Source organism: Pseudoxanthomonas beigongshangi, from assembly GCF_016820515.1.
Taxonomy (GTDB): domain Bacteria; phylum Pseudomonadota; class Gammaproteobacteria; order Xanthomonadales; family Xanthomonadaceae; genus Pseudoxanthomonas_A; species Pseudoxanthomonas_A beigongshangi.
In genome coordinates this window covers 170,897-227,979 of record NZ_JADHDV010000001.1, presented here as the reverse complement: position 1 = coordinate 227,979, position 57,083 = coordinate 170,897, and the positions used below count along the sequence as shown (strand labels likewise).

General features: G+C 67.0%; 49 protein-coding genes and 3 tRNA genes (2 of these 52 running past the window's edge). 15 read left to right on the top strand and 37 right to left on the bottom strand.

Annotated elements, in window-relative coordinates:
- The 3 genes in view from IQ458_RS01020 to IQ458_RS01010 are tightly spaced (at most 3 nt apart) and all read left to right on the top strand, a layout consistent with a single transcriptional unit that may run on beyond the window.
- On the top strand, positions 1-1,381 hold the 3' portion of the coding sequence (locus IQ458_RS01020) for a class I adenylate-forming enzyme family protein (protein ID WP_203321629.1). The gene continues 128 nt to the left of window position 1, outside the view; 1,381 of the gene's 1,509 nt are visible here — the last part of the coding sequence; the start codon falls outside the window, past its left edge; the stop codon is at positions 1,379-1,381.
- A complete protein-coding gene (gene nadE, locus IQ458_RS01015) occupies positions 1,378-2,358 on the top strand; it encodes an NAD(+) synthase (RefSeq protein WP_203321628.1) in 981 nt (326 codons plus the stop codon). The genes IQ458_RS01020 and nadE overlap by 4 nt, the downstream gene beginning before the upstream one ends.
- A gap of 3 nt (positions 2,359-2,361) precedes the next feature.
- A complete protein-coding gene (locus tag IQ458_RS01010) occupies positions 2,362-3,411 on the top strand; it encodes a GNAT family N-acetyltransferase (RefSeq protein ID WP_183642596.1) in 1,050 nt (349 codons plus the stop codon).
- A gap of 12 nt (positions 3,412-3,423) precedes the next feature.
- Here IQ458_RS01010 and IQ458_RS01005 read toward each other — a convergent pair whose 3' ends face one another.
- Complete coding sequence (locus IQ458_RS01005) at positions 3,424-4,446, bottom strand: polysaccharide deacetylase family protein (RefSeq protein WP_192197577.1); 1,023 nt, start codon at positions 4,444-4,446, stop codon at positions 3,424-3,426.
- On the opposite strand from IQ458_RS01005, the gene IQ458_RS01000 reads away from it, so the two are divergent.
- Entirely contained in the window at positions 4,445-5,359 is a 915-nt protein-coding gene (locus IQ458_RS01000) for a glycosyltransferase (RefSeq protein WP_183642601.1), read from the top strand. The two genes, IQ458_RS01005 and IQ458_RS01000, sit on opposite strands and share 2 nt — an antisense overlap.
- A gap of 31 nt (positions 5,360-5,390) precedes the next feature.
- Here the strand turns inward: IQ458_RS01000 and IQ458_RS00995 are convergent, their stop codons facing one another.
- Positions 5,391-6,788: a TIGR03013 family XrtA/PEP-CTERM system glycosyltransferase gene (locus IQ458_RS00995; protein WP_203321627.1), complete on the bottom strand. Its 1,398-nt coding sequence runs from the start codon at positions 6,786-6,788 to the stop codon at positions 5,391-5,393.
- Between the two features lie 429 nt (positions 6,789-7,217).
- Positions 7,218-8,774 (bottom strand): right-handed parallel beta-helix repeat-containing protein, encoded by a 1,557-nt coding sequence (locus IQ458_RS00990; RefSeq protein WP_203321626.1) that lies wholly within the window; start codon positions 8,772-8,774, stop codon positions 7,218-7,220.
- 257 nt (positions 8,775-9,031) lie between these two features.
- Here IQ458_RS00990 and IQ458_RS00985 point away from each other — a divergent pair.
- A tRNA-Arg gene (locus tag IQ458_RS00985) sits at positions 9,032-9,108 on the top strand.
- Between the two features lie 158 nt (positions 9,109-9,266).
- Here IQ458_RS00985 and IQ458_RS00980 read toward each other — a convergent pair.
- The 12 genes from IQ458_RS00980 to IQ458_RS00925 all read right to left on the bottom strand — a co-directional run bounded on the left by IQ458_RS00980 (position 9,267) and on the right by IQ458_RS00925 (position 23,146).
- A complete protein-coding gene (locus IQ458_RS00980; protein ID WP_203321625.1) occupies positions 9,267-9,848 on the bottom strand; it encodes a pilin in 582 nt (193 codons plus the stop codon).
- 147 nt (positions 9,849-9,995) lie between these two features.
- Entirely contained in the window at positions 9,996-11,687 is a 1,692-nt protein-coding gene (locus IQ458_RS00975; RefSeq protein WP_203321624.1) for a M56 family metallopeptidase, read from the bottom strand.
- A gap of 3 nt (positions 11,688-11,690) precedes the next feature.
- Entirely contained in the window at positions 11,691-12,077 is a 387-nt protein-coding gene (locus IQ458_RS00970; RefSeq protein ID WP_203321623.1) for a BlaI/MecI/CopY family transcriptional regulator, read from the bottom strand.
- Positions 12,078-12,427: 350 nt separating this feature from the next.
- Positions 12,428-12,520 (bottom strand) — tRNA-Ser (locus tag IQ458_RS00965).
- Positions 12,521-12,591: 71 nt separating this feature from the next.
- Positions 12,592-12,801 carry a carbon storage regulator CsrA gene (csrA, locus tag IQ458_RS00960; RefSeq protein WP_141453448.1) on the bottom strand — a complete coding sequence of 70 codons (210 nt, stop codon included), beginning with the start codon at positions 12,799-12,801 and terminating at the stop codon, positions 12,592-12,594.
- Positions 12,802-12,948: 147 nt separating this feature from the next.
- On the bottom strand, positions 12,949-15,597 hold the full coding sequence (gene alaS, locus IQ458_RS00955; protein WP_203321622.1) for an alanine--tRNA ligase: 2,649 nt from the start codon (positions 15,595-15,597) through the stop codon (positions 12,949-12,951).
- A 107-nt stretch (positions 15,598-15,704) separates the two neighbouring features.
- On the bottom strand, positions 15,705-16,199 hold the full coding sequence (recX, locus tag IQ458_RS00950) for a recombination regulator RecX (protein WP_203321621.1): 495 nt from the start codon (positions 16,197-16,199) through the stop codon (positions 15,705-15,707).
- A gap of 62 nt (positions 16,200-16,261) precedes the next feature.
- Positions 16,262-17,299 (bottom strand): recombinase RecA, encoded by a 1,038-nt coding sequence (recA, locus tag IQ458_RS00945; RefSeq protein WP_183642622.1) that lies wholly within the window; start codon positions 17,297-17,299, stop codon positions 16,262-16,264.
- A gap of 167 nt (positions 17,300-17,466) precedes the next feature.
- On the bottom strand, positions 17,467-18,114 hold the full coding sequence (gene lexA / locus IQ458_RS00940) for a transcriptional repressor LexA (protein ID WP_192197572.1): 648 nt from the start codon (positions 18,112-18,114) through the stop codon (positions 17,467-17,469).
- A 100-nt stretch (positions 18,115-18,214) separates the two neighbouring features.
- The gene (locus IQ458_RS00935) at positions 18,215-19,897 is read right to left on the bottom strand and encodes an ABC1 kinase family protein (RefSeq protein WP_183642625.1); all 1,683 of its coding nucleotides are present in this window, start codon (positions 19,895-19,897) and stop codon (positions 18,215-18,217) included.
- Positions 19,898-19,930: 33 nt separating this feature from the next.
- Complete coding sequence (locus IQ458_RS00930) at positions 19,931-20,434, bottom strand: CinA family protein (protein WP_181444093.1); 504 nt, start codon at positions 20,432-20,434, stop codon at positions 19,931-19,933.
- A gap of 126 nt (positions 20,435-20,560) precedes the next feature.
- Positions 20,561-23,146 carry a TonB-dependent receptor gene (locus IQ458_RS00925; RefSeq protein ID WP_192197571.1) on the bottom strand — a complete coding sequence of 862 codons (2,586 nt, stop codon included), beginning with the start codon at positions 23,144-23,146 and terminating at the stop codon, positions 20,561-20,563.
- A 505-nt stretch (positions 23,147-23,651) separates the two neighbouring features.
- On the opposite strand from IQ458_RS00925, the gene mutS reads away from it, so the two are divergent.
- The 3 genes from mutS to IQ458_RS00910 all read left to right on the top strand — a co-directional run bounded on the left by mutS (position 23,652) and on the right by IQ458_RS00910 (position 29,698).
- A complete protein-coding gene (mutS, locus tag IQ458_RS00920; RefSeq protein ID WP_203321620.1) occupies positions 23,652-26,282 on the top strand; it encodes a DNA mismatch repair protein MutS in 2,631 nt (876 codons plus the stop codon).
- A 429-nt stretch (positions 26,283-26,711) separates the two neighbouring features.
- A complete protein-coding gene (gene katG / locus IQ458_RS00915) occupies positions 26,712-28,916 on the top strand; it encodes a catalase/peroxidase HPI (RefSeq protein ID WP_203321619.1) in 2,205 nt (734 codons plus the stop codon).
- A gap of 170 nt (positions 28,917-29,086) precedes the next feature.
- The gene (locus tag IQ458_RS00910) at positions 29,087-29,698 is read left to right on the top strand and encodes a DUF937 domain-containing protein (RefSeq protein ID WP_141453462.1); all 612 of its coding nucleotides are present in this window, start codon (positions 29,087-29,089) and stop codon (positions 29,696-29,698) included.
- A 141-nt stretch (positions 29,699-29,839) separates the two neighbouring features.
- Here IQ458_RS00910 and IQ458_RS00905 read toward each other — a convergent pair whose 3' ends face one another.
- The 8 genes from IQ458_RS00905 to ffh form a co-directional block, all read right to left on the bottom strand.
- The gene (locus IQ458_RS00905) at positions 29,840-30,250 is read right to left on the bottom strand and encodes an RNA-binding S4 domain-containing protein (RefSeq protein WP_203321618.1); all 411 of its coding nucleotides are present in this window, start codon (positions 30,248-30,250) and stop codon (positions 29,840-29,842) included.
- Between the two features lie 4 nt (positions 30,251-30,254).
- On the bottom strand, positions 30,255-30,458 hold the full coding sequence (locus IQ458_RS00900) for a hypothetical protein (protein WP_203321617.1): 204 nt from the start codon (positions 30,456-30,458) through the stop codon (positions 30,255-30,257).
- A gap of 194 nt (positions 30,459-30,652) precedes the next feature.
- Positions 30,653-31,057, bottom strand: coding sequence for a 50S ribosomal protein L19 (gene rplS, locus IQ458_RS00895; RefSeq protein ID WP_141453468.1), 405 nt, complete (start codon positions 31,055-31,057; stop codon positions 30,653-30,655).
- A 146-nt stretch (positions 31,058-31,203) separates the two neighbouring features.
- Positions 31,204-31,962: a tRNA (guanosine(37)-N1)-methyltransferase TrmD gene (gene trmD, locus IQ458_RS00890; RefSeq protein WP_203321616.1), complete on the bottom strand. Its 759-nt coding sequence runs from the start codon at positions 31,960-31,962 to the stop codon at positions 31,204-31,206.
- Positions 31,963-32,032: 70 nt separating this feature from the next.
- Positions 32,033-32,560, bottom strand: coding sequence for a ribosome maturation factor RimM (gene rimM, locus IQ458_RS00885; RefSeq protein ID WP_192197566.1), 528 nt, complete (start codon positions 32,558-32,560; stop codon positions 32,033-32,035).
- Between the two features lie 37 nt (positions 32,561-32,597).
- A complete protein-coding gene (gene rpsP, locus IQ458_RS00880) occupies positions 32,598-32,849 on the bottom strand; it encodes a 30S ribosomal protein S16 (protein ID WP_183642906.1) in 252 nt (83 codons plus the stop codon).
- Between the two features lie 87 nt (positions 32,850-32,936).
- Positions 32,937-33,740: an aminotransferase class IV family protein gene (locus IQ458_RS00875; protein WP_203321615.1), complete on the bottom strand. Its 804-nt coding sequence runs from the start codon at positions 33,738-33,740 to the stop codon at positions 32,937-32,939.
- Between the two features lie 122 nt (positions 33,741-33,862).
- Positions 33,863-35,233 (bottom strand): signal recognition particle protein, encoded by a 1,371-nt coding sequence (gene ffh / locus IQ458_RS00870; RefSeq protein ID WP_203321614.1) that lies wholly within the window; start codon positions 35,231-35,233, stop codon positions 33,863-33,865.
- A 123-nt stretch (positions 35,234-35,356) separates the two neighbouring features.
- Between ffh and IQ458_RS00865 the strand changes: the two genes are divergently transcribed.
- Together IQ458_RS00865 and IQ458_RS00860 are read left to right on the top strand one after the other, a co-directional pair.
- Complete coding sequence (locus IQ458_RS00865) at positions 35,357-36,148, top strand: cytochrome C assembly family protein (RefSeq protein ID WP_203321613.1); 792 nt, start codon at positions 35,357-35,359, stop codon at positions 36,146-36,148.
- 200 nt (positions 36,149-36,348) lie between these two features.
- A complete protein-coding gene (locus IQ458_RS00860) occupies positions 36,349-37,593 on the top strand; it encodes a S41 family peptidase (RefSeq protein ID WP_203321612.1) in 1,245 nt (414 codons plus the stop codon).
- Here IQ458_RS00860 and radA read toward each other — a convergent pair.
- Positions 37,529-38,905, bottom strand: a complete 1,377-nt coding sequence (gene radA / locus IQ458_RS00855; RefSeq protein ID WP_192197561.1) for a DNA repair protein RadA — start codon at positions 38,903-38,905, stop codon at positions 37,529-37,531. The genes IQ458_RS00860 and radA overlap by 65 nt on opposite strands.
- A 315-nt stretch (positions 38,906-39,220) precedes the next feature.
- On the opposite strand from radA, the gene IQ458_RS00850 reads away from it, so the two are divergent.
- The gene (locus IQ458_RS00850; RefSeq protein ID WP_203321611.1) at positions 39,221-40,078 is read left to right on the top strand and encodes an AraC family transcriptional regulator; all 858 of its coding nucleotides are present in this window, start codon (positions 39,221-39,223) and stop codon (positions 40,076-40,078) included.
- Between the two features lie 48 nt (positions 40,079-40,126).
- On the opposite strand, the gene IQ458_RS00845 is transcribed toward IQ458_RS00850, so the two are convergent.
- Positions 40,127-42,031: a M61 family metallopeptidase gene (locus tag IQ458_RS00845; protein ID WP_484573272.1), complete on the bottom strand. Its 1,905-nt coding sequence runs from the start codon at positions 42,029-42,031 to the stop codon at positions 40,127-40,129.
- Positions 42,032-42,154: 123 nt separating this feature from the next.
- Between IQ458_RS00845 and IQ458_RS00840 the strand changes: the two genes are divergently transcribed.
- Positions 42,155-42,478 carry a hypothetical protein gene (locus IQ458_RS00840; protein WP_203321609.1) on the top strand — a complete coding sequence of 108 codons (324 nt, stop codon included), beginning with the start codon at positions 42,155-42,157 and terminating at the stop codon, positions 42,476-42,478.
- Between the two features lie 247 nt (positions 42,479-42,725).
- On the opposite strand, the gene IQ458_RS00835 is transcribed toward IQ458_RS00840, so the two are convergent.
- The 4 genes from IQ458_RS00835 to IQ458_RS00820 all read right to left on the bottom strand — a co-directional run bounded on the left by IQ458_RS00835 (position 42,726) and on the right by IQ458_RS00820 (position 45,142).
- The gene (locus tag IQ458_RS00835; RefSeq protein WP_141453489.1) at positions 42,726-42,950 is read right to left on the bottom strand and encodes an XAC0095 family protein; all 225 of its coding nucleotides are present in this window, start codon (positions 42,948-42,950) and stop codon (positions 42,726-42,728) included.
- A 393-nt stretch (positions 42,951-43,343) separates the two neighbouring features.
- A complete protein-coding gene (locus IQ458_RS00830; RefSeq protein WP_183642937.1) occupies positions 43,344-43,586 on the bottom strand; it encodes an XAC0095 family protein in 243 nt (80 codons plus the stop codon).
- Between the two features lie 219 nt (positions 43,587-43,805).
- Positions 43,806-43,881 (bottom strand) — tRNA-Thr (locus tag IQ458_RS00825).
- A gap of 256 nt (positions 43,882-44,137) precedes the next feature.
- Complete coding sequence (locus IQ458_RS00820; protein ID WP_203321608.1) at positions 44,138-45,142, bottom strand: glycoside hydrolase family 16 protein; 1,005 nt, start codon at positions 45,140-45,142, stop codon at positions 44,138-44,140.
- A gap of 796 nt (positions 45,143-45,938) precedes the next feature.
- Here IQ458_RS00820 and IQ458_RS00815 point away from each other — a divergent pair.
- Positions 45,939-46,304, top strand: coding sequence for a hypothetical protein (locus IQ458_RS00815; protein ID WP_235996555.1), 366 nt, complete (start codon positions 45,939-45,941; stop codon positions 46,302-46,304).
- 9 nt (positions 46,305-46,313) lie between these two features.
- Here the strand turns inward: IQ458_RS00815 and ispH are convergent, their stop codons facing one another.
- The 5 genes from ispH to murJ all read right to left on the bottom strand — a co-directional run bounded on the left by ispH (position 46,314) and on the right by murJ (position 53,613).
- On the bottom strand, positions 46,314-47,264 hold the full coding sequence (gene ispH / locus IQ458_RS00810) for a 4-hydroxy-3-methylbut-2-enyl diphosphate reductase (protein ID WP_203321607.1): 951 nt from the start codon (positions 47,262-47,264) through the stop codon (positions 46,314-46,316).
- 80 nt (positions 47,265-47,344) lie between these two features.
- Complete coding sequence (lspA, locus tag IQ458_RS00805) at positions 47,345-47,854, bottom strand: signal peptidase II (RefSeq protein ID WP_192197556.1); 510 nt, start codon at positions 47,852-47,854, stop codon at positions 47,345-47,347.
- A 290-nt stretch (positions 47,855-48,144) separates the two neighbouring features.
- Positions 48,145-50,976, bottom strand: a complete 2,832-nt coding sequence (gene ileS, locus IQ458_RS00800; protein ID WP_203321606.1) for an isoleucine--tRNA ligase — start codon at positions 50,974-50,976, stop codon at positions 48,145-48,147.
- On the bottom strand, positions 50,973-51,920 hold the full coding sequence (locus IQ458_RS00795) for a bifunctional riboflavin kinase/FAD synthetase (protein ID WP_203321605.1): 948 nt from the start codon (positions 51,918-51,920) through the stop codon (positions 50,973-50,975). Before IQ458_RS00795 ends, ileS begins: the two co-directional genes overlap by 4 nt.
- Positions 51,921-52,002: 82 nt before the next feature.
- Positions 52,003-53,613 carry a murein biosynthesis integral membrane protein MurJ gene (gene murJ / locus IQ458_RS00790; protein WP_203321604.1) on the bottom strand — a complete coding sequence of 537 codons (1,611 nt, stop codon included), beginning with the start codon at positions 53,611-53,613 and terminating at the stop codon, positions 52,003-52,005.
- 110 nt (positions 53,614-53,723) lie between these two features.
- Between murJ and rpsT the strand changes: the two genes are divergently transcribed.
- Entirely contained in the window at positions 53,724-53,993 is a 270-nt protein-coding gene (rpsT, locus tag IQ458_RS00785; protein WP_141453506.1) for a 30S ribosomal protein S20, read from the top strand.
- Positions 53,994-54,528: 535 nt separating this feature from the next.
- Here rpsT and obgE read toward each other — a convergent pair.
- The 3 genes from obgE to rplU all read right to left on the bottom strand — a co-directional run bounded on the left by obgE (position 54,529) and on the right by rplU (position 56,342).
- Complete coding sequence (obgE, locus tag IQ458_RS00780; protein ID WP_141453507.1) at positions 54,529-55,581, bottom strand: GTPase ObgE; 1,053 nt, start codon at positions 55,579-55,581, stop codon at positions 54,529-54,531.
- A 179-nt stretch (positions 55,582-55,760) separates the two neighbouring features.
- Complete coding sequence (gene rpmA, locus IQ458_RS00775; protein ID WP_183643025.1) at positions 55,761-56,021, bottom strand: 50S ribosomal protein L27; 261 nt, start codon at positions 56,019-56,021, stop codon at positions 55,761-55,763.
- Between the two features lie 12 nt (positions 56,022-56,033).
- Positions 56,034-56,342: a 50S ribosomal protein L21 gene (gene rplU, locus IQ458_RS00770; protein WP_141453509.1), complete on the bottom strand. Its 309-nt coding sequence runs from the start codon at positions 56,340-56,342 to the stop codon at positions 56,034-56,036.
- A gap of 380 nt (positions 56,343-56,722) precedes the next feature.
- On the opposite strand from rplU, the gene uvrA reads away from it, so the two are divergent.
- Positions 56,723-57,083 carry the start of an excinuclease ABC subunit UvrA gene (gene uvrA, locus IQ458_RS00765; protein WP_183643028.1) on the top strand. 2,564 nt of this gene lie beyond the right edge of the window, so 361 of the gene's 2,925 nt are visible here — the first part of the coding sequence; it begins with the start codon at positions 56,723-56,725; its stop codon lies beyond the right edge, outside the window.

Below are 57,083 nucleotides of genomic sequence, written 5' to 3'. Positions count from 1 at the left end.
CCTGCGCGAGACCGGCCTGCGCGACGGCGATCGGGTGGCGATCATCCTGCCCAACCGCATCGAGGCCGCGGTCGCCTGCTACGGCATCTGGCTGGCCGGCGGCATCGCGGTGCCGCTGAACGCGCAGGCGCGCCTGCGCGACTTCCTGCCCTGGCTGCAGCACTGCGGCGCACGCCACGTGGTGCATGAAGCCGCGCATCGCGATGTCGTCGAGGCGATCGCGCAGTTGCCCACGCCACCGGCCTGCACCGCGCTGGAAGACGGACAAGCGCTGGTGGACGGGAACGCTGGCGAACCGCCGCCCACCACATTGCTGCCGGAAGCCTCGGATCCGGCGCTGCTCCTGTATACCTCCGGCACCACCGGCGCGCCCAAGGGCGTGATGCTCACCCACGCCAACCTGTTGGCCAACGCACAGGCCATCGTGGATTACCTGCGCCTGGATGCTTCCGATCGCGTGCTCAGCGTGCTGCCGTTCTACTACGCCTATGGCGCATCGGTGCTGCATACCCATCTCATCAGCGGCGCCTGCGTGGTGCTCGGCCCCGGCCTGATGTTCCCGCACCTGGTGCTCGACGCCATCGAGCAGGCCGAAGCGACCGGCTTCTCCGGCGTGCCGTCCACTTTCGCCCTGCTGCTGGAGCCGCTGGCCGCGCGTGCGCGTCCGCTGTCCAGCCTGCGCTATCTCACCCAGGCCGGTGGCGCGATGTCGCCGGCGTTGACCCGCCGGGTACGCGAACTGCTGCCGACGCCGCGGTTGTACGTGATGTACGGGCAGACCGAGGCGACCTCGCGGATCAGCTGGCTGCCACCGGAACGGCTGGACGACAAGCTCGGTTCGGTCGGCATCCCGGTGACCGGCGTGCAATGGCGGATCCGCCGCGAGGACGGCGTCGCCGCGGCGCCCGGCGAGGATGGCGAAGTCTGCGTGCGCGGCCCGAACGTGATGGCCGGCTACTGGAACAATCCCGAGGCGACCGCGCAGGTGCTGCGCGACGGCTGGCTGCACACCGGTGACCTCGGCCACCTGGATGCGGACGGCTTCCTGTACCTGCAGGGCCGCCGCAGCGACATGATCAAGACCGGCGCCCACCGCGTGCACCCCACCGACGTGGAAGAGGTCATCGCCGAGTTGCCCGTCGTCCGCGAGGTCGCGGTGGTGGGCGTGGACGACGAAGTGATGGGGCAGGTCATCCGTGCCTTCGTCGTCGCCGCCGGCGAACTGCCGCCCCGCGCCGAGGACCGCATCAAGGCGCACTGCCGCGCGCGCCTGGCCCCGTACAAGATTCCCCGACAAGTCACCTTCGTCGACACCCTGCCCCGGACCGCCTCGGGCAAGGTGCGACGCTTCCAACTGATGGAGCAGACCGCAACGCCATGAGCAGCCTCGACCGCCACGTCCTCGACATCGACTACGAACAGGAAGCCGATCGCATCGCCGCGCGCCTGCGTGAAATCACCGCGCGGCAACTGCACCGGCGCGGCCTGGTGGTCGCCATTTCCGGCGGCATCGACAGCTCGGTCAGCGCCGCGCTGGCCGTGCGCGCGCTGGGCCCGGACCGCGTGTTCACCCTGATCCTGCCGGAACGCGACTCCTCCGACGACAGTGCGGTGCGCGCTCGCCTGCTGGCCGAACACCTCGGCGTGCGCACCGAGACCGTCGACATCGCGCCGGCACTGGAAGCCATAGGCTGCTACCGCGCGCGTGACCAGGCGGTGCGCAACACCCTGCCCGAGTACGGCGAGGGCTGGAAGTTCAAGATCGTCATCGACGGCGGCACCGAAGGTCGCATCAACCGCTTCCGCCTGATCGCCGAATCGCCGGATGGCCAACGCCATGAACGCGAACTGGCGCTGGCCGATTATCTGGCCATCGTCGCCGCGACCAATTTCAAGCAGCGCATTCGCAAGACGCTGGAATATTTCCACGCCGATCGCCTCAACTACGGCGTGGTCGGCACGCCCAACCGGGTCGAATACGACCAGGGCTTCTTCGTCAAGAACGGCGACGGCTCCGCCGACGTCAAGCCCATCGCCCACCTGTACAAATCGCAGGTGTACGGCATGGCGCGCCACCTGGGCCTGCCCGAGCGCGTTTGCGCGGCGATTCCCACCACCGACACCTACAGCCTCAGCCAGGGCCAGGACGAGTTCTACTTCGCCCTGCCCTACCAGCAGATGGATCTGGCGTTGTGGGCGCTCAACCACGCCCGTCCCGCCGGCGAACTGGCCACCGCGCTGGGCATCACCCCGGCGCAGGCCGAGGCGGTCTACGAGGACATCCGCAACAAGCGCCGCACCACCCGCTACCTGCACATGGCACCGGTGCTGGCCGGCGACGTGCCCGAGCTGGACTGATCCGTGAACCAATCCCCGCCCACGCCGCAGTACCTGGTCCATGCCGGCGATCCGCTGCGCGACCGCGACACCGTGCTGTCGATCTGGTGGGGCAATCTGGGCCGCACCGATCGGATCGCCGCCAAGTACGACTGGTTCTACCTGGGTTGCCCGCACGGTGCGCCGTTGCTGCAACTGCTGCAGGAAACCCGGACCGGCCAATGGGTGGGCACTGCCTGCGCCGGCCGCCGCCGGATGCGCCATCGTGGCCGCGATCTGGACGCCGGCGTGCTGGTCGATCTGGCGGTGCTGCCCGAGCACCGTTCGCTCGGCCCGGCGCTGATGCTGCAGCAGGGGCTGATCGACGCCGGCCGGGAGCAGGTGGACGTCCTGTACGGATTCCCCAATCCGAAGGCGGCGGCGGTGTTCAAGCGCATGGGCTACCAGCAGGCGACCCATCTGGTGCGCTATGCGCGGGTGATCCGTCACGCGCGCTACCTGCGCGCGCGGATGCCGGAATGGCTGGCACCCGCCGCGGGCTGGCTGCTCGATACGGGGGTGGCCTTGCGCGACGGCTGGCGCCGCTGGCATGGCCCGCGCCTGCGCACCGAATGGGGCAACCGCGCCGATCCGCGCATGGATGCCCTGTGGGCCGCCGCGTCGCAGGGCGATGGCGTGCTCGCGGTGCGCGACAGCGTGCACGCCAAGTGGCGCTTCGACGACTCGCCGCTGGCGACCACCCGCTACCTCTGGATCACTTCGCCCGGCAGCCACGCACTGAAGGCATGGTTCGCGGTGCAGGTGGAGGACGCCACCCTGCACGTGCGCGACTTCTGGTCCGACAACGGCGCGCACGGACTCACCGTGCACTACGTGCAGGCCCTGATCGCCGCCGCGCGCGCAGCGGGCCATGGCTCGGTATCGGTGGAGATCACCGGGCCGGAAGGCCAGTTGCAGGGTTGGCGCGAGGCTGGCTTCAGCGAACGCAGCCAACGCCCGGTGTTCGTGCGCTGGAACCTCGCCAACGCCACCGAACCGGTCTGGTTCCTGACCTCGGCGGATGAGGACGAATGAGGCGGCCTGGCTTCAGGCCAGCCGCTGCGCCGGTTTGCGGAACAGGTAGAGCGCCAGCCAGTCCGGCCGGAAACGTCCACGCGCATCGACCACCGCATCGGTCTCGAAGCCGGTGCGCCCCAGCAGCCAGCCAACCCCGCCGGCGGCCGGATTGAGCACCGGCACACTGGTGAAGATCAGCTCGTAGCCGGCATCGCGCGCGCGCTGCGCGATCGCATCGTCGAAGGAACCATGCGGGAAGGACATCGATTCGGCATTGGGCGCCGGCTGTCCCAGCTGCCGCGCCAGCGCCGCGCGCGCGCCGGACAGTTCCGCGTCGAGATCGGCCGCGTGCTTCATCGGCGCATGGGTCTTGCCGTGCAGGCCCAGCGCCATGCCGCCGGCGGCCAGCCGATGCAATTCCTCCACGGTCACCATGTGCCGGTGGCCATCGTCCAGCGCCGCCATGAACGGCGCCAGCACCGCCTCGCGGTGTTCGGCCGGCATCCGTTCGAGCCGCGCGATCGCCTCGCGCAGTTCGTCCAGCGATTCATCGCGCGGCCGCCACGGTTCGGACAGGTGTGGCTGCATCGCGTCGGCCAGGTCGGCCAGCTTCAACGCGCCGCGGCGCAGCGCGGCGATCAGGCGTTCCTGGAAGAACGGCTGGCGGGTACCGACCGCATCGGACACCACGAACATCAACGCCGGCAGGCCCGCCTTGCGCAATTCGGGCAACGCGTAGTCGGCATTGTCGGCCCAGCCGTCGTCGAAGGTGATCAGCAGCGCGCGTGGCGGCAGCGGCGCCCCCGTCCGGCGCGAGGCCAGCACCTGTTCCAGCGATACCACGTGGTAGTGCCTGCGGAAAAACGCCAGCGAATCGGCCAGCCAGCGCGTGGCCAGCGTGTAATCCGGATCGCAGGTCCGCCAGCGCGGATCATCCGGGCTCAGGGTACGATGGAACATCACCACGGTCAGGCTGTCCGCGTTGCGCACACGGTGGTACAGGCCCAACAGGCCACTGACGTATAGAAGCTTCTTGGAGAGATCCTTCAGCATGGCGCCAGCTATCGAGGTTTCAACGATTATACCCACCTACAACCGGCGGGACCTGGTGGTGCGCGCGATCGAAACGGTGCTCGCGCAGACCCGCGCCGTCGACGAAATCATCGTCGTCGACGATGGCTCCACCGATGGCACGGAACAACTCCTGCGCACGCGCTACGGCGATCGCGTGCGCTACGTATGGCAGGCCAACGCGGGCGTATCCGCCGCGCGCAACCATGGCATGCGCCTGGCCCGCGGCCGCTACTTCGCGTTGCTGGACAGCGACGACGAATGGCTGCCGGAAAAGACCGAACGGCAACTGGCCTGGCTGGAAGCGCACCCGGAGGCCGGCATGGTCCTGTGCGACGTCGAGCGGGTCGACAGCGAAGGTCGCCTGATCGACGTGTTTCGTCGCCGCGACGTCATCCGCGAAGACGGCCAGGTGCTGCGCTGGGTGATCCACAATCCCGCGCTCGCGCCGGCGTCGGCGATCCTGCGCCGCGAGGTGTTCGAGGACATCGGCGGTTTCGATGAAAGCCTGCGCACCGCCGAGGACATCGACTTCCACCTGCGCATCGCCCAGCGCTGGCCGATCGGCGTGGTCGAGCAGTCGCTGGTGCGCGCCATGCGCGGACACGATGGCCTCTCCGCCGAAGCCAGCACCTATGACGACTACGTGCGCGTGGTCGAACGTGCGGTGCGCGCCGCGCGCGGGCAGGTCGCCGATGCGGAACTGGACCGCGCCCTGGCCGGCACCTACGCGCGCAACGCGCGTGGAATGCTGATTCGCGGGCGCTGGCGCGACGGCTGGCGACTGGCGCGCGATGCCTGGCGACTGACGCCGGATCCGGCGGTCCGCCGCGAACTGCTGCGGCTGGCGCCGTTCGCCGCGCGTCGCGCGATCCGCAGCCTGCTTCCCGGTTGAGCCGCGGCGTTCCCGCATCCCGGCAACGCCGTCAGCGCGCGCCACGTCCGAACAGCACGACCTCGACCGTCTGCAGCAGGATCATCAGGTCGAACACCAGGCCGTGGTTCTTCACGTAGAACAGATCGAACTTCAGCTTCTCCTCGGCGTCGCGCACCGAGGCACCGTAGGGATAGCGCAGTTGCGCCCAGCCGGTCAGGCCCGGCTTCACGCTGTGGCGAACGCCGTAGTAGCGGATCTCGTCGTTGAGCATGTCGACGAAATGCGGGCGCTCCGGGCGCGGCCCGACGAAACTCATGTCGCCGCGGATCACCGCCACCAGTTGCGGCAGCTCGTCCAGGCGGGTCTTGCGGATGAACTTGCCGACCCGGGTACTGCGATCATCGTCCTTGCTCGCCCATATCGCCACGCCGTCCTTTTCCGCATCCACGCGCATGCTGCGGAACTTGGTCAGGGTGAAGTGGCGGCCACGCTCGCCCACCCGGGTCTGGCTGTAGAAAATCGGGCCACCCGATTCCACCCAGACCGCCAGCGCCACCAGCAGCATCAGCGGCCAGGCGATCAGCAGCAGCGCCAGCGCCGCCGCCAGATCGAAGAAGCGCTTGCTCAGCCGCCGCGGCGTCGAATAATCGAATCCGCCCGAGAACACCAGCCAGGAAGGATCCACCACGTTGAGCTGGACCATTCCGGCCTCGCGCTCGAAGAAGCTGGACAGGTCCACCACCGACACGCCGCGCTGCACGCACAGCAGCATCTCTTCCATCGGCAGGCCGCCGCGACGCTCGTCGGGCGCGATCACCAGTTCGTCGATCTGCATGCGCTCGACCAGTTCGGCCAGGCCCTCCTCGCCCGGGCGGACCAGCAGGTCCTCGCTCACCAGCACCGGCTGGCCGGGCACCGGCACGAAGCCGAGCACCAGGAACGAACGCCGATCGGACTTGCGGCGCATGCGTGAATTGATCAGGTCGGCGTTCTTGCCGGCGCCGAAAATCAGGATCCGCTGCTTGAGCACATCCGAACCGTAGATGCGCATCCAGGTCAGCCGCACCAGGCAGACGCCCAACAGACCGAGCGCCAGCGACATCGCCTGCACGCCGCGGCCGATGTAAGTGGCCGGAATCAGGTAATACAGCACCACCAGGCCAATGCCGCCGAATGCGAACGAGAGGGTCAGCCGCAGGATGAAATCCAGCCGGGTGTGGCGGACGTGCACCTGGTACAGGCCGAACGCCGCCATCGCGCCGGTGAGGAACAGCGCCACCAGCACCGCGCGGATCGGCGCCTGTTCGACGAAGACGACGTGGTACTCGGGCTCGTTGTGGAAACGGATCCAGGCGGCGGCCATCACCGCGGCCATCAGCACGATGGCCTCCGCGATCCACAGGATGCGGGCGGCGCGCGCCTTGCGGCTGGCCTGGCTGGACTTCATGACAACCTCCCGGCCACCGGCATCGGCAGCACCTTCGTCCGCAAGCCCCGCGGCGCGCGGCACCGGCCGCACGCATTCAAGCAATCCTGCATGTCTCCCCCTGTCCTGGCCCCCGAATCCCTGGTGTTCCTGCGGCCTGCCCGTACTAAGGTCATTCGCGGATACCCACGGTTTCACTTGCATTGGTAACACCGCTATCAACGCGACTTCAGCCGGCACCCGGCCACCTTCCGTCCGCTTCCCGAATCGGGAGTCCGCACCGGGAAACACCCTGCCCCGACGGCGGGATACCTGTCCGGACAGGCCCCTGGCGATCCGTCCGCGGGGATCTCCCCGCCCGCGACCACGAAAAAGGCCGGGTCGCCCCGGCCTTTCTTTTTCCGCAAGCGCCGGGAAGGCCGGAGCCTGCCCGGTTACCCGGCGCGTCCGTCAGGGCCTCACCACCGAACGGCGATAACGCGCCGCCGGTGCCTGCCGGTACGGCGACCGCCCGACATACACGCCACGCCCGCTCGACACCGGCTGGACCTGCCCTCCGGCGGTCGGCGGTGCGGCCGACGAAGCCGGCCCCTGTCCGGGAATCATCGGTTGTGCGCCGTTGACCCGGATGCGGGTATCGATGTCGCTCTGCTCCAGCGCACCGATGGCGATCCGGCTCGGCGCCAATCGCGCGTGCGCGTCGCCGATCGCCAGCTTGGCCCGCAGCGGCGGGTCGAACGCCGGCAACAGCTGCGGCGAGGGGAACGGGAACGCCGTCGGGGTCACCGGCGTGTTGTTGCCCGCGGCGAGCAGGGGACTGCCGGCGCGGGGACGCAGGCTGCGCTGGGTGAGATTGGTGAGCATCGGATCCGAGCCACGCACGGTGCCGCTCCACTCCGCCGGCACCAGGGTCGCCCCGGTCTGCACCCAGTTGTTGCTGCCGGCGACCTTGCGGCCGTTCGACCACGGCTCGCGGCTCGACGGCCCACAGTAGGGCGCGGCCACGTCGCTGGCCGGGTTCTCACGCACGATCGCCGGGGTGCTGCCGCCATTCTGGTAGATGGCGTTGTTGTGCATCTCCAGCGAGCCCTGGCCCAGTTGCACCAACACCGCGTTGGCGTTGCCGCCGCGATCCAGGATGATCGTGTTGTTGACCAGGCGGGTACGGCCCTGGTTGCGGCCGTTGAGATCGCCGCCGATGCGGAATGCGTTGCCGGAACGGCTGCCGGCACGATGGATGATCACGTTGCCGACCACGTCGGCATCCTCGCGGCGCAGGTCCGCGGTCCAGCCGGACTTCTGGGTTTCGCAGTCCGGCCCGATCAGTTCCACCTCGTGCAGATCCGAGCCTTCGATCCAGTTGTAATAGATCTCCGCACGCTGGTGACGCACCCGCACCAGCACGCCGCCGGTGGCGTCGTGCACGTAGTTGTAGCGCATCCGGAATACGGTGTCCGGGAACGCGACCTCGTCGGATTGCATGTAGATCGCATGACGGCGATCGCCCTGCCCGGCCCGCGCGACCTCGCTGTATTCGAGCGTGAACGAACCCGAATTCTGATCCGCGCCGAGGATGCCGTGCGACGGGCAGTCGTGGATGTAGGCATCACGCACGGTCGCGTTGTGGGCCTCGCTGAAGACGCAACTCGAGCTGCCGCCGGTGATTTCGAATCCTTCCAGCACGACGTGGTTGGATTGTTCGAACTTGATGGTATGGGTGCCACCGCTCAGCACCGGCCGCGTGGCGCCGGCCACCCGCCGCCAGCGGATGGTCACCGGATTGGCTTCGGTGCCGCTGTCGTCGTCACCGATGACGATGTTGCCGCTGTAGGTCGCATTGCCATCCACCTCGACGATGTCGCCGGGGGCGAGGTTGACGTTGTTGAACAGCGTGGACAGCTGGGTGTACTGGCGCCCGGACGGGCCGACCGTATAGGTCGCGGCCGCCGCGCTCAGCGGGGCAGCCGCAATCAGCCCCAGGCCGAGCAAGGACTTGGAAAAACGCATTGATTTGGAACTCCCGGAATTCTGGTTGTTCCCCCTGTGGACGGTATTGTCACGGGCCGACCGTGAAAGTCCCGCTAACCGGCGCCGATCGCGTCCCCGGCATTTTCCGAACTGCGACCGGGTCGTCATCCCGGCTCAATGGCGGGAGCGCCGGCGGTGCCCGCCCGCCGCGGGCCGGCATCGGCCCCGGAAATTCGTTACGGAAAAATGATTGACGACCGAAATCGAATCGTGCAGAATTCCGCCTCTAACGCAACGCGCCCGTAGCTCAGCTGGATAGAGTACCTGGCTACGAACCAGGCGGTCGGGAGTTCGAATCTCTCCGGGCGCGCCATTTGCAAGAACAGGCAGACTTCGGTCTGCCTGTTTTTTTTATGTCCGCGACGCTGGAAACCTGAGGCATTCGCCCCGCCTTTTTCCCTTCATGGATGGGATGGCCGCACGAGCGGCTGTGCTCCACGACGCGTTCAGGCGATAGCCTGGTCCCCGTCGTCATTCCCTCAACCACTTTCGCAGATCGTTGTCATCATGCTGGCAGGCGGCGGGCATGCATTTGTAGGCGCGCTCCTTGGCCTGCCAGTAGTAGTAGGCGGATACGCATAGCCAGTCCAGTCCGGACTGGCTGGCATTGAGCTTCGGATACAGCCAGAGCAGGGTGATGTCTTCCCCGCCGCCGATGTATGCCGCGCAACCGGTGTCCTCGGCTTGGACGATGATGACCCCGGTCTCGCTGATGACCGCCTGTTTGACGTGGCGGGTTCCCTGACTTCCCGGAAGATAACCGACCGGCGTGTAGCCGAAGACTTCCATCGGGCTCTTGCCCTGGATCGGCAGGGATGCCAGGAAAGTGGCCGGGTCCCCCTGGGTCATGACTGTCTCAAGTACCGCCGATTTGAGCGGCCCCACTACCGCAAAGGCTTCACTCATGCGCGCCCGGGCCATGAAATCCCGATAGGCCGGCACCACCAGGGCCAGCAAAAGTCCCGCGACGGCGAGCACCACCGCCAATTCGACCAGCGTGATCCCCGATACGTGATTCTTGCTGCCTATCCCCGGGAATGATTTGGACTGCATACGGCACAGTCTGAAAAACCGGGGACCGCCAGAAAATCGGATTCCTCTTAATTTTCCAGGGTGCAACGAAGCTCCGAAAACCGAAAAACCTCGCCGCGGCGAGGCTTTCGGGGCGCGGGTCGGCCGGCGCCGGAGGGAGCCGCCCTCTTACTTCCCGATCGGCTGAGCGACGCCACTGGCGAATGCGGTGGCCAGCAGATGCTTCAGTCCCTCATTGGCGCGTTGGGACGCTTCGGCCTGGCGGGTACTGAGCACGGCCTGCTGCTGGCTCAGATCGGCCTGTCGGCGACTCAGGCCTTCCTGGCGCTCGCCCAACGCCTTCTGGCGCGCGGCGAGCTCGGCCTGTTCGCGCTTTTCACTGGCCGATTCATCACGCGAATCTCCGTCCATCGCCCGCTGCGCCGCCGCCAGCGCCAACCGCGCCTGGCGCTGGCCCAGCTCGCCCTGCTCCTGGCCGAGCTTGCCCTGCTGCTGGCCCAACGCGCCCTGGCGCTGGCCCAGTGCGCCCTGCTGATCGCCGAGTTCGCGGATGGGTGCGATCAGCGCGTCAAAGCGCGCCAGCGTCTCCGGATCCCGGATCAGGTAGCGCGCGCCGCCCTGGCGAACCCAGAGCGCGTCTCCCTGCCCGGCGATCGCGCGGCGCGCTTCTTCCAGATCATCGGTGGAGCCGTTCATGACTGTGCGCTCGCCCTTGCCGCGGATGCGCACATAGGCCTGATCCGTACCGGACTTGGACAGGTGGATCTGTCCGCTGACTTCATCCTCCCCGCTCGCGGTGGTGACCAGGGAAGTGGTCGACTGGACGATGACCGTTCCGCCGCCGGCGGACTGCGGGCCCGCCGCGGCGGCACCCTCGCTGGGTGCGGCCACCAGCCGCAACGGCGCCACGCCGATGGCGGCCACCAGGATCAGCAGCGCGAAAGCACCCACGCGCGGAAAGGAAGCGGTGTTCTGCAACATGGTCAATCTCCTTTTGAGGCAGAGGAAAGTGGGAGAGGCGCTGGCCAGCCCGGTGCGCAGCGAGGGCGACGTGCCCAGCCGTACCAACAGGCGGCCGTAGTCATGACGGCAGCGGCGATCCCCCGCCACCACCGCCGCATCGCAGGCGGCTTCGCGGGCGATGCCGTACTCGCGCACCGCCAGGTGGATCAGCGGATGGAAGAAGAACAGGTGGCGCGCCAGGGTCGGGCCCCATCCCCACCACAGATCGCGCCGGTGCAGGTGCACCAGTTCGTGGGTCAGCGCCATGTCGAGGTCGTCGCCACCCAGTACCCGATGCGCGGGCAGCAGCAGGATCGGGCGCCAGGGCCCGACCAGTTGCGGGGAATCGATACCGTCGGAGACGCGCAATCGCGGAGTCCGCCGCAGTCCGTGGGCCTCGGCGGCGAGCGCCAGCGCCTCGACCAGCACTTCGTCCGTGCATGGCGCCGAACGCCTGAGCAGTTCGCGGCTGCGCCACCAGTCACGCAGCGTCACGCCGCTCATGACGATCACGCCTGCCAGCCATAGCGCCACCAGGCCAAGCTGCCAGGAAAACCCGGGCGGGACCGCTGGCGCGGTGGTGTTCGCACCCGCCATGGCGTCGCCGCCCGCCGCGGCAAGCGGCATGGTTTCAACAACCGGGACGGCAGGCGCCTGCGCCAGCCACGGCAGTTCCAGCGGAGGCGCGACCAGCCCGAGCAGGGCCTGCAGGGCCACCAGCCACCACAACCAGCACTGGGTCGCCGGCGGCACGCGGGGCAACAGCCGGCAGAGACCCCAGACCAGGGTCACCAGCACCACGGTCTGCACGCTGGTCGCCGCCAGCCGCTCCAGGCACGCAACGATGAAGGCGTCCATCGATCAGTCCTCCTGCCGCTTGGATTGCAGTCGCGCCACCAGTGCCTCCAGTTCGGCCAGTTCCTCGTCGCTGACCTCGCCGCGCTTGGACATCCAGGCGACGAAAGGACTGACCGAGCCCCGCAGCGTCTTCTCCACGAAAGCCGCCACCGCGCCCTGCACCACGTCGTCCTCGCCGGTGGTGGCCGAATAACGGTAGAGGCCGTCGGCTTGGCGCCGCTTCAGATATCCCTTGGCGCGCAGCCGTTCCATCATGGTCAGCACGGTCGAGCGCGCCAGTCCCTGCGCCTCGCCGAAACCGGCGGCGACCTCCCCGACCGACGCGTCTCCCTGCTGCCCCACATACTGGAGCAGGGCCAACTCCTGGTCCCCGATGCTCTTGCGTGCCATGGTCCCCTCCACGGGGGCGACTACAGATGTAGTCAAACTAGATCTGACTACATCTGTAGTCAAGCATGACCGATGACAGGGGTGTGCCCGGATCGCCCTGGAAGGCCCCAGGCCGCGCGGCGACACGATCGGTGAGCCCCCTGTCGGAGACGTCCCGAGCGACGCCGTGAAGAAAAATGCGAAGAACGAACACGTCGCCAGATGGCCGGAAAGCATCGGTCACCCGCATGCCGCATGCGGTCGGCGCGTTGCGACCAACGAGCGTCACCGCGTCGGCGCGACTTCGCGCAATCGGATTCGCGGTCGCCGAAAACCAGAAACCCCGCCGAGGCGGGGTTTCTGGACGCAACTGGCGGAGTGAGAGGGATTCGAACCCTCGATAAGGCTTTTGACCCTATACTCCCTTAGCAGGGGAGCCCCTTCGGCCACTCGGGCATCACTCCGGGAAATGTTCCGCAGTCGAACGACGGCGGCCGCATAGGATAACGGCAGACCGGTTCGGCGGCAAACGGAATCAGCTCGAGGACGAATCGTCGTTGTGGGAAGCGGAACCCGCTTCCTCGCCGCGCTGGATGCGCTGGTAGATCTCTTCGCGGTGCACGGCAACGTCCTTGGGCGCGGTGATACCGATGCGCACCTGGTTGCCCTTCACGCCGAGCACAGTCACCGTGACCGAATCACCGATCATCAAGGTTTCGCCGACTCGGCGGGTCAAAATCAACATGTTTCTTCTCCTGAATCCGGCAAGATTAAGGCCGGGGCCGCGTTCCTGCATCGCTGGGCGCGAGGACGCTTCCAGATAGGTTCATCGTCGTGAATCATGGTACGGGCCGAAGCACGCGCCCGCAAGCGCGGGCGCGGGCCGGGCGGTTCATTGCAGGTGCCCGGCGACCCAGTCATTGACGCCCTTGAGGGCAGACACAAGGGCGGGCCCGTCCTCGCCACCACCCTGGGCGAGATCCGGGCGACCGCCGCCCTTGCCGCCGATCTGACCGGCGACATAGGATAGAAGTTCCCCGGCCTTGACCTTGCCGGCGGCCGCGCCGCTGACGCCGGCCACCAGCGCCGCCTTGCCGTCACTGGTACCGGCCAGCACGATCACCGCATCGCCCAGTTGCTGCTTGAGCCGGTCGACCGCGTCACGCAACGCCTTGGCGTCGAAACCTTCCAGTCGCGAAGCCAGCACGCGGACGCCCTTGACGTCCTGCGCCGCTCCGGCCAGATCGGCGGTGGCGCCCGAGGCCGCCTTCGCCTTGAGGACTTCCAGCTCGCGTTCGAGTTTCTTCTGCCGCTCGGCCAGGGCGCGGATCTTCTCCACCACGTCGTTGGCGTTGCCACCCAGCAGTTCGGCGGCCTGTTGCAGCCGGCGCTCCTCGGCGTCCACGTGATCCAGCGCGCCCTGCCCGGTCACCGCCTCGATCCGGCGCACGCCCGCGGAGACGCCGCCTTCGCTGACGATCTTGAACAGTCCGATGTCACCGGTCCGGCCCACATGGGTGCCGCCGCACAGCTCGGTGGAGTACTCGCCCATGCGCAGCACGCGCACGTTTTCGCCGTACTTCTCGCCGAACAACGCCATTGCGCCGAAATCCAATGCTTCCTGCATGCCCATGTGGTGCACTTCGGCCTCATGGTTGGCGCGCACCTGCGCGTTCACGCGACGCTCGACCTCGGCCAGTTCCTGCGGGCTGATGGCTTGGAAATGCGAGAAGTCGAAGCGCAGGCGATCCGGCGCCACCAGCGAGCCCTTCTGTTGCACATGGGTGCCCAGCACTTCGCGCAGCGCCGCATGCAGCAGGTGCGTCGCGGAGTGATTGAGGATGGTGGCCGCGCGCCGCGGCGCATCCACGCTCGCGGCAATCCGGTCGCCCAGCTTGAGGGTGCCGCGGGTCATCCGGCCCACATGGCCGTGGAACTGGCCGGCGAGTTTCTGCGTGTCCGACACCGCGAACTCGGCGTCGGGTCCGGCCAGGCGGCCCACGTCGCCCACCTGTCCGCCGGACTCGGCGTAGAACGGCGTGCGATCCAGCAGGACCAAAGCCTCGTCCCCGCTGCCGATCGACTCGACCGGACGACCGTCCTTCATCAGCGCCACCACACGCAGATCGCCCGCGTCCAGTTGCTCGTAACCCAGGAACCCGGTCGGCTGCAGCTGCGCCACCAGATCGGCCGGCAGGCTGGCGCCGGAAGCGAATTTGCCGGCGGCGCGCGCGGTTTCGCGCTGCTGCTCCATCGCCGTCTCGAAACCGGCCATGTCCACCGTGAGGCCGCGCTCGCGGGCGATGTCGGCGGTCAGGTCAACCGGGAAGCCATACGTGTCGTACAGGCGGAAAGCCTCGACACCGGGAATCATGCCCTGGGCACGGGCGGCGATGTCGTCGAAGATCCGCATGCCCGAATCCAGCGTCTCGGCAAAGCGCTCCTCTTCGGCCTTCAACGCCCGTTCGACCAGATCGCGGGCGGCCGGCAGTTCGGGATAGGCCTCGCCCATCAGCTCGGACAGGGTGCCCACCATCTTGTGGAAGAACGGCTGGCGCACGCCCAGCATCCAGCCATGGCGCAGGGCGCGGCGGATGATCCGGCGCAGTACGTAGCCGCGGCCCTCGTTGGAAGGCAGCACGCCGTCCACGATGAGGAAACTGCAGGCGCGGATGTGATCGGCGATGACGCGCAGCGATTTGTTCTCGCGATCCTGCGTACCGGTCAGCTCGGCGGCCTTCTCGATCAGGGCCTGGAACAGATCGATTTCGTAGTTGCTGTGGACGTGCTGCAGGATCGCGGTCAGGCGCTCCAGGCCCATGCCGGTATCCACGCACGGCGCCGGCAATGGCACCAGGGTGCCATCCGGCTGGCGGTCGAACTGCATGAACACCAGGTTCCAGATTTCGATGAAACGATCGCCATCCTCATCGGGCGAACCCGGCGGACCGCCAGCGATGTGATCGCCGTGATCGTAGAAGATCTCGGTGCACGGACCGCACGGACCGGTGTCGGCCATCTGCCAGAAATTGTCGGAAGCGAACGGCGCCCCCTTGTTGTCGCCGATGCGGACGATCCGCTCGACCGGGATGCCGATGTCCTTGTTCCAGATCTCGAAGGCCTCGTCATCGGTGTGATAGACGGTGACCAGCAGGCGCTCCTTCGGCAGCTTCCACACGCCGGTCAGCAGTTCCCACGCCCAGGCGATGGCTTCCTTCTTGAAGTAGTCGCCGAAGGACCAGTTGCCCAGCATCTCGAAGAAGGTGTGGTGGCGCGCGGTATAGCCCACCGAATCCAGATCGTTGTGCTTGCCACCGGCCCTCAGGCAGCGCTGCACGTCGGCCGCACGCACGTAGCTGCGTTTCTCCGCGCCCAGGAACACGTCCTTGAACTGGACCATGCCCGAGTTGGTGAACAGCAGGGTCGGATCGTTGCCCGGTACCAGCGGCGCCGAGGGCACGATGGTATGGCCCTTGCTGTGGAAGAAATCGAGGAAATCCTGGCGGATCTGGCGGGTGCTGATTTTGGGGGAGCTGGTCATCTGGCTGGCATTGGCTGACGGGCGCATCCGGACGCCGCGTCCCCCACAGATGCGGGCGCGGGCCTGCCGAAGCAACCCAATGCCCTAGATTAACAGGCCCGGCGGGTTCAGTCCTCCCAGTCCAGCCGGGTCGCCGCGCGGACACTGCCGCCGTCGAAACCTCGCCGGATCAGGAAATCTGCGGCCTTGCGCCGCCCGGCCAGATCGGTCAAGCCGGCCGGACCGAAACGGCGGCGGACGAGGTCGCACGCCGTTTCGGTCCAGTCGCCATCAAAAGTGTCCATGGCCGCCGCGATGGCGTCGCGATCCAGCCCATGGGTCGCCAACTCCGCGCGGATGCGGAGCGGCCCATAACCGCTGCCGGCCCGGCTGCGGACCAGCAATTCGGCAAACCGGCGGTCATCCTGCCAACCCTCGCTGGCCAGTCGTTCCACCGCCGCCTTGGCCTCCCCTGCATCCACGCCGCGGGAGGCCAGCTTGCGTTCCAGCTCCCGCCGCGAATGCTCGCGACGGGTCAGCAACCCGAGTGCCCGCTGGACCGGCGTCTGCTTGGGACGGGACCGCCGCGGACGCGGCGAGCCCGGCTTTTCATCCCTGCCCATCATTCCATCCGCCGGGTCGGGCGGCCGGCATCCATTCCAGGCCACTTCCCATGCCGAACGGCTCAGTCATCCTGGTCCGCGTCGTCGCTCTCGCCACGCGAGGCTTCGGCCGGCTGGAACTTCTCGCGCAGTTCGCCCTCCAGCTTGGCCGCGATCTGCGGGTTCTCGCGCAGGAAGGTCCGCGAATTGTCCTTGCCCTGGCCGATGCGTTCGCTGCCGTAGCTGTACCAGGCACCGGCCTTCTCGACCAGCTTGGCTTCCACGCCCATGTCGATGAGTTCGCCTTCGCGGCTGATGCCCTCGCCGTAGAGGATCTCGGTGACGACCTGCTTGAACGGGGGCGCCAGCTTGTTCTTGACGACCTTGATCTTGGTCTGGTTGCCGATGATCTCGTCGCCCTTCTTGATCGCGCCGATACGGCGGATGTCCAGGCGCACGGAGGCGTAGAACTTCAGCGCGTTGCCGCCGGTGGTGGTTTCCGGGCTCTGGCCCGGCATCATCACGCCGATCTTCATGCGCAGCTGGTTGATGAAGACCACCAGGGTGTTGGAGCGCTTGATGTTGCCGGTCAGCTTGCGCAGGGCCTGGCTCATCAGGCGGGCCTGCAGGCCCGGCAGCTGGTCGCCCATCTCGCCCTCGATTTCCGCCTTCGGCGTCAGCGCGGCGACCGAGTCGATGACGACGATGTCGATGGAACCCGAACGCACCAGCATGTCGGCGATTTCCAGCGCCTGCTCACCGGTATCCGGCTGCGAAACCAGCAGGTCGTCGACGTTGACGCCCAGCTTGGCCGCGTAGATGGGATCCAGCGCGTGCTCGGCGTCGATGAAGGCCGCGGTGCCGCCCTGCTTCTGGCATTCGGCGATGGCCTGCAGGGTCAGGGTGGTCTTGCCCGAGGATTCCGGTCCGTAGATTTCCACCACGCGGCCCTTGGGCAGGCCACCGATGCCGAGGGCGATGTCCAGCATCAGCGAGCCGGTCGGGATGACTTCCACCGGTTCGATCACGCGGTCGCCCATCCGCATCACCGAGCCCTTGCCGAACTGGCGCTCGATCTGGGTCAGGGCCACGGAAAGGGCGCGCTTCTTGTTCTCGTCCATCATCAGTTCCTCGGAAGTATCAATCGTTGAATGCAAGGCTAGCGGGGGTGGATCGCACGGGCTGCGACAGCCCCGGAAAATCTGAAATTAAGGAAATCGCCGTGGTCCGGCCATCGGGGAATCCGGCGGCCGGGCGTCGGACAAACCCGCACGGTTCCGTCGGCCCTTCACCGGTTGGGCCTCACCAGGCCGCAATACAGGCCTTCGATGGCGAAATCCTGATCCGGCTGCACTTCGATGGGCGAATAGTCGGGATTGCGCGGCAGCAGGCGAATCCGGTCCTTGCCGACCTTGAGCAGCTTGACCGTGATCTCGTCGTCGATGCGGGCGACGACGATTTGCCCCGAACGCGCGTCACGGGTGCGGTGCACGCCGATCAGGTCACCGTCGAAGATGCCCTCGTCGCGCATGGAATCGCCCTTGACCCGCAGCAGGTAGTCCGGAGCCGGGGCGAAGAACGCCCGGTCCAGCAGCACGTAGTCATGATGGCCGGCATCGGCGCCAATCGGCGCGCCCGCCGCGACCTGGCCCAACACCGGAATCCGCAGCCCGTCGTCGTTGGCGGAGGGGAATGCCAGCTCCAGCTCCGGCTGCGGCTGCACCGGCGCCTTCAGCAGGCGGATTCCGCGTGCCCGGCCCGGCAGCCGCTCGATGGCACCGGCCTGCTCCAGGGCTTCCAGATGGTATTGCGCCGCCCGCACGCCCTTGAACCCGAAGGCCCGGGCAATCTCGGTCTGGGAGGGCGGCATGCCCTCGGCCTCGATGCGCTCGGCAATCAGGGCGAGGATGGCTTGCTGGGTATCGGTCAGGTCCATGGTTAGTAGTATTACTACTAACAAACGCACTTGGCAAGCCTGTACCCCATTCCCTTTCGGCACGCCGGGGCCCCGCCAGCCTGCTGGCCGCGGAGTCGGCCTACTTCCGCCCGCTGCGCCAGATCGACAGCACGATCCAGACGCCGGTCATCGCCGCGAACACGAAGCCCAGCACGCCCATCGCCATCAGCCAGCGGTTGGAGATGCCTCCGCCGACGCTGTTCATCACGATGGACGAGCCGATGATCAGGGCGGCGGTGACCACGCCGATGGTCAGCCGGTTGGCGGCGCTGTTGAGCTGGTCGCCGAAGGCTTTCAGCGAGGTGATGTCCAGTTGCCCGCGCAGGCGTCCGCGGCGGGCCGCCTGCAGCAGGCGGCGCAGGTCCCGCGGCATGTCGCCGACCAGGTCCAGGGCGCCGGACAGGCTGCGGCGTCCCCGCCGGGCGACCGCGCGCGGTGAATAGCGATCCAGGATCGCCCGCTCCAGGTAGGGGCGCGCCTCGCTGGCCATGTCGAATTCCGGATCCAGTTGCCGGCCCAGGCCTTCCAGGGTCAGGAACGCCTTGATCATCAGCGCCAGATCCGGCGGCAGGCTCAGGCCGTGCCGGCGCAGCAGCGCAGCCACGTCGGTGAGCATCGCGCCCATCCGCAGTTGTTTCAGCGGCACGCCGCGATAGCGATCGGTGAACACGCCGACGTCGGCCTGCAGGCGGGTTTCGTCGACCGACGCGTCGCCCTCGGTCCAGTCGAGCAGGATGTCGGTGACGGCCTCCGGGTCCTCGCCGACCAGCCCGTTGAGCAAGCGCGCGACCTGGAATCGCCGCTGTTCGGACACGCCGCCGACCATCCCGAAGTCGATCAGGCCGATGCGACCGTCGCGAAGATAGAACACGTTGCCGGGGTGCGGATCGGCATGGAACAGGCCATCCACCAGCACCATCTTGAGCACGATCGCCGCGCCCGTGCTCGCCAGCGCGTGGCGATCCAGTCCCGCCGCGTCGACGGCCGCCAAATCGCAGCCGGGAATGCCGTCCACCCAGTCCTGCACGCTCAGGCGCTCGCTGGTCCATTGCCAGTGCACCGCCGGAATCAGCACTTCGGGATGGTCGCGGAAATTGAACGCGATGCGCTCGGCGTTGCGGCATTCGCTCGCGAAATCCAGTTCCGCGCGCAGCGACGCGGCGAATTGCTGGGCGATGCCCACCGGGTGATAGCGGCGCAGGTCGGGAACCTGCGCCTGGATGATTTCGGCCAGCCGCGCCAGCAGGCGCAGATCCGCTTCGACCACTTCGCGGATGCCCGGCCGGCGCACCTTCAGCACCACCGCCGTGCCGTCATCGAGCCAGGCGCGATGCGCCTGCGCCAGCGACGCGGCCGCGAGTGGTTCCGGATCCAGTCGGGCGAAGATGTTCTCCGGCGCGTCGCCCAGGTCTTCGATCAATTGCGGGCGGATGGCGTCATACGGCAACGCCGGCACCGCGTTCTGCAACCGGCTCAGCTCGGCGATCCATTCCGGTGGCAGCAGGTCGATGCGGGTGGCCAGCACCTGTCCAAGCTTGACGAAGGTCGGGCCCAGCGCTTCCAGCGCGCGGCGCAGGCGCTCGGGCGGCTCCATCCGCAGGGTTTCCTCCGCATGCTGCCAGTGCAGCAGGCGGCCGGCCCGTTCCAGCGCGCCGGCCAGGCCGACGCGCCGCACCATGTCGCCGAAACCGTTGCGGATCAGGACCGACGCGATTTCCTGCAGCCGCCCCAGATCGCGTACCGCCCCCAAGGTCTCCCACATGTCAGCGTCGCCCGTCCCTGCCCGTCTGCATCGTCACAACCGTTCCAGCCCGCGCAGCGCGGAGGCCACGGTCTGCCGGCGCACGGCGTCGCGGTCGCCGTCGAACTGGAACACTTCGGCGCGCGCGTAGCCGCCGCGCCGCTTCCAGCCAATCCAGACCGTGCCGACCGGCTTGCCCTCGCTGCCGCCGCCGGGGCCGGCGATGCCGGTCACCGCCACGGCGACGCTGGCACCGGAATTGACCAGCGCGCCGGACACCATCTCGATGACGGTCTCGCGACTGACCGCGCCATGGGTTTCCAGCGTCTGCGGGCGTACGCCCAGCAGCGCCTGCTTGGCCTCGTAGCTGTACGCCACCATGCCGCTGTCGAACCAGTCCGAGGAACCGGCGATGTCGGTCACCGTCTTGGCGATCCAGCCGCCGGTGCAGCTTTCCGCGGTCACCAGGTGATCGTGCTCGGCGCGCAGGCGGGCGCCAATCAGTTCGGCCTGCTCGCGCAGTTCGGCGTCGGAAGGAATCGCGGCCACGGTCGACATCGGCGAAGCTCGGGGGAAGAAGTCCCCGTTTTAGCCGAATTCGATGTTCCTGTCTGCCCGCCATCGGCATGCACCCGCCCGGAACGGGACGGGTGCATGCGCCATGCCGGCGGAATCGCCCGGGGGTTAGTACGTCACGCGCAGGGTCACGCCGTAGGTGCGCGGCGCGCCCAGGAACGCGTTGAACGAGTTGGTCGGATCGCCCGGCGTCGGCGAGAAGTTCTGCAGCGGGGCGTCGAAGCCGACCTGCTGGTAGGTCTCGTCGGTCAGGTTCTGTCCCCACAGCTCCACCATCCAGCGCTTGTTCTTCGCGCCGAAGCCGATGCGGGCATTGACCAGCGTGTAGCCCTCCTGGATCTTCTCGATGTCCATGTCCGAACCGGTGTTGTGTTCGGAGATGTACTTGGCGCCGACATTGAAGCGCCCGATCAGGCTGCTGCCGAAGTCCCACTGGTAGGTCAGCGACGCCGAACCCGACCACAGCGGCGCGAAGCTGATGTGGTTGCCCGGCAGCTTGTACAGGGTGCCGCCGGGAGCGACGAATTCCGAGGTGGGCCTGTCGTTGCCGTAGCGGGTGTCGGCATAGGTGAGGCCGGCCTGCAGCATCAGGCCATCCAGTCCGGTCTGCCACAGCACTTCGGCGTCGATGCCCTTGGAGGTGACCTTGGGAATCGAGCGCACCACATAGCTGGTGCCGAGGAAACTGTTGAGCTGGAAGTCGGTGAACTCCTGGTAGAACAGGGTGCCGTTGAGCAGCAGGTTGCCGTCCAGCCAGGTGGATTTGGCGCCGAGCTCATAGCTGTCGACGAATTCGCCGGGGAACGAGGTGTCCCTGACCGGCAGGATGCCGGCGGTGCCGCTGGACAGGCCCGTGTTCGACTGCACGCGATCCAGGTTGAAACCGCCGCCCTTGTAGCCGCGCGCGCCGGACAAGTAGGTCATCAGGTGGTCGTTCCAGCGGTAGGCGAACTTGAGCGTGCCGGACCACTCGCTTTCGGACCTGTCCTGCTTCGTGTGGCGTCCGTTGTGGGCGATGTTGGCCCAGGGCAGGCACATGTAGCCGATCGTGGTTGGCGCGAGCTGTTGGGCGACCGCCTGCGGAATCCCGCGCGCCATCAACGCGCCCACCACCTGTGCCGGGGCCATCAGCGCGGTCGCGCAGCCCAGGCTGCCGTTTGGATTGGTGTAGACCGAATCCAGTTCCTTCTTCTCGTGGGTATAGCGCAGGCCGAGCGTGATCGCCAACTGGTCGGTGGCATGCCAGGTGTTGTTGGTGAACAAAGCCGCGGTCCTGGCGTTCTGGTTGTAGGTGTCGTGCGCGCCCTCGCTTTCCCCCGGGAACACGCTGCCGAACGCCCGACCGGTGGCCTGCGAGGCGAACAGGAACGGATTGGCGGTGTTGACGGTGATGCCCAGCGGAGCCAGCTGACGGGCGAACAGGCTCAACAGCGCGGTCGACAGATACGCTTCGTAGTGCCTGCCAATCATGTACTGGTCGTGGCGCTCCAGGTCCTCGTCCGAATAGAAGAAACCCACCATCCAGTCCAGCTTGTCGGTGCTGCCGGTCAGCCGGAGTTCCTGGCTGAAGGTCTTGAACTTGGTCGAGGAGTCATCGAAGTTGTTGCGCCGGTACAGCAGGTCCGCGCCGCTGAAGTCGAAGTCCAGCGCGTTGACCGACTGCCAGTCGCGCGCGGCGGTGATCGAGGTGAGTGTGGCGCCGTTGAACCAGGGCGTGTTCCAGTCGATCTGGGTGGAGAAGCCCTTGTCCAGCACGCTCTGCTCGGTGCCGCGGTTGCTGTAGGCCAGGCGCCGCTCGGGATCGGCGACCGGAATGACCGCGCGCCCCACCCCGCCCGCGAGCGCATCCAGGATGTTGGCGGTCAGGCCGCGCACGGTGGTCACGCCGACGCAGCAGTTCTCGTCACGGCGGGTGTAGTCGGCGATGAAGGTGAAGTCGAGATCGTCGTTCGGTTCCCACAGCAATTGCGCGCGCAGGGTGCGGAAGTCGCGGTCGCTGTCCTCGCGTTGCGTGCGCGGTCCGGTGCCTGTGTTCACGTCGGTCACACCATCGCGGGTGCGCTTGGCGGCATAGATGCGGAAGGCGGCGTGGTCGCTGATGGCGTCGTTGTAGGCGCCCGAAACGCCGAACTCACCGTAGTTGCCGAAGGTCAGCTCGCCTTCCGCGCTCTGGGTGTAGCTGGGACGGCGGGTGATGACGTTGATCACGCCGGCGGAGGTGTTCTTGCCGAACACGGTGCCCTGCGGTCCTTTCAGGACCTCGATGCGTTCCAGTTCGCCCAGATCGCCGAAACCCACGCCGGTGCGCGGCCGGTAGACGCCGTCGATCACCACGCCCACCGCCGACTCCAGGCCGGCGTTGTCACCATTGGTGCCGACGCCGCGGATGCGCGCGGTGGTCTGCGACTCGTTGGTGGTCGAACTGACATGCAGCCCCGGCACCAGCAACTGCACGTCCTTGATGTCGGAAACACCGGCATCCTGCAGCAACTGCTCCGGCAGCGCGGTCAGCATGATCGGCACATCCTGCATCGCTTCCTCGCGCTTCTGCGCGGTGACCGTCATGGTCGCGAGCGTGGTCGCCTCCTCGTCGGGTTTGGTCTGGGCTGGCGTGGCCTCCTGCGCTTGCAGATTGGCGGACAGTGCGGCGAAAACGGCGAGCGCGAGTGCGCGGTGCTGCGGTTTGGCGACCATGTGTTCCCCTCCCCCGGGTCATGTCGGATGTGATCAATCGACTGCGATATTCGGACCTGCCTTGCGACTGCTGATATTCATTTGCGCGCATTGCGCGCCCCCTGTGCGAGGGAAGCTAGCACCCCTGGCCGCAACGAAGCATTTTGCAGCGCACCCATACGCAGACCGCGCACTTTGCACGGGAAAATAAGCACGCTCGTGCGGAAAATAGGTTACTCGCGCGATGGCGCGAACCGGGGCCCGACGTCTTCCTTCCAGCCCTTTGAGCGAGGGTGGCCACGCCTTGGCAATGCGATCAGGAACGACCGCATGGCGCATGCATGCCGACGGCGCGCGTGGCAATCCGCCGACCGCGGGTGCCAGCCATCGCCGGCGGCGGCGGCGCGCCCGCTCCTCGGTCCACCAGCGATCCCCTAAACTTGCAGCCTTTCCCCGCCCGGCTGCATGGCCTTTCCGCCGATGTCGGACGGGCGCCCGGCGCGCCGGATGTTTTCCAGAAGGTCACATGAAGCAGGACAAGTCGCAGGAACACACGCCCCTGATGAAGCAATTCTTCGCCGCCAAGGCGGAGTATCCGGATCTGCTGCTGTTCTTCCGGATGGGGGATTTCTACGAACTGTTCTACGACGACGCCCGCAAGGCCGCGCGGCTGCTGGACATCACCCTGACCCAGCGCGGCAACTCCGCCGGCGCGCCCATCCCGATGGCCGGCGTGCCGCACCACGCCTACGAGAGCTACCTGGCCCGGCTGGTCGCGCTGGGTGAATCGGTGGCGATCTGCGAACAGATCGGAGACCCCGCCCTGGCCAAGGGACTGGTCGAACGCAAGGTCGTGCGGGTGGTCACGCCGGGCACGGTCACCGACGAGGCCCTGCTCAACGAGCGCCGCGACACCCTGCTGATGGCGATCGCCCGTGGTCGCACGGGTTACGGCCTGGCCTGGGCGGATCTGGCCGGCGGCCGCTTCGTGGTCAACGAGGTCGACGGCGAGGACGGACTGGAAGCCGAGCTTTCGCGGCTGGAACCGGCGGAAATCCTGCTGGCCGACGAGGACGGCTGGCCGGAGTTCCTGCGCGGCCGGCACGGTCTGCGCCGGCGCGCGCCCTGGCTGTTCGATCCGGAGAACGGGCGGCGGCAACTGCTGCAGTTCTTCCAGGTGCGCGATCTCAACGGCTTCGGCATCGAGCGCATGCCGCTGGCGACCGGCGCGGCCGCGGCCCTGCTCGGCTATGTCGAGGAAACCCAGAAGCAGCGGCTGACCCATCTGGGCGCGATCAGTACCGAATCGGCGAGCGACGCGATCGCCATGAACGCCGCCACCCGCCGGCACCTGGAGTTGGACACCCGTATCGACGGCGACACCGCCAACACCCTGCTCGGCGTGCTCGACAGCACCATCACTCCGATGGGTGGCCGCTTGTTGCGCCGCTGGCTGCATCGCCCGCTGCGCGATCACCACACGCTGGGCGAGCGCCACCAGGCGGTCGAAAGCCTGATCGAAAGCGGGCTGGACACCGGCCTGCGCGAACGCTTCCGCGCCCTCGGCGACATGGAGCGCATCCTGACCCGCGTGGCCCTGCGCTCGGCGCGTCCGCGCGATCTGTCCACCCTGCGCGACGCGCTGGCGCTGTTGCCGGACATCCGCCAGGCGCTGGCCGGCGCGACGGTCTCGTCCACCACGCTCGCGGGTTCGCCACGCCTGGCCGAACTCGCGGCCGAACTGGGCGAGCATGCCGACGTCGCCGCGCTGCTGGCCCGCGCGATCGCACCGCATCCGGCGCTCAAGCTGGTCGACGGTGGCGTCATCGCCGACGGCTTCGACGCCGATCTGGATGAACTGCGCCGGCTGAGCACCCACGCCGATCAGTTCCTGGTCGATCTGGAGGCCCGCGAACGGGAGCGCAGCGGCATCGCCACCCTCAAGGTCGGCTACAACCGCGTGCACGGTTACTACATCGAGATCAGCAAGGGACAGGCCGACCGCGCGCCGGTCCACTACACCCGCCGGCAGACCCTGACCAACGCCGAACGCTACATCACCGAGGAGCTGAAAAACTTCGAGGACAAGGTGCTGTCGGCCCGCGAACGTTCGCTGGCGCGCGAGAAGGGCCTGTACGAGGGCCTGCTCGACTCGCTCAACCAGAACCTGGAACCGCTCAGGCGCTGCGCCGCGGCGCTGAGCGAACTGGACGTGCTGGCCGGCTTCGCCGAACGCGCGCAGGCGCTGGACTGGTCCCGCCCCACCCTCACCGCCGCCCCCGGCCTGCGCATCGAACGCGGGCGCCACCCGGTGGTGGAAGCGGTGCGCGCCGAACCGTTCGAGCCCAACGATCTGCACCTGGACGAAGCGCGCCGGATGCTGATCATCACCGGCCCCAACATGGGCGGCAAATCGACCTACATGCGCCAGAACGCGCTGATCGTGCTGCTCGCCCATATCGGCAGCTTCGTGCCGGCAACGCGCGCGGACATCGGTCCGATCGATCGCATCCTCACCCGCATCGGCGCCGGCGATGATCTGGCGCGCGGGCAGTCGACCTTCATGGTCGAGATGGCCGAGACCAGCTACATCCTCCACCACGCCACCGCGCAATCGCTGGTGTTGATGGACGAAATCGGCCGCGGCACCTCCACCTACGATGGCCTTGCCCTGGCCGACGCGGTCGCCCGCCACCTGGCCAGCCAGAACCGCTGCTACACCCTCTTCGCCACCCACTATTTCGAACTCACCGCGCTGGCGGACGGTTCCGCCGAAGGCGGCGAGAGCGGCATCGCCAACGTCCACCTGGATGCGGTCGAACACCACGACCGCGAACGCGGCGATACCCTGGTGTTCATGCATGCGGTGAAGGACGGTCCGGCCGATCGCAGCTTCGGCCTGCAGGTCGCCGCGCTCGCCGGCCTGCCGCGATCCACCGTCGCCCAGGCGCGCCGGCGGTTGGCCGAACTGGAAGCGCGCGGCCGGGAAAGCCATGCCTCGGCGATGGCCCCGCAGGCGCTCGACGCCCCGCAGCAGATCGGCCTGTTCGCGCCCGTTCCCTCCGCCGCGATGGAAGCGCTGGCGGCGCTGGAACCCGATGAACTGACTCCCAAGCAGGCCCTGGAAGCACTGTATCGGCTCAAGCATCTGCTCTGATCCGACGACCTGCCGCGACACTTCGCGTCGCAACGGGCATCCTCCGCTCGACAACATGCGCGTAACGCTCCCCGGGTATCGTGACGCGGTCCGGGTCGCTGCCTTGCGCACCGCACCATTGAGCGGTGCTATCGGATTGTTCGCCAAAAACGATTTTGCTTAATCGCAAAGCCTGCCTAGTCTGGCCGTGTCCCTTTCATCGCCAACGAGATCGTCAGCCATGAACGCGTTCCCGACCCTTCCGCGTCCGTCACGTCAGCAGACACCGCGACGACGATAGCGCCACTGCAACACGCATCCGCCTCCGGCGTCCGCACATGCGGTGCGGTGCCGCCCTTGTTCCCTCCCCAGGCCATCCGGTTTCTCTCAGGAACCGCGCGCGGCTTTCCCATTCCGCCTTTCCCAGGACCACAGCCCAGGAGCACGACCATGAATCTCGAAACCGCCAAATGTCCCTTCAATCATCCTGTCGGCGGCGGCACCACCAATCGCGACTGGTGGCCGAAGCAACTGCGCGTGGATCTGCTGCACCAGCATTCGTCCAAGTCCGATCCGATGGACAAGGACTTCAACTACGCCGAGGCGTTCAAAAGCCTGGATTACGAAGCGCTGAAAAAGGATCTGGCCGATCTGATGACCGACTCGCAGCCGTGGTGGCCGGCGGATTTCGGCCACTATGGTCCCTTGTTCATCCGCATGGCCTGGCACAGCGCCGGCACCTACCGCATCGGCGACGGACGCGGCGGCGGCGGACGCGGGCAGCAGCGCTATGCGCCGCTCAACAGCTGGCCGGACAACGTCAGCCTGGACAAGGCGCGCCGGCTGCTGTGGCCGATCAAGCAGAAGTACGGCAACCGGATTTCCTGGGCGGATCTGATGATCCTCACCGGCAACGTCGCGCTGGAGACGATGGGCTTCAAGACCTTCGGTTTCGCCGGTGGCCGCGAGGACGTGTGGGAACCGGATCTGGACGTGTACTGGGGTTCGGAAACCGCGTGGCTGGGTGGCGACAAGCGCTACTCCGGCGAGCGCGACCTGGAGAACCCGCTGGCCGCCGTGCAGATGGGCCTGATCTACGTGAATCCGGAAGGCCCCAACGGCAATCCGGATCCGGTCGCCGCCGCGCGCGACATCCGCGAAACCTTCGCACGCATGGCGATGGACGACGAGGAAACCGTCGCCCTGATCGCCGGCGGCCACACCTTCGGCAAGACCCACGGCGCGGGCGAAGCTTCGCATGTCGGCGCGGATCCGGAAGCCGACGACATCGTCGCCCAGGGCCTGGGCTGGCGCAGCACCCACGGCACCGGCATCGCCGGTGATGCGATCACCAGCGGGCTTGAAGTCACCTGGACGACGAAGCCGACGCAATGGAGCCAGGATTTCTTCAAGCACCTGTTCGGTTTCGAATGGGAACTGACCAAGAGCCCGGCTGGCGCGCACCAGTGGAAACCGAAGAACAACGCCGGCGCCGACACCGTGCCAGATGCCCATGACGGCACCAAGCGGCGCGCACCGAACATGCTGACCACCGATCTGTCGCTGCGCTTCGATCCGGCGTACGAGAAGATCTCGCGGCGCTTCATGGAGCATCCGGATCAGTTCGCCGATGCGTTCGCCCGCGCCTGGTTCAAGCTGACCCATCGCGACATGGGGCCGCGCGCGCGCTATCTCGGCCCGGAAGTGCCGAGCGAGGAACTGATCTGGCAGGACCCCGTGCCCGCCGTGGATCACCCGCTGATCGATGAAGCGGACATCGCCGCGCTGAAGAAGAAGATCCTTGAATCCGGCCTGTCGACGGGCGAGCTGGTGTCGACCGCATGGGCCTCGGCCTCCACTTTTCGCGGTTCCGACAAGCGCGGCGGCGCCAACGGCGCACGCATCCGGCTGGCGCCCCAGAAGGACTGGGAGGTCAACGAGCCCGCGCAACTGGCGAAGGTGATCAAGGTGCTGGAAGGCATCCAGGCGGGCTTCAACGGCGCGCAATCCGGCGGCAAGAAGGTCTCGCTCGCGGATCTGATCGTGCTGGGCGGCGCGGCGGCGGTCGAGGACGCCGCGAAGAAGGCCGGTCATCCCGTCGCGGTGCCGTTCTCGCCGGGGCGCACCGATGCCTCGCAGGAACAGACCGACGTGGCCTCGTTCGCGGTGTTGGAACCGGCTGCCGATGGCTTCCGCAACTACCTCAAGGGCAAGTACAGCGTGCCGGCCGAAAGCCTGCTGATCGACAAGGCGCAGCTGCTGACCCTGACCGCGCCGGAGATGACTGTGCTGGTCGGCGGCCTGCGCGTGCTCGGTGGCAACGTCGGGCAGACGAAGCACGGCGTGTTCACCGACCGCCCGGGCGTGCTGGGCAACGATTTCTTCGTCAACCTGCTCGACATGCGTACCGAGTGGAAGGCCACCTCCGACAACGAGGCGGTGTTCGAGGCACTCGATCGCAAGACCGGCGAGCGCAAGTGGACCGGCACCCGCGTGGATCTCATCTTCGGTTCGCATTCCCAGCTGCGCGCGCTGGCCGAGGTGTATGCCAGCGCGGACGCGAAGGAGAAGTTCGTGCGCGATTTCGTCGCCGCCTGGGCCAAGGTGATGGAACTGGATCGCTTCGACCTGCGCAACGCCCGCAAGGCGGCCTAGAAGACGCCGCCTTGGCGCCCCGTCCGTCCGGACGTGCCGGACGGACGGGGCGCTTCCATCAGCAGGCGCCAGCTGCTGGCGCAACGTGCCTTCTCCCCGGGTTAACCATCAACGTCACGGTTTGGCGCTAGCATCGGCGGTTCCAACCCGCGTCCAGGAGGACGGCCGTCATGAGCAACCAGTCTCTCGCGCAAGAACTCTTCGCCCAGCTCCAAGGCGCGCCGTTGCAGCAGGTCTCCCAGCAACTGGGCATCGGCCAGGCCGAGGCGTCCGGCGCGGTCGGCGCGGCGCTGCCGCTGCTGATGGGCGCGCTGGGCCGCAACGCGGAGCAGCCGCAGGGCGCCGAGGCGCTGTTCGGCGCGCTCCAGCGCAACCACAGCGGCCTGGATATCGGCAGCGTGCTGGGTTCGGTCCTGGGCGGAGCCTCCACCCCGGAAGCCAACGGCGCCGGCATTCTCGGCCACATCTTCGGCGGCAACCAGCCGCGCGCCGAAGCCGGCCTGGGCCAGGCCACGGGCCTGGACAGCAACCGCGCCGGCCAGCTCCTCAAGATCCTCGCCCCGATCGTGCTGGCCTTCCTCGCCCAGCGCATGAGCCAGGGCGGCCAGGGCTCGCCCGGCGCGCTCAGCCAGGTGCTCGGCCAGGAGCAGCAACAGATCCGCCAGCAGGGTGGACTGGGCGGCGGTCTGCTCGGCGCCGTGCTGGATCAGGACGGCGACGGCCAGTTGGGCCTGGGCGACCTGCTGAAGGTCGGCAGCGGATTCCTCGGCGGCGGCCGCTGACCGTTGGAGCCGAGCTCGCTCGGCTGCTTTTTTCCTCGAAGCCCCAGCGGAGCAAGCTCCGCTCTACATCCGCGTAGAGCCGAGCTCGCTCGGCTGCTTTTTTCCTCGAAGGCCAAGCGGAGCAAGCTCCGCTCTACGCGCTTACATCGCGTCGATATCGCCCAGGGCACGGATCAGGCGACGGGCGCGCTTGTCTGGCTTGGATAGCGGAGCCTGATAACCCGTGCGTTCGGCGCGTCGCGTGGCGGCGGCGGCCTCGCGGCGCTGCCGCGATTCATCGCTTTCTCGATACAGCGCCTGTGCCACGGGCGCGGAGCCACGCTGCTCGCTCAATCCCTCGACGCGGATGCCGTAGGTGTCCTCGCCACGCACGACCTTGAGTTCATCGCCCACGCGCACGATGCGCGATGGCTTGGCGCGTTGCCCCGCGACGTCCACCTTTCCGGTTTCCACCGCCTGCTTGGCCAGGCTTCGGGTCTTGTAGAAGCGCGCGGCCCACAACCAGATGTCGAGGCGGACGCCGGGCGCGGCGGCGGGTGAATCGGAACTCATCGGTTCAGGGCTTGCGCGGCAATGGATGGCTCAAGGGAACGGTGACGCTGTGCTGGTCGGCCTGCTGGCAGGCCTTGGAAGCATGATAGTCGCGCACAGCCTGCCGCTGCTCCGGCGTGGCCTTGTCCGGCATTGGCTGCTGGGCGGCGGCGCGCAGCTCGTCGGCGTACCAGGGGAACGGCAGATCCGACTGCGTATCCAGGCTCATCGCATCGCCGCCGGCGCAGCCGGCCAATGCGCACGACAGTACAACCGCACTCCATCGCCCACCGTGAAAACCCATCATCGTCACGCTCCGCCGTGCCACGAATGGAAGACAGTCTGCATCGATGCCGATGTGGACGCCAGAAACGCAAACGGCCACCCGAAGGTGGCCGTTCAGCGATGGCGCTTGCGAGTGGATTACTCGGCAGCGGCGGCCAGGCGCGCCTTCTTGGCGGCGGCATTGGCGGCCAGGTCTTCCTTGATGCGGGCGGCCTTGCCTTCCAGATCGCGCAGGTAGTACAGCTTGCCCGAACGGACCTTGCCGCGACGCTTCACTTCGACCGAGTCGATGGAGGCGCTGTGGGTCTGGAACACGCGCTCGACGCCGTAGCCGTGCGAAATCTTGCGCACGGTGAAAGCGGAGTTCAGGCCGGCGTTCTTCTTGGCGATGACCACGCCTTCGTACGCCTGCACGCGCTCGCGGTTGCCTTCCTTCACCTTCACGTTCACGACGACGGTGTCGCCGGGACCGAAGGCGGGCAGCTCACGCTGGATCTGGGCGGCTTCGAATTCCGCGATGATGGACTTGTTGAGACTGCTCATGGTGGCACCGTTCTGTATGCGTGGGTGTGTCGTTCGACAGCAATGACTGATGCAGTCGCCGGATTGCGCTGCACGATATTGTTATGGGGTTCCGGGCCGGTCAGGCGCTGGAAGCCCGCCATCTTACTGATTTTTCTTGGTCCTGGCTAGCTTTCGTCCTGCCCGCCCCGGGCGGCCCGGAACGCCGCCAGCAGGGCCCGGTCGGCCTTGGACAGGCCGGACTCGTCCAGCAGGTCCGGCCGCCGCAGCCAGGTCCGGCCCAGCGATTGCTGGCGGCGCCAGCGGGCGATGGCGGCGTGGTTGCCGGAACGCAGCACGTCCGGCACGTCGCCCAGTTCGGGGTGCTGGGCCGGATGGGTGTAGTGCGGGCAGTCCAGCAGGCCGTCGTTCTCGAAACTGTCCTGAACGGCCGATTCAGCATCGCCAAGCGCTCCGTCCTGCAACCGGGCCACGGCGTCCACCACCACGGCCGCGGCCAGCTCGCCACCGGACAGCACGTAGTCGCCGATGGAGATTTCCTCGTCCACCTCGGCGTCCAGCAGGCGCTCGTCCACGCCTTCATAGCGGCCGCACAGCAGGATCAGGCGCGGCCTCGTCGCCAGTTCGCGGACCTTGCGCTGGGTGAGCGGCCGGCCCTGCGGGCTCAGGTAAATCACCGGCGCTGGCGCCGGATCCGCCGCGCGCGCCGCAGCCAGGCAGGCACGCAGGGGCTCGATCATCATCACCATGCCTGGGCCGCCGCCGAACGGACGGTCGTCCACCCGCCGGTAGCCGCCCTCGGCGTAGTCGCGCGGATTCCAGCCCTGCAAGGTCAGCAATCCGCGTTCCTGCGCGCGCCCGACCACGCCCACCGCCGCGGCCTGGGCGATGAACTCGGGAAACAGGGTCAGGACGTCGATGCGCATGGAAAGCCTGGAGGGGAAACACGTGAATCGGGAACGGAGTATTGCCCAGCCCCGATGCCGGCTCCAGCGATCAGAACTCGGGATCCCAGTCGACCGTGATGCGCTGGGCATCGAAGTCGACGGATTGGACGACGTCGGGTTCGATGAAGGGAATCAGCCGCTCCCGCTCGCCCCGCACCACCAGCACGTCGTTGGCGCCGGTGGAGAACAGGTGCGAAACGGTGCCGAAGTCCACGCCGTCGATCGTCATCACGCGCAGGCCTTCCAGGTCCACCCAATAGAACTCGCCGGGTTGCGGTGGCGGCAGTGCGTCGCGCGGGACCAGGATTTCGATGCCCCGGAGGGCGTCGGCGGCATCGCGATCGGCGATGTCCGGTACGTTCGCGATCAGGTGCTTGCCGGAAGCCTTGCCACGCACGCCCGACAGCTCGCGCTCGGCGCCGGAGCCCTCGCGGAGAATCCAGGGCTGGTAGCGGAAAATGGCATCGCGCGGTTCGGTCCAGGATTCCAGCTTGACCTGTCCGCGAACGCCAAAAGCGCCCGCGAAGCGGCCCAGCAGGATGGTCTTGCCGGGACGCGGCGGGCGCTCGTTATCCATGCGTCAGCATGGCCGCGCCGGGGCGCGGCCCGAGGGATCAGGCCGAAGCCTTGGTGGCTTCCTTGTACAGGTTGCGGACCTTTTCGGTCAGCTGCGCGCCGTGGCCCACCCAGTGGTCCACACGGGCGACGTCCAGCTCGATGCGCTTCTCGTTGCCGGCGGCGACCGGGTTGTAGTAACCCACGCGCTCGATGTTGCGGCCGTCACGGGCGCTGCGCGAGTCGGTGACGATGATGTGGTAGAAGGGGCGCTTCTTGGCGCCGCCACGGGTAAGGCGGATCTTGACCATTGCTCTATTTCCAGTGTTGCCCAGTCGCCAGGATGGCGAGGTAAGCCGACTATTCTAAGCCATTGAACGGCGGAAGGAAACCGCCTCTCAGGCCGGGTTTTCCCAGGGCATGCTGCCCAGCGCCGCGCCGAGCCGGTCCATCAAGCCCATGTCCGGGGCGTATTCGACCCCGTCGATGCCCAGGAGGGGCTGGATGCCGCTGGCATTGGCGGCGAAAGCGGCGCGGAAGCCGCCGGCCTCGGCCAGCGCCACCAGGCGGGTTTCCTGGGCAATCCCCTGCCCGGCCAGGCCGGCCTGCAACAGTTGCTCGCAGGTTCCTCGCAAGGCGGGGGCCAGCGGCCAGATCACGGCCTGGCCGTCCCAGAACCCGATGTTCCAGATCGAGCCCTCGCTGACGTGCCCATCCGGGGTGACGAACAGCGCGTCGTCGAATCCGTCCAGCAGCGCCTGCCGCCGGTAGTGGAACAGCGGGAAAGTGCCGACATGCTTCAGGTGCGGCTGCGACCGCTCGAATGGATACGACTTCACCCGCAACGGCGGCTTGTCGGCCGGAGCGGCCGGCCCGAGCGTGATCAGCACGTCCGGATCCACTGGCCGCAGCGGCTGGCGGTAGTCGAATCCGCGCGCGAACACGGTGAAGCGCAACGAGGCGTCGGCCGGGCCGGCCCGCAGTGCGGCAACCAGTTCGGCGACGATGCGCCCGCGCGGCAACTCGGTGCCGAACAGTTCACGGGTGGCGCGCTGCAATCGCGCGACGTGGAAATCCAGTCCCTGCACCGCCCGATCGCGCACCTGCATCGCGGTGAAATGGCCGTAATTGACCACCGCCAGCGCGCGCAGCGCGTTGGCGTCGGCGTCGGCGGGCTGTCCGTTGAGCAGGGCGATGGACATGGTTCCGTCTCAGCCGTTGTTGTCGAACACCATTGTGGGAGCGACGTCAGTCGCGATTCGACGGCGTTGGAACATCCGGGATTTCGCGACTGACGTCGCTCCCACAGGATGAGCCACCAGGACTAGCGGAACGGCAGGCCGCCGCGCGCGCCCATCATGCCCTTCATGCCGCGCATCAGGCCCTTCATGCCGCCACCGGCCATCTTGCTCATCATCTTTTCCATCTGCTGGTACTGCTTCATCAGCTTGTTGACGTCGGCCGGCGTGGTGCCGGAACCGCGCGCGATGCGGGCGCGGCGCGAGCCGTTGAGCAGCGCCGGGTTGCGGCGCTCCTTCTTGGTCATCGAACCGATGATGGCGATCATCCGCGGCACTTCCTTGCCCTGGCTGACCTGCTGCTTCACGTGGTCGGGGATCTGGCCCATGCCCGGCAGCTTGTCGAGCAGGCCACTGATGCCGCCCATGTTCTGCATCTGCTCCAGCTGATCACGCATGTCGTTGAGGTCGAACTTCTTGCCCTTGGCGACCTTGGCGGCGAGCTTCTCGGCCTTCTCGCGATCGACGTTCTGCTCGACCTGCTCGACCAGCGACAGCACGTCGCCCATGTCGAGGATGCGGTTGGCCACGCGCTCGGGGTGGAACACGTCCAGGCCGTCGGGCTTCTCGCCCACGCCGATGAACTTGATCGGCTTGCCGGTGATGTAGCGCACCGACAGCGCGGCGCCACCACGCGCGTCACCGTCGGTCTTGGTCAGCACCACGCCGGTCAGCGGCAGCGCCTCGCTGAAGGCCTTGGCGGTGTTGGCGGCGTCCTGGCCGGTCATCGCGTCGACCACGAACAGCGTTTCCACCGGCTTGACCGCCGCGTGCAGCGCCTTGATCTCGGTCATCATCGCTTCGTCGATCGCCAGGCGGCCGGCGGTGTCGACCAGCAGCACGTCGACGAACGACTTGCGCGCATCGTCGATGGCGGCACGCACGATGGCTTCCGGCTTCTGCGAGGCCTCGGACGGGAAGAACAGCACGTCCACCTGCTCGGCCAGGGTCTTGAGCTGCTCGATCGCGGCCGGACGGTACACGTCGGCGCTGACCACCATCACCTTCTTCTTGCGGCGTTCCTTCAGGTGCTTGGCGAGCTTGCCCACGGTGGTGGTCTTGCCCGCGCCCTGCAGGCCGGCCATCAGGATGACCGCCGGCGCCGGCACGTTGAGGTTCAGATCGGCGGCCTGGGCGCCCATCACCGTGGTCAACTCGTCGCGGACGATCTTGATCAGCGCCTGGCCCGGGGTCAGCGACTTGAGCACTTCCTGGCCGACCGCGCGCACCTTGATGCGCTCGATCAGCGCCTGCACCACCGGCAACGCCACGTCGGCTTCCAGCAGGGCGATGCGGACCTCGCGGGTGGCCTCGCGGATGTTCTCCTCGCTCAGGCGGCCACGGCCACGCAGCCGCTCGATGGTGCCGGAAAGACGCTGGGTGAGGGACTCGAACATGGGAAGCGGGAACCTGGGAAAAACGGAGGCGGATTATAGCCCGGCGGGGCGGAAGGTCCCGGCGCGCGGCTTTCCCGCGGCCTCGCGCTGTTCCCGGTTCCGGCCCTATGCGACACTTCGCCGATGACAATCGTTCTCATCGCCATCCTCGGCTACCTGACCGCCACCGCCCTGCTGGTCCGCGCGGCCGCGCAATCGGCGCTGGACGTGCGGCGGGGCTGGCTGTGGCCGGCGCTGATCGCGGTGGTCCTGCATGGCGGCTACCACCTGCTGGTGGCCTGGCGCACGGCCGGCGGGCCGGACATGCATTTCTACTCGGCGCTGTCGCTGGTCAGCCTGGGCATGGCCGCGCTGACCGCGCTGGCCGGCGCGCGCGGGCGGATGGCCACGCTGGGCGTGGTCGCCTTCCCGCTGGCGGCGGCGCTGCTGCTGGCCTACCACGAGTTCGGGCACGCGCCTTCTCCCGGCCTGGACTGGCGCCTGCAACTGCATGCCTGGCTGGCCTTGCTGGCCTATGCCACGCTGGCGGTCGCGGCGCTGCTGGCGATCATGCTGCTGGTGCAGGAACGCGCGCTGCGGCGACGCCAGTTCCATGCCTGGCTGCGCGCCCTGCCGCCGCTGACCGAACTGGAGGATCTGCTGTTCCGGACGATCGCGGTCGGTTTCGCCCTGCTCACCGCCACCCTGCTGACCGGCGTGCTGTTCGTGGAGAACCTGCTGGCCCAGCACCTGGTCCACAAGACCGTGCTGAGCGTGCTGTCGTGGCTGGCCTTCGGCGCGCTGCTGGTCGGCCGCTGGCGCTACGGCTGGCGCGGCAGCAAGGCCGCCGGCTGGACCCTGTTCGCGATGGCCCTGCTGCTGCTGGCGTTCTTCGGCAGCAAATACGTGCTGGAACAGGTGCTGCACCGCGCTTGAGGCCGGAAAGGCGGCACCGCCGCCAGTTTCATCCCTTCCGCGACCGGGTTCGTCGCCCGGCACCGGCTTCCATCGGATCCGCCCGCTTTCCCGCATCCGCCCTCGCTATGGTCGCGTCTTCCGCCGTCAAGGAATGAACGCGCATGGCCGCATCGAATACTGTTGCCCGCCCTCCCCTCCGCCGGCGTTGGTTGAAGCGGTTGTGCCTGGCCCTCTTCGCGCTGGTGTTCGCGGCGGCGGCCTGGGATGTCACCACTTACGATGCGCGTCCCTGGCTGGCCGACTACCGGCGGCTCAAGCACGACATGGCGCAGGGCTATGCGAACCTGGACTGGATCGCCACGCACCGGCAACTGGATCTGGCCGCGCTGGATCGCGACACCACCGCCGCATTGAACCGCGCGCATTCGCGCGTGCGTGCCTTTCTGGCGCTGCGCGGCTTCGTCAAGCGTTTCGGTGACCCGCACCTTCGGCTGGAACCGGCGCAGCGCCCGGCGACACAGCCGTTGGCCTCCACAACCGACCGCGCGATCGAACGCGCCGATCCCGCGGCCGGTGCCGACTGCGAAGCCGCCGGCTACGAAGAAGACGAACACGCCTTCATCCTGCCGTTCGCCAAGCTGCCGGATTGGCGCGCGCTGCCGGGCAAGCACTTCCCCGCAGGCCGTTTCGGCGACATCGGCGTGCTGCGCATCGCCCAGTTCGGCGAGCAGCGTTATCTGGCCGCGTGCCGGCAGGTATTCCGGGCGGGCATCGGCCAACGCGCCCTGCAACTGAAGGTGCGCGCGTACCTGCAATTGGAACTGGCCCGCACGCTGGCCGCCCTGCATGGGGGCGGCGCCCGCCGGCTGCTGGTCGACGTGACCGGCAACGGCGGTGGCAGTGAATGGGTCTCCGAGGTCATCGCCCTGCTCGCCCCCGGCGAACTGCAACGCGCCCCGCCGCGCTTGAGCGCGCCAACCTGTGATCGCGGCCGCGTCTGGTACGGCGAAACCGAATGCCCGGTGCTGGCACCGGACGGAGAACGCGAACGCATCTCCGGGCGCGGCGCCTGGCCCGGCCGTATCTTCATCCTTGCCGATCACGGCACCGCCTCGGCGTCGGAGGATCTGGTCGCCTGGCTGCAGCAGAACCAGGCGGCCACCATCCTCGGCGAACGCACGCTCGGCGCGGGATGCGGTTACGTCGACGGCGGTGGGCGCACGGCGCTGAGCGTCGCGCCCTTCGATGTGGTCATGCCCAACTGCGCGCGCTTCCTCGCCGACGGCACCAACGAAATCGAAGGCATCGCGCCCGACGTGGCGATCGCGCTGCACGATGAGGACGGCATGCAGCGCCTGGTCACCGCGCTCGCGCAACCCGCCTTGCGCGCGGCGCCGGTTACTCCGCCGCCGCCTCCAGCGCCTGCGACAGCCGTTCCACCGCGATCACCTCCAGCCCCTTGAACGTGCCCGACTTGGGCGCGTTGCCCTTGGGCACGATGGCGCGCTTGAAACCGTGGGTGGCCGCCTCGCGCAGGCGTTCCTCGCCGTTGGGCACCGGACGGATCTCGCCGGACAGCCCGACCTCGCCGAACGCCACCGTCTTCTCCGCCAGCGGCCGATCCCGCAGCGACGACAGCACCGCCAGCAGCACCGGCAGATCCGCCGCGGTTTCCTGCACGCGGATGCCACCGACCACATTGACGAACACGTCCTGATCGCCGACCACGATGCCGCCGTGGCGATGCAGCACCGCCAGCAGCATCGCCAGCCGGTTCTGCTCCAGGCCGACCGCGACGCGACGCGGATTCGACAGCGGCGAGGCATCCACCAGCGCCTGCACTTCCACCATCAGCGGGCGGGTGCCTTCGCGGGTCACCAGCACGCAACTGCCGGGCTGCTGCGCGCTGCCGCCGGACAGGAAGATCGCCGAAGGATTGGACACTTCCTTCAGGCCCTTCTCGCCCATCGCGAACACGCCCAGTTCGTTGACCGCGCCGAAGCGGTTCTTGAACGCACGCAACAGGCGGAAGCGGCTGCCGCTCTCGCCCTCGAAATACAGCACCGCGTCGACCATGTGTTCCAGCACGCGCGGACCGGCGATGCCGCCTTCCTTGGTGACGTGGCCGACCAGGAACACGGCGGTGCCGGTTTCCTTCGCGTAGCGCACCAGCCGCGCCGCGCTCTCGCGCACCTGGCTGACCGACCCGGGCGCGGCGGTCAGCGACTCGGTCCACAGCGTCTGCACCGAGTCAGCCACGATCAGCCGCGGCCGCGCGGAGGACGCATGCTGGAGGATGTTCTCGATGCCGGTCTCGGCCAACGCCTGCAGATTGTCCAGCGGCAGATCCAGGCGCACCGCGCGCCCGGCCACCTGCGCCAGCGATTCCTCGCCGGTCACGTACAGCGCCGGGAAGCTGGCCGACATCTTCGCCAGCGCCTGCAACAGCAGGGTGGACTTGCCGATGCCGGGATCGCCGCCGACCAGCACCACCGCGCCTTCGACCAGTCCGCCGCCGAGCACCCGATCGAACTCGCCGATGCCGGTGCTCACCCGCGCTTCCTCGCTGTGGCGGACATCCTTGAGCGCGGTGATCTTCGGCGCATCGGCCTTGCCCGCCCAGCCACTGCGGCGGGTCGCCGGTGGACCGGCGGCCGCTTCCAGCGCGATCTGGGTCAGCGTGTTCCAGGCATTGCACTCGCCGCACTGCCCCTGCCACTTGCTGAATTCCGCGCCGCACTCGTTGCAGACATACGCGGTCCTGGCCTTGCCCATCGTCTCGCCTTGCCAAACTGAAGGCGCTCAGGATACCGGAGCGGGATCGCAGGGATGGAGACGGGGTTGGCGCCGGGGCATCCCGCGCAAATCCCCCGTCGCCCGCTGCGCGGCCGCCCGCCCCCTTTTTCAAAGGGGGCTAAAGCAGCTCTTCGGGCCCCAAAGCATTCGAAATCCTCAAGCAAGTCGCTTTTGCCTCCCCCTTTGAAAAAGGGGGATTGAGGGGGATTTGCTTCCACCACCCGCCACAATGCGCAACCCGGGTCAACGCCATCCCGGCAGGCTGTCCCCGCGCCCCGAGGAACCCCGGACCGAATGAAACGCCCCGCCACCCGCCGCAGCTACGCCGCCCGCATCGAGAAAGTGGTCACCCACCTGGTCGCCCACCTCGACCAGCCACTGACCCTCGAACACCTGGCGGAGATCGGCCACTTCTCGCCCTATCACTTCCACCGCATCTATCGCGGCGCGATGGGCGAGACCGTGGCCGACACCCTGCGGCGCATGCGCCTGCACCGCGCCGCGGTGGAACTGCGGCACGGCACCCGCTCGCTGTCGGCCATCGCCGGCCGCTGCGGCTACGGCAGCGCTGCCGCCTTCAACCGGGCATTCGCGCAGGCTTACGGGATTCCTCCGGGCGCATTCCGCCAGCGCGGCATGGAAGCGACGCTTCCGCCGCGCCCCGACCTGTCAGAACCCGAGGATTTCCCCATGTACGACGTCAGCATCCAGACCTTCCCCGCTATCACCGTCGCCGCCCTGCCCCATCGCGGCAACTACCAGGACATCGGCGAGAGCTTCGAGAAACTCGCCGCCTGGGCGGCCGGCCAGGGCGTGCCGCCGCAGGCGCGATCGTTCGGCCTGTACTACGACGATCCCGAAAGCGTGCCCGCCGACGCGCTGCGCTCGGACGCCTGCGTGGAAATCGCGGCGACCGCCGACGTGCAGGCACCGTTGCGCCCGCTGACCCTCGCCGGTGGCCGCTACGCGGTGCTGGTGCATGTGGGGCCCTACGCGGAGCTGGATCGCCCCTATCGCTGGCTGTTCAGCGAATGGCTGCCGGCCAGCGGTGAGGAAGCCGCCGACGCGCCGGTGATGGAGGAATACCTCAACGATCCGCGCAGCGCGCCGCCCAGCGAATGGCGCACGGCGATCTGCCTGCCACTGCGCTGAGCGAAGTTGAACGGCGCGGCAGCGACACCGCCGCCGCGCCTTCGCGCCTCAACGCGCCTTGTACAGCTCGGCCAACCGATCCGGCTTGTCGGCAATGCGCTCCAGGTGCGGATACTGCAGGCCGTCGAAGTACGGGATGCGCACGGTCTCGATACGGTCGAAGCGCTTGACCACCAGTTCGATCGGCGTCTTGCCGCCCTTGGCCGCGGTCACCGCGTCCTTCAGCGCTTCGGCGCTGTACTCGCGCCCGTTGACGCCCAGCAGGGTCATGCCTGGTGCCAGCCCGGCATTGAACGCCGGACCATCCCAGCGTACGTCGCCGAGCACGCCGGTACTGTTGGCGGACAGGCCCAGCGAATAGGTCAGGTTGGCATCCTTGCGCTCGCTTTCCATCGCCTTGAACGCATCGCTGGGCTTGTCGGTGTAGACCAGCTTCCAGCCCGCCGCTTCCAGCCCGCCGATCAGCGGTCCGTGTCCGTCCACGCGCGAACGCAGGAAGGTCGCCCAGTCGAACGGTGCGATGCCATTGAGGGTGGCGACGATGTCGTCGAAGGTGTACGGATTCACCTCCCACACGCCGTTGTCCATGCCGAAGAACGCCTTGGCGAAATCGTCGATGGACCGCTTGTTGCCGCTCAGCTCGCGCAGCTTGCCGTCCACTTCCAGCCAGATCATCTGTCCGCCGGAGTAGTAGTCCTCGCTCATCTGGTAATTGCGGAACGGCAGCGAGCGGCGCGAGGCGATGGTCGGATCGTTGGTGGTGTCCTGGATGTTGCGCCAGGCCAGGCCGGGACGGCCGCGGTCGTATACGCCGGCCACCAGCGCCAGCGAATCGCGCGCCTGCTCCTGGCTCCACAGGCCCGAGCGCGCGGCCAGCACGTGGCCCCAGAACTGGGTCTGGCCTTCGTACAGCCACAGCAGGCTGTCGCCCATCGGCACGTTGAAGCTGGGCGTGGCCAGATCCGCGCCACGGCGGTACTTGCCGTTCCAGGAATGGTTGAACTCGTGTGGCAGCAGATCCCGGCCCTGCCAGGTCTTGTCCCAATCGGTGAAGTAACCGCGATCGCCGCTGTTCTCGCTGGAGCGGTGATGCTCCAGGCCGATGCCGCCCAGCTTGTCGGTCAGCGCGAGCAGGAATTCGTAGTGATCGAAATGGCGCGCGCCGTAGAGCTTGCTGGCCTGGGTGACCAGCGCCTGGTGCGCCTTGATGTGCTCGGGCTTGGCTTCCAGATCCTTGGCCTCGTCGGCGAACACGTTCAGGTGCACCGGCTGCTTGGCGCCCGGATCCAGATCGATGCGCTTGTAGTGCTTGCCGGCGAACATCGGCGAATCGACCAGATCGTCAAAGCGGATCGGCTTGAAGCAGACCGTGTCGCCGTTACGAGTGTCGGTGGTCAGCGCGGTGGCGTACGACCAGCCCGGCGGCAGCTTCACGCAGGCCTGCGCCTGCACGTTGCGGCTGTAGTAGCCCGCCGGATACAGGGAGGTGGAATCCCATTGCAGGTTGAGCATGTCCGGGGTCATCACCACCCGCCCCTGCGACCCGCCCTGCGAGGACAGGAACTGGAACTCGGCGGTCACTTCGCTCACGCCCGCCGGCACCTCCACGTGGAAGGCATACACGTTGAACTGATCGCGCACCCACGGCAGCCGCTGGCCATTGGCGGTGATCACCAAGCCCGCCATCTTCTCGATGGGACCGGCCGGCGAATGCTTGCCCGGCAGCCACTGCGGATACAGCAGGGTCAGCCGCCCCGCCTGTGCCGGAATGGTCTCGCGTACCCGGAAGATGCGCCGGTTGAGGTCGGTGGCGTCCACCTCGATGCGCAATTGCCCGTTGAACGGCACATCCTTCGGCGCGGACACTTCGTCCGCCCGCGCGGCGGACGGCGCCAGTCCGGCCAGAGGCATCAACAGGGACAACGAGACGGCAAGGGCAAGCGGCTTCATCAAGGATTCCACGAAACGGTAACCGCCCGATGCTAAGGGCTGGGTCCGGACGGGTCCGTAGGCCATTGGTCATGGTCGTCGCGACGGACTACCCTGTTGTCGACAACCGTCCCGACAGGAGTTCCCATGGCAGATTGGATCTGCACCGCCTGCAACGCCAGCAACGAAGGGGCATTCGACATCTGCTGGCAATGCGGCACCGGCCGCGATGGCACGCCGTCCGACCCGGCCTTCAACCGCAACCAGGAAGCCGTCCATGAGTCCTCCCGGACGCTGCAATGCCTGCGCTGCCAGTCGCCCATGCGGCTCATCGGCACCCGGCGCTTCCACGAAGGCTCGCGCATGGCCCCCTTCCTGCTCGCCGAACTCGGCGAACTGCTGGTCAACCGCGAAAGCTTCGACCTCTACGCCTGTCACCAGTGCGGCAAGGTCGAATTCTTTCTCTCGTAGGGTGATACAGGGCATACGCGCAGATGAAGAAAGCCGACAGGAGTCCACGTTGCTGTCGATGGCGTGAGACGTAATCCTTGGAAGCCATTTTTCAGATGCGCCGCGCTGCAAATGGCGGGCCAGCGGAAAGGTAGAAAGCACCCCGCAAGCCACAATAGACCCCAGACGGCAAATAGCCCCCTTTTACAAAGGGGGCAGGCGCCTGCGAAGCAGGCGACGGGGGATTTGCGCGATCAACCGCCCCAGCTCAATGCCGATCCGCAGGCAAATAAACCAACTCGCCAAGAACCCCGTCCACCTCGTCGGCCATCCGCTCGAACTGCGACATCAACACTTCATCCGGAATCTTGAGCAAGGCCGCCGCCTCGCGGAACTGATCGGACCCGGACAACTGCCGGAAGGTATCGCGCATCTGCACGAGCTGCGCGTGGGCTTCCTCGCTGATGATGTAGGCACTGTGGGAATGGGACATGTCGCCTCCTGTTCTGTGGACCGCCGTGACCGGCGCACGGCATGTGCGCCGGGATGTCGGGAGGTCGAAAAACCGCACACACAGAACGGCGGACCTGTTTCCCGCAAGCGGGTCTTGTATTCGGTCCACTCCCGACGCGGAAACGCATCGGCCCAAGCCCGCAGGCGAGGAAGTCCACCGGCGAACCCGCCCTGGACCCAGGCTGTGTGTGAGGAGTTTCGACACTCCTTGGTCAGCGATTCTTGTCGGGACCAGGCGCAAGCTCAACTAACATTGGCGGTTTGGAGGTGGAAGGACAAAGCCCGCAAACCCGGATGTCCGTGACTCTGGGAAAGCGGTCATTCGACATCGACGCAAACAAAAGACCCGCCTTCACAGGCGGGCCTTCGGACGTCACTTGTCCCGCAGGGACATCCACTGCATTCGCCGGAGCACCCGGCCCAGATCATCGGACATGCCGGCAAAACAATCGGCCATCGCCTGCAACTTGATCGGCAGCCTCATGTGTTCGTCCTGCGGATTGCGCGGACTGCTGAGGTCCGACATCAGCCGAAGCTGATCCCTCAGTTGCACCAGTCGGAGCTGGTGCTCTTCACTCATCCAGTAACCCATGCTTGTATCGGACTTGCGGCTCATTGCATTGCTTCCTTGAAAAAGCCGCCGGATTTCGGTGGCGGCTTGCCGCTGTCTATCGGAGTTTCGACGCTCCAGGCCGGAAGTCTGCTCATGCCGGCAAAACCATTCAACGGGCTTTCCGGCCTGGATTGCGACTCAACAACGAATGCAAATGCATGCGGACAGACGCCGCACATCCGGAAAAACAAAAGCCCCGCCGAAGCGGGGCTTTTATCGATCTGGTGCCGGAAATAGGAATCGAACCTACGACCTACGCATTACGAATGCGCCGCTCTACCAACTGAGCTATTCCGGCGGAACCGCAAATTCTAGGGGGCAGCCTGAATCCGGTCAATTGACCCTTCACAAGTGCTTGATGCCAAAGGGTTCCAACATCAAATGGCCTGTTCCAAGCTGGTCCTGGTACGGGCCCAGCTTGGCCGTGCCGACGTCGCCAGGCCCGTCCGTGTGAGCGGACAACAGCCGACATTCGGTTCGACGCACTCACGACGCACGAAGACTACGGGGATGCCTGGGGCATCCCCGCGACAAACACCTTCAGGCAGTGCGACTCAAAGCCCGCAAGGCGACGGCAGCACCGGATTCTGTTCCTTCACGTTGTCGATGTGCGCCACTTTCTTGCCGCGCAGGCCGGCGACCTGGGCTTCCACGTCGGCGGTGGACAGGGCGACGCCTTCCTGGAAGAACACCCAGTCGATGTCTTCCTGGTATTCGCGCATTTCCGGGGAGTCGACCGGGCCCAGCGAGCCGTCCGCGCCCTTGGGCATGAACCACAGGTTGAAGTTGATCGACATGAAGTCTTCCGGGTACACGGCGCTGCTGTGTTCGGAGAACAGTTGGCCGTCGACGTAGTAGGTGACCTTGTTGTCGGCGACGGTCAGGACCAGCGTGCGCCAGCCGGCGTAGCTGCCTTCCTTGCGGGAGAACTCGTTCACCTTGGTCCAGGGTTCGAGCTGGAAGGTTTCCCAGGTGGTGGTCCACATCGCCGGCTTGGTGTTTTCGCCCCAGCCGCCGTTGGGCAGGTACTCGAAGTCGGTTTCGCTGTAGTCCTTGTCCATCGGCGCCTTCAGCGGGCTGATGGCATAGAAGGTCTGGATGACTTCATCGCCGTCCGGACCGTAGCTCGGTTCGTCGCGGAAGAAGATGCGCGCGGCATAGGTGCCTTCGCGGTACTTGCGGGAATGGCAGAACTGGGTCTGGCGGGTTTTCTCGGGAGTGCCGTTGGTGATCGAGCTCATCCGGACCGCGCCGCCTTCGGTCTCCGGAATGTCCGCATGGAACGTCAGGCCATCGCCCGACCAGGTCGCGCCCTTGATGCCGGGGTGGCCGGTTTCGGTGCGGACCTTCCAGCCGTTTTTCTGGAACGCGGCGAAATCCGGATAGCTGAAATCATCGAAGAAAACCGGTGCTGTGGTGGGTGCCGTGGCAGGCGCGTCGGCGTTGGCTTCCGCAGGTGCGTTTGCCTGTTCCGTGGCCGTTTCGGTTTTTGAATCGCAGCCGACAACGGCGAGCGATGCAGCGAGCAGGCTTACGACGAAAATACGATTCCGCGCCATGTTGTTCCCCTCCCTTCTCTTGATGATTCGTGATGGTTGAAGGGGGCGAATCTGGCGCATTGCGGACAACGTTGTCAAATGATCAGTGCGGTCTTGTATGCGGCGTTGGAAGCAATGCTTTCTTGTGGAATTACATCTGGCACGATCCAAAATTCCGCTCGGGATATATCGCGTTCAGATCAACTTCGCAGTCCGGATTCGCTTGTTTCTCGAATTGTCCATTCGATGGAAACGGAATGACTCATCTTGTCGCCAATGAGCGCATTCACCTGACTTCCGAGACAAGCGACAGGCCAAGGCAGGAACCGTGCGGGACGCTCTACCGATGGCAGACGTTGTTGATGCCGGTTCCAGACGAAGGGAGCCTTGGCGGACATGCATCGACTACGAGCGATGGGAGCGTTTGCTGAAAGCGCCCCCATCCCAGCCTTCCCCCACAAGCGGGGGAAGGGGCAAAAAGCTCGCGGCGGAACACGGTACGGCCCCCTCACCCATCCCAGCCTTCCCCGCAAGCGGGGGAAGGGGTAAAAGCTTGCGGCAGTATGTGCACGCCCCCTCCCCCGCCTGCGGGGGAGGGTTGGGGTGGGGGCAAGCGGAACAATCGGCTGATGGGACGATCCCGCGCTGCGCTGCTACCGCAGCGCCAATGGCCTGACCCTCGCCTTCCTGGCGCCGCCCATCGGCTTCGCCGCGTACTTCATAATCGCGGTCATCCTGCGCCTGGCATCCACCTGAAAAAGGACACCGATACGTGAGCACGCAACCCACACTGATGCGCAGGCTGGGCCTGGGTCGCATGTCGACCGGCGAGTATCAGGCCAACCTCAACGGATTGAACATGTTTTTCGGTGCGGTGCTCGGGCTGGTGCTGACCGGCACGGAAAAGCTGGACGCGTGGCAATTCGGCGTCATGCTGTTCTGCCTGGCCGGGAACGTCATCACGATCCTGTTCATTTCATCGAGCCGGAACCGGGTGAGCTACGCGATCTTCGGGCTCGTCAACGCGCTGCTTTTCCCTTACGTGATGGGTTTTCTCCTGCGGGCGCCCGATCTGGTCCCGGACAAGATCCAGCCGACCCTGCTGGTCTGGACAATAATGACCATCGTCGTGGAATTCTGGGCGCGGCAGAAGGAACCGGAAGCGACCGCGCAGGAAAACTGAGCGGCGCGCTCAGCTGACCAGCTGCAGCCGCAATTCCTTCGGCAGGGCGAAGACCATGTTTTCCGGTTCGCCGTCGAGTTCGCCGATGCTGGCGGCGCCCAGATCGCGCAGCCGCTGGATGACGCCATCGATGAGGATGTCCGGCGCGGAAGCGCCGGCGGTCACGCCGATGCGCTGCTTGCCCTGCACCCAGGCCGGATTGATCTCCTGGGCGCCGTCGATCAGGTAGGACTCCACGCCATCGCGCTCGGCCAGCTCGCGCAGGCGGTTGGAGTTGGAGCTGTTCGGCGAGCCGACCACCAGCACCAGATCGCATTGCTTGGCCAGATCGCGCACCGCATCCTGGCGATTCTGGGTGGCGTAACAGATGTCGTCGTTCTTGGGGCCCTGGATGGCCGGGAAGCGCGCCTGCAGGGCCTGGATGATGCCGATGGTGTCGTCCACCGACAGCGTGGTCTGGGTAGTGTAGAACAGGTTGCCTGGCTGGCCGACTTCCAGTTGCGCGACATCGTCTATGTCTTCGACCAGATAGATGCGACCGGTGCTGCCCTCGCGGCTCCACTGGCCCATCGTGCCTTCCACCTCGGGGTGGCCGGCGTGGCCGATCAGCACCACGTCGCGGCCGGCACGGCAATGACGGGCCACTTCCAGGTGAACCTTGGTCACCAGCGGACAGGTCGCATCGAACACCTTCAGGCCGCGGCGGTCGGCTTCGGCGCGGACCGCCTGTGAGACGCCGTGCGCGCTAAAGATGACGGTGGCGTTGTCCGGCACTTCGTCCAGCTCTTCCACGAACACCGCGCCGCGGTTGCGCAGGTCATCGACGACGAAGCGGTTGTGCACGACTTCGTGGCGCACGTAGATCGGGGCACCGAGGGTCTCGATGGCGCGCTTGACGATTTCAATGGCGCGGTCGACGCCGGCGCAGAAGCCGCGGGGGTTGGCGAGCAGGACATCCATGCCGGCGATTTTACCGGAGCCGGCGGCGGGAACGGTGAATCGGCGCTTCCGGCCCGGAATCCCCTTCACCCGGCCCTGGCTCAAGCCTTGGCAGGCTTGTTGCGCTTGCCGTCGAACAGGCCGAACAGGGCGATGCCGACGGCGCCAGCGACGATCGCCGAATCGGCCAGGTTGAACGCCGGCCAGTAGTGGTCGCGCCAGTACCACTGGATGAAGTCGATGACGTGGCCGTGGATGAGGCGATCCACCACGTTGCCCAACGCGCCGCCGATGACCAGCGAGTACGGCAGCGCCTGGCGCCAGTCGCCGCGCGGGGTGCGGCCCAGCCAGAAGGTCAGCAGGCCGCAGATGCCGATCGCCAGCGCGGTGAAGAACCAGATCTGCCAGCCGCCGGCGCCGCTGAGGAAGCTGAACGCCGCACCGGTGTTGTAAGTGCGGAACCAGTTCCAGAAGCCTTCGATGACCGGCACGGCGGTGTACTCGGGCAGCGAGGCCAGCACCCAGGCCTTGGTCCACTGGTCCAGGCCGATGATGACAGCCGAGAGCAGCAGCCAGATCAGGGCGTTGGGTTTGACGGCGGTTTGGCTCATGGGTCGGGTCGCGATTTCTGGAGGATGTGTTCTGGAGAAGTGAGTATGCCGGGTAAAGCGGCACGGTTACGGCGCGTGATGCCCTTCCGCCGGGTGTTTGGAAGGAGGGCCGAAGGCGCCGGGCCGGGCCTATCGGGGAGGCATTCTGGGAAGGGGTGGCTGGAGGGGGGCTGACTTGTGGGCTTGGGTGGGCGGTTCCGGGGTTCCGGGTGGGGACTTCGGAACCACCGCGCTGCCCCCATCCGGCGCTGCGCGCCCCCTTCCCCCGCTGGGCGGGGGAAGGGGGTTGGTCAGAACCAGCGGCGGTCTTCGCCGGGGCCGTCGATGTTGCTGGCGCAGCGGCCGCACAGTTCCGGGTGGGCCGGGTTGGCGCCGATGTCGGCACGGTGGTGCCAGCAGCGCACGCACTTGGCCTTGTCGGTCGGCTGGGCCAGCACGAACACCTCGTCCGCCTCCACCGCGCCGACGCTGACGTCGCCGCTGATGAGGAAGAAGCGCAGTTCCTCGGCCAGCGGCTGCCACTTGGCGGCCAGCGCGGCGTTCACCGACACCGCGATCTCCGCTTCCAGCGCCGCGCCGATCTGGCCGTTGGCGCGCATCGGCTCAAGCACCTTGGCGACCTGTTCGCGCAGGGCCAGCAACTGATCGAAATCGGCCGCCGTCAGGGTGGCGTCCGCCGGCAGCGGCGCCAGCCCGTCGTACCAGGTGGCGAACAGCACGTTGCCGGTGCGCTCGCCGGGCAGGTAGCCCCACATCTCGTCGGCGGTGAAGCTGAGCACCGGCGCGATCCAGCGCACGAACGCCTCGGCGATGCGGTACATCGCGCTCTGCGCCGAACGACGGCCGCGCGAGTCCTCGCGCATCGTGTACAGGCGGTCCTTGGTGACGTCCAGGTACAGCGAGCCCAGATCCACGCTGCAGAAATTCAGCAGCGCCTGCACGATCTCGGCGAAGTCGTAGCGATCGTAGGCGGCCTTGATCTTCTCCTGCACTTCCCAGGCACGGTGCACGATCCAGCGGTCCAGCGCGACCATGTCCTCCAGCGGACGCAGGTCGCGCGCCGGATCGAAGCCGTGCAGGTTGCCCAGCAGGAAGCGCGCGGTGTTGCGCAGGCGGCGGTACGCGTCGGCGTTGCGCTTGAGGATTTCCTGCGACAGCGACATCTCGTTGCTGTAGTCGGCCGAGGCGATCCACAGGCGCAGGATGTCCGCGCCCAGGTTCTTCATGATGTCCTGCGGCTCGATGCCGTTGCCGAGCGACTTGGACATCTTGCGGCCGTGCTCGTCCACGGTGAAGCCGTGGGTCAGGCACTGCCGGTACGGCGCATGCTTGTCGATGGCCACGCCGGTGAGCAGCGAGGACTGGAACCAGCCGCGGTGCTGGTCCGAGCCTTCCAGGTACAGGTCCGCCGGCTTGCCCAGGCCGCGTTCCAGCAGCACGCCTTCATGGGTCACGCCGGAGTCGAACCAGACATCGAGGATGTCGGTGATCTTCTCGTAGTCGCCGGCCTCGTCGCCCAGCAGTTCGGCCATGTCCAGGGTGTACCAGACGTCGACGCCGCCCTGCTCCACCCGATCGGCCACCGCCTGCATCAGTTCGACGCTGCGCGGATGCGGCTCGCCGGTCTCGCGGTGCACGAACAGCGCGATCGGCACGCCCCAGGTGCGCTGGCGCGAGATGGTCCAGTCCGGGCGGCCGTCAACCATGCCGGCGATGCGCGCTTCGCCCCACTGCGGGAACCAGCCGACCTGCTTGATCGCGGCCAGCGCGTCGCGGCGCAGGTGCGCCTGCTCCATCGAGATGAACCATTGCGGGGTGGCGCGGAACGCGATCGGCGTCTTGTGCCGCCAGCAATGCGGGTAGCTGTGGGTCAGGTTGGCGAACGCCAGCAAGGCGCCGCTGTCGCGCAGCACCTCGACCAGCGCCTCGTTGGCCTTCCAGATATGCAGCCCGGCCAGCGCGGTTTCGCCTGCCGGCGGCGTGGACGGCAGGTACACGCCGCGACCGTCGACCGGATTGAGCTGGCCAGTGGTGTATTTGTCGATCAGGCCATAGCGCTGGCCAACCACGAAGTCTTCCTGGCCATGGCCGGGCGCGGTGTGCACGGCGCCAGTGCCGTCCTCGGCCGACACATGATCGCCCAGCAGCACCGGAATCTCGCGCTCGGCATAGAACGGATGCGACAGCACCACGCCCTCCAGCGACGAACCGGCGGTACGTGCGTGCACCACCGCTTCATTCACGCCGTAGCGTTGCAGCGCGCGCGCGGCCAGCGCGTCGGCCAGCACCAGCCAGCGGCGCTTGCCGTGGTGGGCCGGTCCCTCGACCAGCGCGTATTCCAGATCCGGCCCCAGCGAGACCGCCAGCGAAGCCGGCAGCGTCCACGGCGTGGTGGTCCAGATCGGCACCGCCACTTCCACATCGTCGGGAACCTCGATGCCGAACGCCGCCGCCAGCGCCTTGCGGTCGCGCACGGTGTAGGCGACGTCGATGGCAGGCGAGTCCTTCTCCTGGTATTCGATTTCCGCCTCGGCCAGCGCCGAGCCGCAATCGAAGCACCAGTGCACCGGCTTCACGCCGCGGGTCAGGTGGCCGTTGGCGACGATCTTGGCCAGCGCGCGGATCTCGTTGGCCTCGAAGCGGAAATCCAGGGTCTTGTACGGGTTGTCCCAGTCGCCGATCACGCCCAGCCGCTTGAAGTCCTTGCGCTGCAGATCGATCTGCGATTCGGCGTATTCGCGGCACTTCTGCCGGAACTCGACCGCGTCCAGCTTGACGCCGACCTTGCCGTATTTCTTCTCGATGGCGATTTCGATCGGCAGGCCATGGCAGTCCCAACCCGGGATGTACGGCGCGTCGAAGCCGGCCAGGTACTTCGACTTGACGATGATGTCCTTGAGGATCTTGTTGACCGCGTGGCCCAGGTGGATCGCGCCGTTGGCGTACGGCGGGCCGTCGTGCAGCACGAACAGCGGGCGGCCCTTGGCGTTGGCGCGCAGCTGCGCGTACAGGCCGTCGGCTTCCCAGCGCGCCAGGGTGTCCGGCTCACGCTTGGGCAGATCGCCACGCATCGGGAAATCCGTCGCCGGCAGGTGGAGGGTGGCTTTGTAGTCCTGGCTCACGCCGTTGCTCGTTGGTTGTCGTTTGAAAGAAGGGCGCGCGCCTGTTCGGCGTCGCGGTGCATCTGCTCGGTCAGGCTGGGCAGATCGGGGAATTTCAGTTCATCGCGCAGCTTGGCGACGAATTCGACTTCGATGTGGCGCCCGTACAGGTCGCCGGCGAAATCGAACAGGTGCGCTTCCAGCAGCGGCTCCACGCCGTCCACGGTGGGACGGGTGCCGAAACTGGACACGGAAGCCCATGGTTGTTTCGCCACACCATGCACCCAGGTCGCGTAGATGCCCGACAGCGCGGGCGTCTTCGGAAAGCGCAGGTTGGCGGTCGGAAAACCGAGCGTGCGGCCGAGCTGCTGCCCGCGCACCACCCGCCCGCCAATCGCGTAGGGCCGGCCGAGCAGGCGCGCGGCATCGGCGAAGTCGCCCTGCTTCAGCGCTTGGCGGATGCGGGTGCTGGAAATGCGCTCGCCCTGCGACTGCACCGCTTCGATCTCGTTGGCGGTGAAGCCGAGCTCGGCACCCATCGCCTGCAACAGCGCCAGATCACCGCCGCGCCGGTGGCCGAAGCGGAACTCGGGACCAATCCAGACTTCGCGCGCGGACAACCGTTCCACCAGCATCCGGCGGACGAAATCCTCCGCGCTCATCGCCGCCATCGCCGCGTCGAAGCGCAGCAGGCCGACCGTATCGGCGCCCAGTTCGCGCAGGCCTTCGACCTTGGCGCGGGCCAAAGTCAGGCGCGGCGGCGGATTCTCGCGGGCGAAGAACTCGCGCGGCAGCGGTTCAAAGGTCAACGCAACCGCGTCCACGCCCAATGCGCGCGCGCGCGCGGCCGTGTGGCGCACCAGCGCCCGGTGACCGCCATGCAGGCCGTCGAAAGCGCCGATGCAGACCACGCTTCCCCGGGGACCCAGCGGTCCACCGTCGACGTCACGAAACAGCCTGCTCATAGATTCCTGGTTGGATGGCCGCCATTGCGGGCAGGCCGGCGCGAAACGCGCGAATCCCGAAGTATAGCCGCCCTGTCCGGTCTCAATGCCCCCGCAGATCGCGCGGACGGATGCCCTGCAGCCACAGCAGCGCGCCATACAGGGCTCCACCACTGCCCACCAGTACCGCCAGCCGCCAGCCACGTTCCCACCAGACCCAGTGGGACCAGTCGGGCCAGACCCAGCGCAGCGCCAGCAGCACCACGGTCATCGCCAGCGAGGCCAGGCCGATCTGGCGCAGGAACCGGCCCCAGCCCGGCTGGCGCCGGTAGACCCCGGCCCGGCGCAGGTACCACGCCAGCTGCACCGCGTTGGTCCAGCCGGCGATGGCGATGGCCAGCGCCAGCAGGGCGTGCGCGCCCGGGATATGCGCCAGCGCGTCCAGGTACTGGCCGTCGGCCTTGGCCAGGGCGGCCTGGCCGATGTCGGTGAACTGCAGCAGGCCGGCGAACAGCAGGATCGTCGCGATCGCGTTCACCACTACCGACACCACCGCCGACTTCACCGGTGTGCGGGTGTCCTGGCGCGAGTAGAAGGCCGGCGCCAGCACCTTGACCAGCAGGAATGCCGGCACCGCGGTGGACTGCGCCATCAGGCTCCAGGTGCTCATCTGGGCATGGAAAGCGGTGAATTTGTTGTACTGGAACAGCGTCGCCATCAGCGGGCCGGCGCAGACGATCAGACCGATGCAGGCCGGTACGCCGATCATCAGGCACAGCCGGAAGCCCCAATCCAGGCCCTTGGAGAAGCCCTCCGGATCGGTCGCCGCGTGGCGGCTGGAGAGATGCGGCAGGATCACCGTGCCGATGGCCACGCCGAACATGCCCAGCGGGAACTCCAACAGGCGATCGCTGTAGTACAACCAACTGACGCTGCCGCTCAGCAGGAACGCCGCCACCCAGGTGTTGAACAGCAGGTTGAACTGCACCACGGAGGAGCCGAACAGGGTCGGCACCATCAGCGTCATGATCCTGCGCACGCCGGCATGGGCCAGGCCCAGCTTCGGACGCGGCAGCAGGCCCAGCTTCGCCAGCGCGGGCAACTGGAAGACCAGTTGCAGGATGCCGGCGATGAATACGCCCCAGGCCAGCATCATCACCGAGGCGCCGCTCACGTAGGCCAGCCATGCCGCCGCGATCATCGACAGGTTCAGCAGGATCGGCGACAGCGCCGGAATCGCGAAGCGCTGGTAACTGTTGAGGATGCTGCCCACCAACGAGGCCAGCGAGATGAACAGCGCATACGGGAAGGTGATGCGCAGCATCTCGGTCAGCATGTCGTGGTGCGCGCCCGTGTACTTGGACGCGATCACGAAAGCCAGTTGTGGCGCCAGCAGGAGCACCACGGCGGTCACCACCAGCAGCGCCGCGGCGAGGGTGCCGGTGACCCGGTCAATCAGTTCCCTGACCGCCTCCGGGCCGTGCTTTTCCTTGTACTCGGCCAGGACCGGCACGAAGGCCATCGAGAACGAGCCCTCGGCCGACAGCCGGCGCATGAAGTTGGGAATCCTGAACGCGATGAAGAAGATGTCCATCGCGGCCGTGGCGCCGAACACGGCGGCATAGACCTGGTCCCGGACCAGCCCGGACAGCCGGGACAGGAAGGTCATGGCGCTGAAAATGGCGCTGGAGCGCAGGAGCCGGTTGCCGCTCATCGGGCGGCCTCCCCTGCCGGTTGACCCAGGTTGACGCAAGCTGCTGAATAGTCCATACTTTTTTGTCTATTTTCCCGTAACCCCATTATCCCAGCTTTCAGGAACCCATCGTGGCCAATATCAAGTCCGCCAAGAAGCGCGCCAAGCAGACCGTCGTGCGCAATGCGCGCAACTCTGCCCAGCGCTCCATGCTGCGCACCGCCGTCAAGAAAGTGCTCAAGGCGCTTGACGCCAACGACGCCGCTGGCGCGCAGGCCGCTTTCGCCGTCGCCCAGCCGATCCTGGATCGCTACAGCTCGCGCGGCCTGATCCACAAGAACAAGGCTGCCCGCCACAAGAGCCGCCTGACCGCCCGCATCAAGGCGCTCCAGGCCGCCTGACCAGGCGTCCACGGGAAAGCAAAAAAACCCGGCTCCGGCCGGGTTTTTTGTTCCCCGGAATCCAGCCCCCTCCCCCGCTTGCGGGGGAGGGTTGGGGTGGGGGCGGAACGAAGCCGGCTTGCTTCGAGCAGACGGAAACCTGTGAACGTTCCGGGCTTTCCTCACTCGGAATGCTATCGGCTGGATACCTGTCATGGGTTCCGGCTTGCCCCCATCCCGGCCTTCCCCCGCAAGCGGGGGAAGGGGCGAAATGGCGGCTATCGGAGCAACTGGCTCAGCCGGCATTCCGGGCCTTTTCATGCTGACGGTTGCGTCGGAAGAATCTGCTCCCTCCCCCGCTTGCGGGGGAGGGCTGGGGTGGGGGCGGAACGGAGTCAGCTCGCTTCGCGCGTACGAAAACCTGCGAGCATCCCGAGCTTCCCTCACTCGAAATGTGGTTGGCTGCACGCCTGCCACGGGTTCCGGCTTGCCCCCATTCCGGCCTTCCCCCGCATGCGGGGGAAAGGGCGAAGCGCGGTGTCGAGGAGGTGCTGGCTCAGCCGGCATTCCGGGCCTCTTCGGCCTCTTCGCGTTGGCGATCGAAGAACGCCATCACGTCCTGCATGATCGGCCAGGTGCCCTCGCGCGAAATCGCGGAAATCTGGTACCAGGGATGCATCCAGTCCAGCTCGGCCACAATCTGCTCGGCGCGCTCGCGGGCCTCGTCCTCGAACATGAGGTCGGCCTTGTTGAGCACCAGCCAGCGCGGCTTCTCCAGCAGTTCCGGATCATGCTTCATCAGTTCCTGCTCGATGGCACGGACCTGTTCGGCCGGGGCGATGCCTTCCACCCCGCCTTCCATCGGTGCCATGTCCACCAGGTGCAGCAGCAGGCGGGTGCGCTGCAGGTGGCGCAGGAACTGCGCGCCCAGGCCGGCACCGTCGGCGGCACCCTCGATCAAACCGGGAATGTCGGCGATGACGAAGCTGCGGTGCGCCTCGACGCTGACCACGCCCAGGTTCGGATAGAGGGTGGTGAACGGATAGTCGGCGACCTTCGGCGTGGCCGCCGAGACCGCGCGGATGAAGGTGCTCTTGCCGGCGTTGGGGAAGCCCAGCAGGCCGACGTCGGCCAGCAGCTTCAACTCCAGCTTCAGCAGGCGCTGCTCGCCCTCTTCGCCCGGCGTGGCCTTGCGCGGAGCGCGGGTCACCGAACTCTTGAAATGCATGTTGCCCAGGCCGCCCTTGCCGCCCTTGGCGACCAGCAGGCGATCCCCGTGGCGGGTCAGGTCGCCGATGACCTCGTCGGTCTCGACGTTGGTGATGACGGTGCCGACCGGCACGGTGATGGTCAGATCCTCGCCAGCCTTGCCATACATCTGCCGGCCCATGCCGTTCTCGCCGCGCTGGGCGCGGAAATTCTTCTCGTGGCGAAAATCCACCAGGGTATTGAGGTTCTCGTCGGCAACCAGCCAGACGCTGCCGCCGCTACCGCCGTCGCCACCGTCCGGCCCGCCCAGCGGGATGAATTTCTCGCGCCGGAAGCCGATGCAACCGTTGCCGCCGTTGCCGGCGATGACCTGGATTTCCGCTTCGTCTACGAGTTTCATGGGATTGGGGATTCGGGGTTGGAGATTCGGACAAGCAAGGCTGCTTCTCCGGATGGACCAGGAAGGGAACCGGCGCGGAATCCGCCTTTCGCGAATCCCGAATCACCCATCCCCAATCCCGGCCCTGAAACGAAAAGCCCCGCACGCGGCGGGGCCCTTCGCTACGTGTGCGCGGAGCCTCAGGCTTCCGTGACCACGCTGACGGTGCGGCGCTTCTTCGGGCCCTTGATCGAGAACTCGACCTTGCCATCGACCAGCGCGAACAGCGTGTGATCGCGACCCAGGCCGACGCCCGAACCCGGATGGAACTGGGTGCCACGCTGACGGACGATGATGTTGCCGGCGTCGATCGCCTGGCCACCATAGACCTTCACGCCCAGCATCTTCGGATTGGAGTCGCGGCCGTTGCGCGATGAGCCTACGCCCTTTTTATGTGCCATGACTGATTCTCCTTACTTGTTGATGCCGGTGATTTCGATTTCGGTGTAATGCTGCCGGTGACCCTGGCGCTTCATGTGGTGCTTGCGGCGGCGGAACTTGATGATGCGGACCTTGTCGGCGCGGCCGTGGCCGACGATCTTGGCCGAGACGCTCGCGCTCTTCAGCGCGTCGCCCAGGGTGACGCTTTCGCCGTCGCCCAGCATCAGGATGTTGTCGAACGTGACTTCCTTACCGGCTTCCGCATCGAGCTTCTCGACGCGCAGAGTCTCGCCCTTCATCACGCGGTATTGCTTACCGCCAGTGACCAGAACTGCGTACATTGGTGAATCCTCTTCTGTAGTTATTCTCTTGAACCCGACCACCATCGAGGGCGGTCAGAAGCGGAATTGTAGGGCTTTCAGCAGCTTAGAGTCAAGTCACCCCCTTCCCGCCCGCCCGGTGGCTCCGTGGCCCGGCGTGCCCGGGTCGCAGGCCCTGAGACGCCACCGGGTTCCACTGCCCGGAAGGGCCCGCCAGCCGGGCCGGCAACGGCGTGAACGGGAGCGCAGCGGGCGCCCTCGGCGTCCGCTGCCAGGCCTTTGCTGGCGGCGATTTGCCCCCAAATACCGGAATCGCTACGCTGGGCGATTCGCCGGCGCGACCGGGTCGCGCCGGCGGATCCGGAGCCCTTCCCTCCCTTCTGAACAGGCCACCCCACGGCATGGACAGCATCCGCATCCGCGGCGCACGCACCCACAACCTCAAGAACATCGACCTCGACCTGCCCCGGGACAAGCTGATTGTCATCACCGGGCTGTCCGGCTCGGGCAAGTCCTCGCTGGCGTTCGACACCATCTACGCCGAAGGCCAGCGCCGCTACGTCGAGTCGCTGTCCGCCTACGCCCGGCAGTTCCTGTCGGTGATGGAAAAGCCGGACGTGGACCACATCGAGGGCCTGTCGCCGGCGATCTCCATCGAGCAGAAGTCGACCTCGCACAACCCGCGCTCGACGGTCGGCACCATCACCGAGATCTACGACTACCTGCGCCTGCTGTACGCCCGCGTCGGCACCCCGCGCTGCC

Coding starts and splice junctions, on each gene's coding strand:
- nadE (WP_203321628.1), top strand. CDS start 1,378: ATGAGCAGCCTCGACCGCCACGTCCTCGACATCGACTACGAACAGGAA.
- IQ458_RS01000 (WP_183642601.1), top strand. CDS start 4,445: ATGGCGCCAGCTATCGAGGTTTCAACGATTATACCCACCTACAACCGG.
- IQ458_RS01005 (WP_192197577.1), bottom strand. CDS start 4,446: ATGCTGAAGGATCTCTCCAAGAAGCTTCTATACGTCAGTGGCCTGTTG.
- IQ458_RS00995 (WP_203321627.1), bottom strand. CDS start 6,788: ATGAAGTCCAGCCAGGCCAGCCGCAAGGCGCGCGCCGCCCGCATCCTG.
- IQ458_RS00990 (WP_203321626.1), bottom strand. CDS start 8,774: ATGCGTTTTTCCAAGTCCTTGCTCGGCCTGGGGCTGATTGCGGCTGCC.
- IQ458_RS00980 (WP_203321625.1), bottom strand. CDS start 9,848: ATGCAGTCCAAATCATTCCCGGGGATAGGCAGCAAGAATCACGTATCG.
- IQ458_RS00975 (WP_203321624.1), bottom strand. CDS start 11,687: ATGGACGCCTTCATCGTTGCGTGCCTGGAGCGGCTGGCGGCGACCAGC.
- IQ458_RS00970 (WP_203321623.1), bottom strand. CDS start 12,077: ATGGCACGCAAGAGCATCGGGGACCAGGAGTTGGCCCTGCTCCAGTAT.
- csrA (WP_141453448.1), bottom strand. CDS start 12,801: ATGTTGATTTTGACCCGCCGAGTCGGCGAAACCTTGATGATCGGTGAT.
- alaS (WP_203321622.1), bottom strand. CDS start 15,597: ATGACCAGCTCCCCCAAAATCAGCACCCGCCAGATCCGCCAGGATTTC.
- recX (WP_203321621.1), bottom strand. CDS start 16,199: ATGGGCAGGGATGAAAAGCCGGGCTCGCCGCGTCCGCGGCGGTCCCGT.
- recA (WP_183642622.1), bottom strand. CDS start 17,299: ATGGACGAGAACAAGAAGCGCGCCCTTTCCGTGGCCCTGACCCAGATC.
- lexA (WP_192197572.1), bottom strand. CDS start 18,114: ATGGACCTGACCGATACCCAGCAAGCCATCCTCGCCCTGATTGCCGAG.
- IQ458_RS00935 (WP_183642625.1), bottom strand. CDS start 19,897: ATGTGGGAGACCTTGGGGGCGGTACGCGATCTGGGGCGGCTGCAGGAA.
- IQ458_RS00930 (WP_181444093.1), bottom strand. CDS start 20,434: ATGTCGACCGTGGCCGCGATTCCTTCCGACGCCGAACTGCGCGAGCAG.
- IQ458_RS00925 (WP_192197571.1), bottom strand. CDS start 23,146: ATGGTCGCCAAACCGCAGCACCGCGCACTCGCGCTCGCCGTTTTCGCC.
- mutS (WP_203321620.1), top strand. CDS start 23,652: ATGAAGCAGGACAAGTCGCAGGAACACACGCCCCTGATGAAGCAATTC.
- katG (WP_203321619.1), top strand. CDS start 26,712: ATGAATCTCGAAACCGCCAAATGTCCCTTCAATCATCCTGTCGGCGGC.
- IQ458_RS00910 (WP_141453462.1), top strand. CDS start 29,087: ATGAGCAACCAGTCTCTCGCGCAAGAACTCTTCGCCCAGCTCCAAGGC.
- IQ458_RS00905 (WP_203321618.1), bottom strand. CDS start 30,250: ATGAGTTCCGATTCACCCGCCGCCGCGCCCGGCGTCCGCCTCGACATC.
- IQ458_RS00900 (WP_203321617.1), bottom strand. CDS start 30,458: ATGAGCCTGGATACGCAGTCGGATCTGCCGTTCCCCTGGTACGCCGAC.
- rplS (WP_141453468.1), bottom strand. CDS start 31,057: ATGAGCAGTCTCAACAAGTCCATCATCGCGGAATTCGAAGCCGCCCAG.
- trmD (WP_203321616.1), bottom strand. CDS start 31,962: ATGCGCATCGACGTCCTGACCCTGTTTCCCGAGTTCATCGCCCAGGCC.
- rimM (WP_192197566.1), bottom strand. CDS start 32,560: ATGGATAACGAGCGCCCGCCGCGTCCCGGCAAGACCATCCTGCTGGGC.
- rpsP (WP_183642906.1), bottom strand. CDS start 32,849: ATGGTCAAGATCCGCCTTACCCGTGGCGGCGCCAAGAAGCGCCCCTTC.
- IQ458_RS00875 (WP_203321615.1), bottom strand. CDS start 33,740: ATGTCCATCGCCCTGCTCAACGGACAGCCCGCCGACGCCGACGCCAAC.
- ffh (WP_203321614.1), bottom strand. CDS start 35,233: ATGTTCGAGTCCCTCACCCAGCGTCTTTCCGGCACCATCGAGCGGCTG.
- IQ458_RS00865 (WP_203321613.1), top strand. CDS start 35,357: ATGACAATCGTTCTCATCGCCATCCTCGGCTACCTGACCGCCACCGCC.
- radA (WP_192197561.1), bottom strand. CDS start 38,905: ATGGGCAAGGCCAGGACCGCGTATGTCTGCAACGAGTGCGGCGCGGAA.
- IQ458_RS00850 (WP_203321611.1), top strand. CDS start 39,221: ATGAAACGCCCCGCCACCCGCCGCAGCTACGCCGCCCGCATCGAGAAA.
- IQ458_RS00840 (WP_203321609.1), top strand. CDS start 42,155: ATGGCAGATTGGATCTGCACCGCCTGCAACGCCAGCAACGAAGGGGCA.
- IQ458_RS00835 (WP_141453489.1), bottom strand. CDS start 42,950: ATGTCCCATTCCCACAGTGCCTACATCATCAGCGAGGAAGCCCACGCG.
- IQ458_RS00830 (WP_183642937.1), bottom strand. CDS start 43,586: ATGAGCCGCAAGTCCGATACAAGCATGGGTTACTGGATGAGTGAAGAG.
- IQ458_RS00820 (WP_203321608.1), bottom strand. CDS start 45,142: ATGGCGCGGAATCGTATTTTCGTCGTAAGCCTGCTCGCTGCATCGCTC.
- IQ458_RS00815 (WP_235996555.1), top strand. CDS start 45,939: ATGTCGACCGGCGAGTATCAGGCCAACCTCAACGGATTGAACATGTTT.
- ispH (WP_203321607.1), bottom strand. CDS start 47,264: ATGGATGTCCTGCTCGCCAACCCCCGCGGCTTCTGCGCCGGCGTCGAC.
- lspA (WP_192197556.1), bottom strand. CDS start 47,854: ATGAGCCAAACCGCCGTCAAACCCAACGCCCTGATCTGGCTGCTGCTC.
- IQ458_RS00795 (WP_203321605.1), bottom strand. CDS start 51,920: ATGAGCAGGCTGTTTCGTGACGTCGACGGTGGACCGCTGGGTCCCCGG.
- murJ (WP_203321604.1), bottom strand. CDS start 53,613: ATGAGCGGCAACCGGCTCCTGCGCTCCAGCGCCATTTTCAGCGCCATG.
- obgE (WP_141453507.1), bottom strand. CDS start 55,581: ATGAAACTCGTAGACGAAGCGGAAATCCAGGTCATCGCCGGCAACGGC.
- rpmA (WP_183643025.1), bottom strand. CDS start 56,021: ATGGCACATAAAAAGGGCGTAGGCTCATCGCGCAACGGCCGCGACTCC.
- rplU (WP_141453509.1), bottom strand. CDS start 56,342: ATGTACGCAGTTCTGGTCACTGGCGGTAAGCAATACCGCGTGATGAAG.